This is a genomic window from Streptomyces sp. NPDC054783 (assembly GCF_053611725.1).
This window is the reverse complement of sequence record NZ_JBSHAY010000006.1, coordinates 115,343-172,184: the sequence shown is the minus strand read 5'-3', so window position 1 is coordinate 172,184 and position 56,842 is coordinate 115,343. Positions and strand designations below refer to the sequence as shown.

Annotated in this window: 50 protein-coding genes and 2 pseudogenes (3 of these 52 running past the window's edge); 32 read left to right on the top strand and 20 right to left on the bottom strand. The window is 71.1% G+C overall.

From position 1 onward, the window contains the following. On the bottom strand, positions 1-4 hold the beginning of the coding sequence (locus ACWGJ5_RS13915; protein WP_453309968.1) for a DUF6262 family protein. 428 nt of this gene lie to the left of the window's left edge; only the first 4 of its 432 coding nucleotides appear in the window; it begins with the start codon at positions 2-4; its stop codon lies off the left edge, out of view. Beyond that, positions 1-542, bottom strand: the 5' portion of a protein-coding gene (locus tag ACWGJ5_RS13910) for a tyrosine-type recombinase/integrase (protein WP_453309967.1). 7 nt of this gene lie to the left of the window's left edge; only the first 542 of its 549 coding nucleotides appear in the window; it begins with the start codon at positions 540-542; the stop codon falls past the left edge of the window. Before ACWGJ5_RS13910 ends, ACWGJ5_RS13915 begins: the two co-directional genes overlap by 11 nt. A gap of 13 nt (positions 543-555) precedes the next feature. Continuing rightward, entirely contained in the window at positions 556-774 is a 219-nt protein-coding gene (locus tag ACWGJ5_RS13905; protein WP_453309966.1) for a hypothetical protein, read from the bottom strand. A gap of 341 nt (positions 775-1,115) precedes the next feature. Further along, positions 1,116-1,313 (bottom strand): annotated as a pseudogene (locus tag ACWGJ5_RS13900) (DNA-binding protein); the annotation flags it as partial. Between the two features lie 49 nt (positions 1,314-1,362). After that, entirely contained in the window at positions 1,363-4,212 is a 2,850-nt protein-coding gene (locus tag ACWGJ5_RS13895) for a SpoIIE family protein phosphatase (RefSeq protein ID WP_453309965.1), read from the bottom strand. A 258-nt stretch (positions 4,213-4,470) separates the two neighbouring features. Next, the gene (locus ACWGJ5_RS13890; protein ID WP_453310088.1) at positions 4,471-4,896 is read right to left on the bottom strand and encodes a cupin domain-containing protein; all 426 of its coding nucleotides are present in this window, start codon (positions 4,894-4,896) and stop codon (positions 4,471-4,473) included. Further along, complete coding sequence (locus ACWGJ5_RS13885) at positions 4,897-5,562, bottom strand: nitroreductase (protein WP_453309964.1); 666 nt, start codon at positions 5,560-5,562, stop codon at positions 4,897-4,899. A gap of 293 nt (positions 5,563-5,855) precedes the next feature. Here ACWGJ5_RS13885 and ACWGJ5_RS13880 point away from each other — a divergent pair, with 293 nt between their 5' ends. From ACWGJ5_RS13880 to ACWGJ5_RS13870, 3 genes are all read left to right on the top strand, one after another. Next, complete coding sequence (locus ACWGJ5_RS13880; protein WP_453309963.1) at positions 5,856-6,587, top strand: SDR family oxidoreductase; 732 nt, start codon at positions 5,856-5,858, stop codon at positions 6,585-6,587. 108 nt (positions 6,588-6,695) lie between these two features. Beyond that, the gene (locus ACWGJ5_RS13875; protein ID WP_453309962.1) at positions 6,696-7,592 is read left to right on the top strand and encodes an RNA polymerase sigma-70 factor; all 897 of its coding nucleotides are present in this window, start codon (positions 6,696-6,698) and stop codon (positions 7,590-7,592) included. A gap of 452 nt (positions 7,593-8,044) precedes the next feature. Beyond that, complete coding sequence (locus ACWGJ5_RS13870; RefSeq protein ID WP_453309961.1) at positions 8,045-9,163, top strand: lysylphosphatidylglycerol synthase transmembrane domain-containing protein; 1,119 nt, start codon at positions 8,045-8,047, stop codon at positions 9,161-9,163. On the opposite strand, the gene ACWGJ5_RS13865 is transcribed toward ACWGJ5_RS13870, so the two are convergent. Beyond that, positions 9,062-9,664, bottom strand: coding sequence for a TetR/AcrR family transcriptional regulator (locus ACWGJ5_RS13865; protein WP_453309960.1), 603 nt, complete (start codon positions 9,662-9,664; stop codon positions 9,062-9,064). The genes ACWGJ5_RS13870 and ACWGJ5_RS13865 overlap by 102 nt on opposite strands. A 107-nt stretch (positions 9,665-9,771) precedes the next feature. Here ACWGJ5_RS13865 and ACWGJ5_RS13860 point away from each other — a divergent pair, with 107 nt between their 5' ends. Continuing rightward, positions 9,772-10,995 (top strand): ABC transporter permease, encoded by a 1,224-nt coding sequence (locus ACWGJ5_RS13860; protein ID WP_453309959.1) that lies wholly within the window; start codon positions 9,772-9,774, stop codon positions 10,993-10,995. Between the two features lie 132 nt (positions 10,996-11,127). Here ACWGJ5_RS13860 and ACWGJ5_RS13855 read toward each other — a convergent pair. The 5 genes and pseudogenes from ACWGJ5_RS13855 to ACWGJ5_RS13835 form a co-directional block, all read right to left on the bottom strand. Further along, positions 11,128-11,544, bottom strand: a pseudogene (locus ACWGJ5_RS13855) (MmyB family transcriptional regulator); the annotation flags it as partial. Between the two features lie 382 nt (positions 11,545-11,926). Beyond that, entirely contained in the window at positions 11,927-12,937 is a 1,011-nt protein-coding gene (gene meaB, locus ACWGJ5_RS13850; RefSeq protein ID WP_453309958.1) for a methylmalonyl Co-A mutase-associated GTPase MeaB, read from the bottom strand. Between the two features lie 7 nt (positions 12,938-12,944). Then, positions 12,945-15,143, bottom strand: coding sequence for a methylmalonyl-CoA mutase (gene scpA / locus ACWGJ5_RS13845; protein ID WP_453309957.1), 2,199 nt, complete (start codon positions 15,141-15,143; stop codon positions 12,945-12,947). Next, positions 15,143-16,948 carry a methylmalonyl-CoA mutase family protein gene (locus ACWGJ5_RS13840; RefSeq protein ID WP_453309956.1) on the bottom strand — a complete coding sequence of 602 codons (1,806 nt, stop codon included), beginning with the start codon at positions 16,946-16,948 and terminating at the stop codon, positions 15,143-15,145. The genes scpA and ACWGJ5_RS13840 overlap by 1 nt, the downstream gene beginning before the upstream one ends. A gap of 119 nt (positions 16,949-17,067) precedes the next feature. Next, on the bottom strand, positions 17,068-17,577 hold the full coding sequence (locus ACWGJ5_RS13835) for a MarR family winged helix-turn-helix transcriptional regulator (RefSeq protein WP_453309955.1): 510 nt from the start codon (positions 17,575-17,577) through the stop codon (positions 17,068-17,070). Between the two features lie 137 nt (positions 17,578-17,714). On the opposite strand from ACWGJ5_RS13835, the gene ACWGJ5_RS13830 reads away from it, so the two are divergent. Continuing rightward, entirely contained in the window at positions 17,715-18,230 is a 516-nt protein-coding gene (locus ACWGJ5_RS13830) for a YceI family protein (protein ID WP_453309954.1), read from the top strand. Between the two features lie 45 nt (positions 18,231-18,275). On the opposite strand, the gene ACWGJ5_RS13825 is transcribed toward ACWGJ5_RS13830, so the two are convergent. Then, positions 18,276-20,138, bottom strand: coding sequence for a hypothetical protein (locus ACWGJ5_RS13825; RefSeq protein WP_453309953.1), 1,863 nt, complete (start codon positions 20,136-20,138; stop codon positions 18,276-18,278). Between the two features lie 150 nt (positions 20,139-20,288). Here ACWGJ5_RS13825 and ACWGJ5_RS13820 point away from each other — a divergent pair, with 150 nt between their 5' ends. The 11 genes from ACWGJ5_RS13820 to ACWGJ5_RS13770 all read left to right on the top strand — a co-directional run bounded on the left by ACWGJ5_RS13820 (position 20,289) and on the right by ACWGJ5_RS13770 (position 34,236). Further along, complete coding sequence (locus ACWGJ5_RS13820; protein ID WP_228616551.1) at positions 20,289-20,708, top strand: cell division protein SepF; 420 nt, start codon at positions 20,289-20,291, stop codon at positions 20,706-20,708. Between the two features lie 149 nt (positions 20,709-20,857). Further along, entirely contained in the window at positions 20,858-22,054 is a 1,197-nt protein-coding gene (locus ACWGJ5_RS13815; RefSeq protein ID WP_453309952.1) for an ATP-binding protein, read from the top strand. Beyond that, positions 22,051-22,419 carry a nucleotide pyrophosphohydrolase gene (locus tag ACWGJ5_RS13810; RefSeq protein ID WP_453309951.1) on the top strand — a complete coding sequence of 123 codons (369 nt, stop codon included), beginning with the start codon at positions 22,051-22,053 and terminating at the stop codon, positions 22,417-22,419. Before ACWGJ5_RS13815 ends, ACWGJ5_RS13810 begins: the two co-directional genes overlap by 4 nt. Before the next feature lie 166 nt (positions 22,420-22,585). Then, the gene (locus ACWGJ5_RS13805) at positions 22,586-23,116 is read left to right on the top strand and encodes a DUF6099 family protein (protein ID WP_453309950.1); all 531 of its coding nucleotides are present in this window, start codon (positions 22,586-22,588) and stop codon (positions 23,114-23,116) included. A gap of 184 nt (positions 23,117-23,300) precedes the next feature. Further along, the gene (locus tag ACWGJ5_RS13800; protein WP_453309949.1) at positions 23,301-24,224 is read left to right on the top strand and encodes an LLM class F420-dependent oxidoreductase; all 924 of its coding nucleotides are present in this window, start codon (positions 23,301-23,303) and stop codon (positions 24,222-24,224) included. 540 nt (positions 24,225-24,764) lie between these two features. Next, entirely contained in the window at positions 24,765-25,694 is a 930-nt protein-coding gene (locus ACWGJ5_RS13795; protein WP_453309948.1) for a hypothetical protein, read from the top strand. A 57-nt stretch (positions 25,695-25,751) separates the two neighbouring features. Then, positions 25,752-27,230, top strand: coding sequence for a 3' terminal RNA ribose 2'-O-methyltransferase Hen1 (locus tag ACWGJ5_RS13790; protein WP_453309947.1), 1,479 nt, complete (start codon positions 25,752-25,754; stop codon positions 27,228-27,230). Then, positions 27,227-29,773 carry a polynucleotide kinase-phosphatase gene (locus tag ACWGJ5_RS13785; protein WP_453309946.1) on the top strand — a complete coding sequence of 849 codons (2,547 nt, stop codon included), beginning with the start codon at positions 27,227-27,229 and terminating at the stop codon, positions 29,771-29,773. The genes ACWGJ5_RS13790 and ACWGJ5_RS13785 overlap by 4 nt, the downstream gene beginning before the upstream one ends. Before the next feature lie 590 nt (positions 29,774-30,363). Then, complete coding sequence (locus ACWGJ5_RS13780) at positions 30,364-31,587, top strand: arginine deiminase (RefSeq protein WP_385312232.1); 1,224 nt, start codon at positions 30,364-30,366, stop codon at positions 31,585-31,587. 64 nt (positions 31,588-31,651) lie between these two features. Then, positions 31,652-32,662: an ornithine carbamoyltransferase gene (argF, locus tag ACWGJ5_RS13775; protein ID WP_453309945.1), complete on the top strand. Its 1,011-nt coding sequence runs from the start codon at positions 31,652-31,654 to the stop codon at positions 32,660-32,662. Between the two features lie 122 nt (positions 32,663-32,784). After that, positions 32,785-34,236, top strand: a complete 1,452-nt coding sequence (locus ACWGJ5_RS13770) for an amino acid permease (protein WP_453309944.1) — start codon at positions 32,785-32,787, stop codon at positions 34,234-34,236. Here ACWGJ5_RS13770 and ACWGJ5_RS13765 read toward each other — a convergent pair. Further along, the gene (locus ACWGJ5_RS13765) at positions 34,193-34,648 is read right to left on the bottom strand and encodes an ATP-binding protein (RefSeq protein WP_453309943.1); all 456 of its coding nucleotides are present in this window, start codon (positions 34,646-34,648) and stop codon (positions 34,193-34,195) included. The genes ACWGJ5_RS13770 and ACWGJ5_RS13765 overlap by 44 nt on opposite strands. Positions 34,649-34,944: 296 nt before the next feature. Between ACWGJ5_RS13765 and ACWGJ5_RS13760 the strand changes: the two genes are divergently transcribed. The 4 genes from ACWGJ5_RS13760 to ACWGJ5_RS13745 all read left to right on the top strand — a co-directional run bounded on the left by ACWGJ5_RS13760 (position 34,945) and on the right by ACWGJ5_RS13745 (position 39,179). Then, entirely contained in the window at positions 34,945-35,772 is an 828-nt protein-coding gene (locus tag ACWGJ5_RS13760) for an enoyl-CoA hydratase family protein (RefSeq protein ID WP_453309942.1), read from the top strand. Positions 35,773-35,778: 6 nt separating this feature from the next. Continuing rightward, entirely contained in the window at positions 35,779-38,046 is a 2,268-nt protein-coding gene (locus ACWGJ5_RS13755; protein WP_453309941.1) for a bifunctional salicylyl-CoA 5-hydroxylase/oxidoreductase, read from the top strand. A 54-nt stretch (positions 38,047-38,100) separates the two neighbouring features. Next, on the top strand, positions 38,101-38,610 hold the full coding sequence (locus ACWGJ5_RS13750) for a hypothetical protein (RefSeq protein WP_453309940.1): 510 nt from the start codon (positions 38,101-38,103) through the stop codon (positions 38,608-38,610). A 146-nt stretch (positions 38,611-38,756) separates the two neighbouring features. Further along, positions 38,757-39,179 (top strand): hypothetical protein, encoded by a 423-nt coding sequence (locus ACWGJ5_RS13745; protein ID WP_453309939.1) that lies wholly within the window; start codon positions 38,757-38,759, stop codon positions 39,177-39,179. An 18-nt stretch (positions 39,180-39,197) separates the two neighbouring features. On the opposite strand, the gene ACWGJ5_RS13740 is transcribed toward ACWGJ5_RS13745, so the two are convergent. Then, positions 39,198-40,010: a PaaX family transcriptional regulator gene (locus ACWGJ5_RS13740; protein WP_453309938.1), complete on the bottom strand. Its 813-nt coding sequence runs from the start codon at positions 40,008-40,010 to the stop codon at positions 39,198-39,200. A gap of 15 nt (positions 40,011-40,025) precedes the next feature. After that, positions 40,026-41,618 carry an AMP-binding protein gene (locus tag ACWGJ5_RS13735; protein ID WP_453309937.1) on the bottom strand — a complete coding sequence of 531 codons (1,593 nt, stop codon included), beginning with the start codon at positions 41,616-41,618 and terminating at the stop codon, positions 40,026-40,028. 210 nt (positions 41,619-41,828) lie between these two features. On the opposite strand from ACWGJ5_RS13735, the gene ACWGJ5_RS13730 reads away from it, so the two are divergent. Both ACWGJ5_RS13730 and ACWGJ5_RS13725 read left to right on the top strand, forming a co-directional pair. Beyond that, positions 41,829-42,962 (top strand): acyl-CoA dehydrogenase family protein, encoded by a 1,134-nt coding sequence (locus ACWGJ5_RS13730; RefSeq protein WP_453309936.1) that lies wholly within the window; start codon positions 41,829-41,831, stop codon positions 42,960-42,962. Next, the gene (locus ACWGJ5_RS13725) at positions 42,959-43,357 is read left to right on the top strand and encodes a RidA family protein (RefSeq protein WP_453309935.1); all 399 of its coding nucleotides are present in this window, start codon (positions 42,959-42,961) and stop codon (positions 43,355-43,357) included. The genes ACWGJ5_RS13730 and ACWGJ5_RS13725 overlap by 4 nt, the downstream gene beginning before the upstream one ends. 10 nt (positions 43,358-43,367) lie before the next feature. On the opposite strand, the gene ACWGJ5_RS13720 is transcribed toward ACWGJ5_RS13725, so the two are convergent. Beyond that, positions 43,368-43,562: a DUF5999 family protein gene (locus tag ACWGJ5_RS13720; protein WP_228616512.1), complete on the bottom strand. Its 195-nt coding sequence runs from the start codon at positions 43,560-43,562 to the stop codon at positions 43,368-43,370. A 233-nt stretch (positions 43,563-43,795) separates the two neighbouring features. Here ACWGJ5_RS13720 and ACWGJ5_RS13715 point away from each other — a divergent pair, with 233 nt between their 5' ends. Further along, the gene (locus ACWGJ5_RS13715; protein ID WP_453309934.1) at positions 43,796-44,230 is read left to right on the top strand and encodes a DUF6299 family protein; all 435 of its coding nucleotides are present in this window, start codon (positions 43,796-43,798) and stop codon (positions 44,228-44,230) included. Between the two features lie 58 nt (positions 44,231-44,288). Here ACWGJ5_RS13715 and serS read toward each other — a convergent pair whose 3' ends face one another. Together serS and ACWGJ5_RS13705 are read right to left on the bottom strand one after the other, a co-directional pair. Then, positions 44,289-45,566: a serine--tRNA ligase gene (serS, locus tag ACWGJ5_RS13710; RefSeq protein WP_453309933.1), complete on the bottom strand. Its 1,278-nt coding sequence runs from the start codon at positions 45,564-45,566 to the stop codon at positions 44,289-44,291. A 245-nt stretch (positions 45,567-45,811) separates the two neighbouring features. Then, entirely contained in the window at positions 45,812-46,579 is a 768-nt protein-coding gene (locus ACWGJ5_RS13705; protein ID WP_453309932.1) for a GntR family transcriptional regulator, read from the bottom strand. A gap of 324 nt (positions 46,580-46,903) precedes the next feature. Between ACWGJ5_RS13705 and ACWGJ5_RS13700 the strand changes: the two genes are divergently transcribed. From ACWGJ5_RS13700 to ACWGJ5_RS13660, 9 genes are all read left to right on the top strand, one after another. Then, positions 46,904-48,184: an extracellular solute-binding protein gene (locus tag ACWGJ5_RS13700; protein ID WP_453309931.1), complete on the top strand. Its 1,281-nt coding sequence runs from the start codon at positions 46,904-46,906 to the stop codon at positions 48,182-48,184. 84 nt (positions 48,185-48,268) lie between these two features. Beyond that, on the top strand, positions 48,269-49,267 hold the full coding sequence (locus ACWGJ5_RS13695; protein WP_453309930.1) for a carbohydrate ABC transporter permease: 999 nt from the start codon (positions 48,269-48,271) through the stop codon (positions 49,265-49,267). Next, entirely contained in the window at positions 49,264-50,094 is an 831-nt protein-coding gene (locus ACWGJ5_RS13690) for a carbohydrate ABC transporter permease (RefSeq protein ID WP_453309929.1), read from the top strand. The genes ACWGJ5_RS13695 and ACWGJ5_RS13690 overlap by 4 nt, the downstream gene beginning before the upstream one ends. Positions 50,095-50,102: 8 nt before the next feature. Continuing rightward, on the top strand, positions 50,103-51,590 hold the full coding sequence (locus ACWGJ5_RS13685; RefSeq protein WP_453309928.1) for a glycoside hydrolase family 3 protein: 1,488 nt from the start codon (positions 50,103-50,105) through the stop codon (positions 51,588-51,590). A gap of 107 nt (positions 51,591-51,697) precedes the next feature. After that, complete coding sequence (locus ACWGJ5_RS13680; protein WP_453309927.1) at positions 51,698-52,732, top strand: phytanoyl-CoA dioxygenase family protein; 1,035 nt, start codon at positions 51,698-51,700, stop codon at positions 52,730-52,732. Next, complete coding sequence (locus ACWGJ5_RS13675) at positions 52,729-54,012, top strand: DUF6271 family protein (protein ID WP_453309926.1); 1,284 nt, start codon at positions 52,729-52,731, stop codon at positions 54,010-54,012. Before ACWGJ5_RS13680 ends, ACWGJ5_RS13675 begins: the two co-directional genes overlap by 4 nt. Positions 54,013-54,044: 32 nt before the next feature. After that, positions 54,045-55,277, top strand: a complete 1,233-nt coding sequence (locus ACWGJ5_RS13670; protein WP_453309925.1) for a type III PLP-dependent enzyme — start codon at positions 54,045-54,047, stop codon at positions 55,275-55,277. 1 nt (position 55,278) lies between these two features. Then, positions 55,279-55,782 carry a GNAT family N-acetyltransferase gene (locus ACWGJ5_RS13665; protein WP_453309924.1) on the top strand — a complete coding sequence of 168 codons (504 nt, stop codon included), beginning with the start codon at positions 55,279-55,281 and terminating at the stop codon, positions 55,780-55,782. Next, on the top strand, positions 55,782-56,842 hold the 5' portion of the coding sequence (locus ACWGJ5_RS13660; RefSeq protein ID WP_453309923.1) for an MFS transporter. 133 nt of this gene lie beyond the right edge of the window; the window shows 1,061 of its 1,194 coding nt (coding positions 1-1,061); it begins with the start codon at positions 55,782-55,784; its stop codon lies beyond the right edge, outside the window. The genes ACWGJ5_RS13665 and ACWGJ5_RS13660 overlap by 1 nt, the downstream gene beginning before the upstream one ends.

Here is a 56,842-nt window from a genome sequence, read left to right as displayed (position 1 = left end):
GCATCGGCGGCCGCCTCGCCGGTGTCTGGCTGGGCATCGTCTTCGAGCGACATGATGATCTTCTCCAGGTTGTCGGCAACCTGCCGGTTCATTTCCACGAGTCGTTTCTGTCCACGGGCCTCGGCCGCGGAGATGATCTGCAGGGTCTGTTGGCGCTGTTCACGGTGCTGGGGCAGGAACCCGGCGGTCGTGATGAACATCGGGCAGGTCAGGCACGAGTTGGCGTGCGGGCAGGACTGCACCACCGGAAGTCCGCAGTAGCCATTGGGCAGGGCCTGGGTGGCTCGGGAGAGTCTCTGTTTGGCCCAGGCCGCCTCCGCGAGAGGGCCGGCGGGGTCCAGGGCGACGGTCTCGCCTTGGGTGTTGACCTTGCGGGCCTTCGCCCGGTGTCGGCGGACGGTGGTGTCCGACAGCCGGGCGTAGTGGGCGGTCATTTGGGCCGAGGTGTGATCGAGGATCTGACGGACGACCTTCTGCGGGACGTCCTTGTTGATCAGCCTGGTGCCCAGGGTGTGCCGGAATTGATGGGGCGTGATGTGCACCGGGCGGCCCAACTCAGCGCGACTTCGCGTCGGCGCGGGGGAAGAGGACCGACACCCCTTCCGGCCGCTCTTCCAGGATCCGGCGTTGGTGGTCACGGAGCTGTTGTTCGAGTTGCTCGTCGATGGGCACCAGCGCCTCGCGCTTCATCGGCTCCACCGGGACGTCGTCATCACCGAGCACCGTCCACGAGTCCACCCGTACCGCCGGCAACGCGACACGCTGTACGAGCATGGCGCCTCCCCTTCATCAACGTCATGGATGAAGCGGGAGATAACCACGTCACAACAGCAGATCACAGGGCTTCCGACAACCTTGCTGAACATCAAGGACGCCCTCCGAGCGGCTCAAGATAATCGCGGAGTTCATTCGCGAACTCATCGTCATCGGCACCAAGGAGGGCGTCGCCGCCGCCCGCGCCCGGGCCGGGTCGGCGGACGCCCCAGCGCCGTCACCGAGGAGATCATCCGGGCCGCCCGTGACCTGCTGCCCGACCCGGGCCGCTCGATCACCTCGATCGCCAAGCTGCTCGGCGTCTCGCCGGGCACGCTCTTGAGAGGCCAGGGCGACACGGATCAGACGTTCTCGGCTGTGACGCGCGGGTGGTCTGCGGTGAGCATGGTGACGTCCTCGATGCCGGACGCCAGGATGGTGACGCGGCCCGGGTGGGCGAGGGCGGTGGCGCAGAGCATGGCGTCGATGGCGTACTTGTGGCCGTGCAGGCCGGCCGTGCGCAGCAGCGCGGCGGCGGACTGGGCGAGGGATAAGCGGACACACCCCGCTTGCCGACCCGCTCACGGATCGCTTGCAGGGCGCCGGCGGTCAGGGAGACGGAGATGCCGCTGCTGGGGCCGTCGCCGGGAGGGAAGTCGATGTCGTCGTCAGCCATGTCACGGGTATGGCATTTCGAATGCTATAAGCGAGATCCTCTCTCGGAGGCTCCGGGCGTGCGTCCGAAGTTCGCACGTAGTGCCCATGGCGAGCCCGCCGCGAAGGGCCTCTGACCTGCTGCTTTCTCATAGTCCAGGTTCTGGCGGCCGAGGGGCTTGCCGAGCGCTGTAACGACCACCTTGCCGGCTCGCCCGGCGCCGCGATCACCTCGAGGCAGATGGTTCGGTCATGCACTGGACCGTCCCGGGAGGTGCCGGGGCGGCACTGCCGGTCGTTCTTGTTGGTCGACTCGCATGCCGAATGCCCGCGTTGGGCAGCCGTTGTCCGGTCGTTCCCCGGGGCCGGGCGGCATGTCGAAGGCCCGTGTGTGCGAGGTGGGGCAAAGTCCTGTTCCGACCAGACGGCCTTGCCGCCCGGCACCGGGCGGGAGCCCCATCTGCGCGACAGCTGGGCGACCAGGAAGAGGCCGCGGCCGTTCTCGTCGGTGGTGTGTACGCGACGCAGCCGCGGGGAGCCGTCGGTGGTGTCGAACACTTCGCAGGTCAGGACTTGGTGCTCGATCAGTCGCAGACCGATCGGGCCGGTGCTGTGGCGGACGGCGTTGGTGACCAGTTCACTGACGATCAGCCTCGTGGAGTCCTCGAGACCTTCCAGGCCCCATTCGGCCAGCTGGCAGGCTGCCATGTGGCGGGCGCTGCGGACAGCGGTCTGGTCACACGGCAGCGTCCAGGAGGAGACCTGGGTCGGGCTGAGTGAGTGGGTTCGGACCAGGAGCAGGGTGACGTCGTCGGACGGTGCCTGGCCCGGGACGGTCTCCATCGCGCGGGTGCAGAGGTCCTCCAGGGAGCGACCCGGTTGAGCCAGGGCGGTGCCCAGGTGGTGCATCCCCGTGTCGATGTCGCGGTCGCGGGTCTCGATCAGGCCGTCGGTGTACAGGGCGAGGAGACTTCCCTCGGGCAGTTCCAGCTCCACGGCCTCGAAAGGGACCCCCAGCCCGACGCCGAGTGGGGTTCCGGCGGGAAGGTCGGGGAAGGTGACCCGGCCCTGCGGGTCGACGATCGCGGGCGGGGGATGCCCGGCCCGTGCCATGGTGCACTTACGGGTGACCGGGTCATAGACGGCGTACAGACAGGTGGCGCCCACCACCGCGGGCGTCTGGCCCGGAGAGTCGGGGGCTTCCTCGCTCATTCGCTGGATCGCGTCATCGAGGCGGGCCAGCAGTTCGTCGGGGGGCAGCTCCATTTCGGCGAGCACGTGTACGGCGGTGCGGAGCCGACCCATGGCCGCGGTGGCGTTGATGCCGTGGCCGACCACGTCGCCGATGACGAGGGCAACCCGGGCGCCGGACAGCGGGATCACATCGAACCAGTCGCCCCCGACACCGATGTCCATGTCGGCGGGCAGATAGCGCGAGGCCGCCTCGACCGCCGTGCCGCCCCTCAAACGGTGAGGGAGCAGGTTGCGTTGGAGCGCGAGGGCCGCGGCGTGTTCGCGGGCGTACAGGCGAGCGTTGTCCAGCGACAGCGCGGCGCGACTGACGAGTTCCTCGGCGAGGAGCAGATCGTCCTCCTGGAACGGCACCGGGTCCTCGGTGCGGATGAACAACGCCACCCCCAGCAGGACGCGCCTCGCGCGAATGGGTACGACCATCAGGGAGTGCATACCGTTCTCATGGATCTTCTGCGCCCGTACCGGGTCCTGGTCGATCCATGTGCCCGGAGCGGCGTCCAGGATCGGCTCCAGATGGGACCTCCCGGTGCGCAGAATGTCGGTGAAGGGTGCGCCGGGCGGCACGGGGACCGGCTCACCGCGAACCCACGGGGATTCTGGGACGCCCTTGCGAATCGAGGCGAGACCGGCCCGTCGGAAGACGGGGAGGCGCTCGCCCATCGGGCCGATGTGGACCGGGGCCCCTTCGCCGAACGGGACCGAATGCTCCAGGTCGACGACGGCGTAGTCGGCGAACAGCGGCACGGCGAGGTCGGCCAGTTCCTGGCTGGTCTGCGTCACGTCCAGGGTGCTGCCAAGACGCGTACTGGCCTCGCTGAGGATCGCGAGGCGCTCGTGCGCCCGACGGCTCTCGGTGACGTCGACGCTGATGGCGCACACCCCCAGCGCTCGGCCTTCGGCGTCCTGGAGGCAGAAGAACGAAGCCGCGAGGATGTGTTCTTGGCGCGCACTCGTCGGCAGCCGCCTGCGGAACTCGTGGACCCTGGCGGTGCCGCTGCGGAGTGCCTGCCGCATGACTGCCTCGAGTGCTTCGGCCTTGACACCGGGCAGCGCATCGGTGGACCGCTGTCCGAGCCGTCGGTCACGGGAAATGCCGTCGTGGCTCTCCATCGTGTCGTTCACCCAGGTGCAACGCAGCTGCGGGTCACGAACGACGATGCCGATCGGTGCGCGGGTGAGAAGCGATTCCCGCACCGATCCGTTCGTCGCTTCCCGGAAGAGCTTGCCGATGTCGGTCATGGACACGAGCCACCGGACTGATCCGTTCTGCCCCCACAACATCGAGATCCGCAGGCTGACGGTGAGTATGCGGCCGTCTCGGTGGCGCACTGCCGTAGTGCCCGACCAGCCCTTCTGGGTGCGGCATTGCTCGACGAACGCCGAAATGGTCGCCGCTTCCTCGGAGGACGGCAGTACGAGTGCGGCGGACCGGCCCACCACGTCCCCGGCGGGGTGTCCGACGAGCCGCTCGGCGGCCTGCGTCCATCCGAGCACCGTCCCCTGCTCGTCGAGCATCGCGATCGCCGAGTCGGATATCTCGTGCGTGTTCATCTGCTTACTGAGTGTTGCTCTGTCGGTGCTTGGCATCGAGCTCTTGTCCCTAGGCAAGTGGGGGAGAGGCGGCGAGACGCAGATGCAGACATCGGTCTGACGCGATTCGCGCCTTTTGGGTGATTGACCGGATGGTGCTCGGATGTGTGACAGCGCCGCAGCCGTGGTGAGCTTGTCGGTCAGTCTCGATGCCCACAGGGCGCCGACCGAGGAAGCGGGTCGTTGTCGGCCGTGACGGGGCGGACTGCGCCGCCGTGGTCAGGCAGGGCGCGGAGCCCGCCGGTCCTTGCGCCGGGCCTGCTCCTCGTCGTCGACCAGGGTCAGCATGGGCTGACCCGGCGCGCACATCATCGTCGCGAGGAAACGGCTCCAGGAGTCCGTTCGGTTGTTCCCTTCCTGGTGGTGGATGACGTCGCCGCCCGGCTCCCAGAACGTCTCTCCGGCCTTGATCACGCGCTCCGGCTCGCCTTCGAGCTCGAAGAGCATCTCCCCCTCCAGCATGTAACCGAATGCGGGACCGGAGTGCCGATGCGGAGGGGTGCCCGGGTCGCCCGGGGGGAATGCGAGGAGGACGGTCATTGCCTCGGCCCCTTCCGGGATGGATGGCGGCCGTGCCGTCTGCAGCAAGGTCAGCGTCGGGGAGGAAGTGTGGACCTTTCCCGTGCGAGGTCGACCGCCACCCAGCTAACCCTGGACGAAGGTGACCGTCTCGTCGAGCGGTGCCCGGCCCGTACGGGCGTAACCCACCGTGCCGTCCTCGTACCCGATCGACATGCCGCAGTAGAGGATGAGCCCGTCCGGGGGTGACAGGATCTCCGCGACGGTCCTGCGATACACCGACCACGCCATTTGCGTGCAACTGTGCAGCCCCTCGGCGCGGAGCAGCAGCATGACGGTCTGCAGGTACATGCCGACGTCGGCCCATTGGGGCGGGCCCATGTCGCGGTCGATGTAGCAGAACAGGGCGGCGGGCGCACCGAAGCAGTCCCAGTTCGCGGAAGCGGCCCTCTGGCGCGCCTCCCCGTCCTCGCGCGAAATGCCGAGTGCGCCGTAGCGCTGCTCGGCGAAGGCGGTTCGGCGATCGCGGTAGGGGGACTTGAGGGTGGGCGGGTACATCTCGTACTCCCGCTCGTCCCAGGGGTCGCCCGAGGCCACGCGCTCGCCGGCGCGTTTCTTGAGCTCGGCCAGCGGCCCACCGGTCAGCACATATCCGTGCCACGGCTGGAGGTTCGATCCGGAGGGCGCCCAAGCCGCGGCGGACAGCACGCGCTCCAGCACCTCCCTCGGGACATGCCGGTCGGTGAATCCGCGCACCGCCCGTCGGCTCCTGACCGCCTCATAGACGTCCAAGGTGGCCCACCTTCCAATATGACCGCATTGTAATCAATTGAGAGTCGGGGTCCGGAAAATGTGACAGGGCGCCACCACCTCATGGGTGACAGACACACCGGGGCGCGCCCGCACGGGTGACCACGTGGTGGGTGCTGCGCCCGGAAAGCCCATGCGCCCACCCGGCGCGAGCGTGTGCGGCACCTGTCGTCACCGCAAGGGAATGCCGCCCGGGCACATCGACTCCCGTGCGAGGGTGGGTTTGGCGCATAAAGTTATGTACTGCACATAGTCATCGAAAGGTGGGCGATACTATGAAATTGGCGGTCATCGGCGGAACCGGACTGATCGGGTCACGGGTCGTGGAGAACCTCGACGCGGCCGGCCACCAGGCCGTCCCGCACTCCCCGGCCACAGGCGTGGATCTCGTGACCGGCCGGGGCGTCGAGGAAGCCGTGGCGGGCGTCGATGTCGTCATCAACCTGACGAACTCCCCGGCCTTCGGGGAAACCTCGCCCGCGTTCTTCCGGTCGTCGATGGACAACCTCCTCGCCGCGAGCGTGAAGGGCGGCGTAGGACACTTCGTCATCCTCTCGATCGTCGGCGTGGACCAGGTGCCCGAGCTGGACTACTACCGGGCAAAGGTGCTTCAGGAAGACATCCTCAAGGCCGGCCCGATTCCGTACTCCATCGTCCGCGCCACGCAGTTCATGGAGTTCATCGATGCGATCCTGTCCTGGACCACCGAGGGCGAGACCGTCCGTCTGCCGCGTACGCCGCTCCAGCCGATCGCCGCCGCGGACGTCGCCCGCATCGTCGCCGAAGTGGCCGCCGGCACCCCGCTCAACGGCGTCCTCAACATCGCCGGACCCGACGTCTACCCCCTCGACGAAATCGGCCGGCTGATCCTCACCGCCAAAGGCGACGGGCGTCGCGTCGTCACCGACGACACCGCCGGCATGTACGCCGCCGTCCACGGTGACGTCCTCACCGCCGGGAACGACGCCCGCATCGCCCCCACCCACTACACGGACTGGCTCTCCTGAACCAGCCGCGATCCCCGACGGTCCATCAGAACTCCGAGGTTCGTCCCCGCGCTCACGCGTGTGGTCACGGTTGCCGTCGGACTTGCCGAGCAGCAAGGGTTGCGCACAATGCCGTCGAAGAACAATCCAGCGGATGACGCAGAGGACCTCCGGGAGGCGGAGACAGCGTTCCAGGACGCCCGCGGCTACCTGTTCGGGATCGCCTACCGGATGCTCGGCAGCGTCAGCGAAGCGGAGGACGTCCTCCAAGAGGCCTGGATCCGATGGCAGACCTACGACCGGTCCAAGGTGGAGAACCCGCTGGCGTTTCTCACGACGACTGTGACGAGGCTCGCGATCAATGTGCTGCAGTCGGCGAGGATCCGCCGTCAGACCTATGTCGGCCCGTGGCTTCCGGAGCCGGTCGACACCAGTGCCGACCCGGTGCTGGGCGCCGTGAACGGGGAAGCACTGGAAGTCGCGGTGCTGATGCTGCTGGAGAAGCTCACTCCCACGGAACGGGCGGCGTACGTGCTCCGGGAAGCGTTCGACTACCCGTACGAGCAGATCGCGGAGATCATCGGCCAGACCAACGCCAATACCCGCCAACTGGTGAGCCGGGCGCGGAAGCGCCTGGCCGCGGAGAAACGGGCAAGTGTCGCGGCCGCTGACCACCAGAGGTTCCTGACAGCGTTCGTGACGGCCGCCCAGGAAGGGAACGTGGCCGTGCTGGAGAAGCTGCTCGCGGAAGACGTCGTCTCGTACTCCGACGGCGGAGGGGTCGTGCGGGCGTCCAAGTTCCCCGTCGTGGGCCGTCACCGCGTGGCGAGGTACTACCACGCGTTCGCCGACCGCTTCTGGTCCGGCGTCACGGTGGAGCCGGCCGAGGCCAACGGCAGGCCGGCGGTGAGCCTCTCCCGCGACGGCACCGTGTTCGCCGTCCTCACCGTGAGCGTCACCCCGGACGGCATCGACCGGGTGCTCGTCATGATGAACCCGTCGAAGCTCGCTGCCATGACCGTCTGAGCCAATGAAAAGGGCCCCGCCCTGCGGGTCCGCCACAGCCTTTCGCAGGGGCGGGGCCGCCCGCTCCCGGTGCTCGGTTGGCGGGCCGCGGGCGGCTGTCCCCTGCCGCCCGCCTTCTGAAAGTAAAACGAACGGTTATTTTCTACAACCCCGGGCTGCAAGAAAACGAATGTTCGTCTTGACCTGGTCTCGCCGGAGCCTGCAGGATGGGGAGCGTAAAGGGAACGATCATTCCGGGAAGGAGGTGGTGGCATGAGACGCCATTGCCGGCATCCGGCAGCCCTGAGGCGACCACTCGGCGGGGAGCTGCGGCCGGTCCGGAACTTCCCTCTCGGCCGGTTGCATGTTGTCGGTCCTCTGTCGTCGATCGCAGACGGCAGAGGCCACGTGGCAGCCGTAGGCGCTGAGGTGGAGGGCCTGGGGCATGTGCTGCCCCCGGGGCCGGTACGGCGATGAGCGGCAGCTCGCACCGGACCGAACCGGGCGGCCGCGGACACGACCAGCGCTCTCGACCGCGCGCCGCGCTCACCATGGGCGCCGTTGCGATGTTGCTGTGTGTCGAGCTGGCGTTCGCCGCGCCCTACGGGCGTCGTGCGGCGGACCAGCTGTCCCATGCTCAACCCGCCTGGTTCCTGCTGGCTGTCGCCGCGGAGGCGGTGTCGATGGGGGCCTTCGCCCGGCTGCAGCGCCTGGCGCTGAGCACGGGCGGGCTGCGGGTGAGACTGCGCGCCGCGGTTTCCGCCGTGTTTGCCGGGAACGCTCTCAGCGCGACTCTGCCCGGCGGCAGCCTGGTGTCGATCACCTACCGGACACGGCGTATGCGTACCTGGGGTGCCGGCATGTCGTTGATCGGCTTCACGCATGCTGCCACCGGTGTTCTGAGCGCGGTCGCACTCGTCATGCTCGCTGGAGTCGGCGGGACTCTGGCTGGGGACGATGCCCGGCTTGCAGGGGCGGCCCTTCAGGTTTCAGCGGCTTGCGCGGTCACCGTCGCCGCGCTCGCGCTCGTCCGGCATGCCGATGTGCTGCGCCGGCCGGTGAGCACCCTGCTTCGTGTGTGGCAGAGACTGCGGCGCGGCAAGGACGGGCAGACGTCGGCCGATGGCCTGCTGGGGGAGTTGGCTGCCATGCGGCCTCCAGTTCGCTTCTGGGTCCTGGGCCTCGGTGCTGCCCTGATCAACTGGGCCGGCGATCTCGTGTGTGTGCTCGCTGTGTGCCATGCGGTGGGCTCGGCCCCGGCCTCGGACAAGGTGCTGCTCGCCTATGTCGCCGCGATGACGGCCGTATCGGCTCTGCCGCTGTTGCCCGCGGGACTCGGCCCTCTCGACGCGGCTCTGGTCCTGACCCTGCACCACGGCGGAATGCCGATGGCGGACGCCGCGGCCGCTGATCTTCTCTACCGGACCCTCAACCCAGGACTGATCGGTGTCGCCGGGTGGTCGGTCCTGCTCGTCCGACGGCGGAGCCGGTCAGGGCGTGGCCGGATCCGGCCACAGAGCCCGTACCGCGTCGCCGACCCCATCCACGAGCGTGGGGTCGAGCATGGCCACCTGGAGGATGTAGCCGGGTAGGAAGCAGACCAGCGCGCCGGCGATCGACTCGGCGGGCACCTCCTTGGGCAGAGCGCCACTTTTCTGGTGCTCTCGCACGATCTCTGCGAGGTCGGAGCGCATCTGGGTCAGCAGGGTGCTGAACTGTCCGGCCAACGTGGGGTTTCGCAGGGCCTCGGACCAGGCCAGCACGGCCAGCCTTGCGATGTCGTGTTCCGTGGACCGAGCTGACACGAGGGCGAGGACATCGGCGATGACCACCCCTACGGAACCCCTGGGCCGAGTTGTGGCGACGGTGTGGACCAGCGTCAGAACCTCACGCATGTTCTCTTCGGCGATAGCCAGGATCATCTCGTCCTTGCTCGCGAAGTGCCGGTAGACCGCGCCCGCCGAGAGCCCGGACTCCGCGAACAGATCCTGCATCGACGTGGAGTGAAACCCGTCGCGCAGGAAGCATCGGCGGGCCGCATCCAGAATCTGGGCACGGCGAGCGTCCATGTACTCCTGGGACACCTTCGGCATGGGGCACCCTATCCAACGAAAAACGAATGTTCGTCTTGACTCTCTGGTGGCGAGCCTAGCAGACTGGATTCCTAGAGAATGATCATTCGTTTTTGGGAGGCGGAATCGTGAAGACCCCGTTGGCGGGAAACCGGTCATGGCGTCGCGTGGCCATCATGACAGTGGCGTTGCCGCTGGTGATCTCACTGGCGGTGATGGCCTACGCGTGGCCTGCGGCGCGCATAGGGCCGCGTGACCTGCCAGTGGGGATCGTGGGCACGAGCACGGCAAGCCAGGACGCGGTCGAGGGCCTGGCCCGCAGCAGGCCGGGCGGCTTTGACTTCCATCTTTACCCCGACGAGGCGTCGGCGCGGTCCGCCATCAGGGAGCGGGACGTCTACGGTGCCTTCGTCGTCACCCCCGGCAGTTTCACCGTGCTGGAGTCCACTGCCGCGAGCCCGACCGTCGCACAGTTGCTGGGCAAGGCGGGTCGGCAACTGGCCGCCCATGCATCCAGGGCGGCCGCGGACCGTGCTGCCTCATCCGCCCACGGGACGTCCGCTCGCTCCGCGGGAGGTAGGTCCGGCGCCGAAAAGCCGGCGCAGATCCGCGTGAGGACTGTGGATGTCGTTCAGACCTCGGCAGATGACCCCCGCGGCGTCGTCTTCAGCTCGGCGCTCCTGCCGCTGACGATCTGCAGCATCATGATCGCCTTGGTCATTGCGATGTCACTGGGGCTGCGACCTGTGTCGCGTCTCATGGCCTTGATCGTGATGAGCGCAGCGGCAGCCCTCGGGGTCTACGTGGTTGCCCAGGGCTTTCTCGGCGCCCTGCCGCACGAACATCTGGCCACCTGGGCTTCCTTGGCACTCACCATTCTCGCCATCAGTGCCACCACTGCCGGGGTGGTCGCGCTCGTGGGTCCGGCGGGGCTCGGGCTGAGCGCGGCGCTCATGGTCTTTGTCGGCAATCCGTTTTCCGGCAGCACATCCGCACCAGAGCTGCTGCCCAAGGCGGTTGACGACATCGGCCAGTGGCTGCCGCCGGGCGCCGGCGCGAACCTCGTGCGCGGTACGGCCTACTTCAACGGCAATGACAGCGCGGGCCACATTGCCGTCCTCACCCTGTGGAGCGTGCTGGGACTGGCAGCCGTCCTGTTCGGCCACCGTGCGTCCCCCTTTGCGAAGGGCCCCGTCGCCAACGAGGGCGCGACGCTGGGTACGGAGGCTCCGGCGAACGACGCCGCGCCGCCCCATGCGCCGTCGTCCCCCGAGGAGTCCGCACACTCGTCTTCGCCTGCACCGATCGGGATGCACGCGCACTCGCACGCCCGACACGCTGCGGGCGCGTGATCCAGTCCTTGAGGAGAAGGTGGCGCCACCTGGGCGCGCCACCTTGCGAGGGGTCGGCGCCGACGAATGGGCCGGTGGGGGGAGCAGTGCGCCGAAGATCTGCCCGCGTGCGACCTGGCTGTGGCGGGCCGGTCAGCCGCGTCGCGTGGGTTGGGACGCGGACCGGTTCTGGTCGGCGGCCCAGGAGGCGAGGATGCGCAGCCGTGCGTGGGTGGGGGAGCCGGGCTCGGCGGTCCAGACGGTCAGGTGCTGGTCGGGGTCGGTGTCGGCGGTGAGGGTGTCCCAGTCCAGGACGAGTTCGCCGACGACCGGATGGTTGAGGGTCTTGGTGCCGACGGTGCGGGCCGCGACGCGGCGGTAGCCCCACCACTGGGCGAACTGCTTGTCGTGCGTGGAGACTTCACCGATCAGTTCGATCAGCCGAGGCTCGTCGGGGTACGTGGCCGCCTCCCTCCGCAGTTGGGCCACGGAGATCTGGGCAGAGGTCTCCCAGTCGGCGTACGGGGTGCGCATCGCCGGGTCGGTGAACTGGATCCGCGGGTAGTTGCGGCAGGCGCCGCCCGGCGCCCGGTTCGGGCCGGTCAGACGCGAGTGTTCCGGCGGGGGCCGTCGTACTCACTGTCGGTGACGTGTTCGAGCCGGTCGACGTCGTCGGTCTCCCACGGGGCGAGGTGGGTCATGAAGCGGTCGGGGCGGCGCCGTGCCAGTGCTCCTCGCCCGGCGGAGCCCAGATCACGTCGCCCGGGTGGGCTTCGAGGATCTCCCCGCCGCGGGACTGGATCAGGGCGATGCGGCGGGTTTCCGATGACCCATCACGCGTCCGCGGGGGCCGGAACCCGGCTCGGGCCCTGCCCGCAGGAGCTGCAGCCCGACTCTCGCCCCGGCCGGGGAACCGCAATCCGATTCCTCCTCGGCCGCCCCGTAACCCGATTCAGCTCCCTGCCGGGCGAGTCGTACGCCCCCCGCCCCCGAACGCCTCCAGAATGCGTTCCGCTGCCAGTGTCGCCGTCAAGCTGCCCTGCCTGACCTGTCGTTCGAGGTCCGGTGCGGTTTCGCGGACCGCCGGGTCGGAGTGGAGGCGGTCCAGCAGTTCGTCGCGGACCATGGCCCAGGTCCAGCGGACCTGTTGGTCGCGTCGCTTCGCGGTCAGCCGGCCGGTGGAGTCGAGCAGCGTACGGTGCTGTTCCAGGCGCTCCCAGACCGTGTCCAGCCCCGTGGACTCACGGGCGCTGCAACTCAGCACCGGCGGTGTCCAGAAGGCCTCCTTGCCGTGCATCAGGCGCAGCGCGCCCGCCAGTTCACGGGCGGCGGCCTGCGCGTCCCGCTCGTGCGGACCGTCCGCCTTGTTGACGGCGATCACGTCGGCCAGCTCCAGGACGCCCTTCTTGATGCCCTGCAGCTGGTCGCCGGTGCGGGCCAGGGTGAGGAGGAGGAAGGAGTCGACCATCTCGGCGACCGTCGTCTCCGACTGGCCCACGCCGACGGTCTCCACGAGGATCACGTCGTACCCCGCCGCCTCCATCACCACCATCGACTCCCGGGTGGCCTTCGCGACCCCGCCCAGCGTGCCCGCGCTGGGGGAGGGGCGGACGAAGGCCGCCGGGTCGACCGCCAGGCGTTCCATGCGCGTCTTGTCGCCGAGGATCGAGCCGCCGGTACGGGTCGAGGAGGGGTCGACCGCCAGGACCGCGACCCGGTGGCCCAGCGAGGTCAGCAGCGTGCCGAACGCGTCGATGAACGTCGACTTGCCGACTCCCGGCACCCCGCTCACGCCGATCCGCCGCGCCCGGCCGCTGTGCGGAAGGAGCTGCGTCAGCAACTCCTGTGCCAGCGACCGGTGTTGGGGACGGGTGGACTCGACGAGCGTGATCGCACGGGCCACGATCGCCCGCTTTCCGTCGAGCACGCCCTTCACATAGGCGTCGAGATCGATCGCTGCCATCGGCGCCCTACAGCTCGCGGCCGGCGTCGGCCGACGATTCGTGGCCGAGGTCCGCCGACAGCCGCTTGACGAGGTCGTACGCCGCGTCCGGGATCACCGTCCCGGGCAGGAACACCTCCGCCGCGCCCATCTCCCGCAGCGTCGGCACGTCCTGCGGCGGGATCACTCCGCCGACCACGATCATGATGTCCTCGCGGCCCTCCTCGGCGAGCTTCTCGCGCAGCGCCGGGACGAGGGTGAGGTGTCCGGCGGCCAGCGAGTTCACGCCGACCACGTGCACGTCCGCCTCGACCGCCTGCCGGGCGACCTCCTCCGGCGTCTGGAACAGCGGGCCGACGTCGACGTCGAAGCCGAGGTCGGCGAACGCGGTCGCGACCACCTTCTGGCCGCGGTCGTGGCCGTCCTGGCCCATCTTGGCGACCAGGATGCGCGGCCGGCGCCCCTCGGCCTCCTCGAAGGCGTCGACCAGGGCACGGGTGCGGTCCACGGACGCGGACCGGCCTGCTTCGTTGCGGTACACGCCGGAGATGGTACGGATCTGGCTCGCGTGCCGGCCGTACACCTTCTCCAGGGCGTCGGAGATCTCGCCGACGGTCGCCTTGGCGCGGGCCGCGTGGACGGCCAGCTCCAGCAGGTTCTCCTTGCCGTCGGCCGCCCGCGTGAGCGCGTCCAGGGCGTCCTGGCAGGCCTGCTCGTCCCGCTCCGCGCGCAGCCGCCGCAGCTTCTCGATCTGCTGGGCGCGTACGGAGGAGTTGTCGACCTTGAGGACCTCGATCGCCTCGTCGTTCTCCACGCGGTACTTGTTCACGCCGATCACCGGCTGACGGCCCGAGTCGATGCGGGCCTGGGTGCGGGCCGCGGCCTCCTCCACGCGCAGCTTCGGGATGCCGGCGTCGATGGCCTGCGCCATGCCGCCGGCCTGCTCGACCTCCTGGATGTGCGCCCAGGCCTTGCGTGCGAGGTCGTACGTCAGCTTCTCCACGTACGCGCTGCCGCCCCAGGGGTCGATGACCCGGGTGGTGCCCGACTCCTGCTGGATGAGCAGCTGGGTGTTGCGGGCGATGCGCGCGGAGAAGTCGGTCGGCAGGGCGAGCGCCTCGTCCAGGGCGTTGGTGTGCAGCGACTGGGTGTGGCCCTGGGTCGCCGCCATCGCCTCCACGGCCGTACGCGTGACGTTGTTGAACACGTCCTGCGCGGTCAGCGACCAGCCCGAGGTCTGCGAATGGGTGCGCAGGGAGAGGGACTTGGTGTTCTTCGGCTCGAACTGGCTCACCAGCTTGGCCCACAGGAGCCTGGCCGCCCGCAACTTGGCGATCTCCATGAAGAAGTTCATGCCGATCGCCCAGAAGAAGGACAGGCGCGGTGCGAACGCGTCCACGTCCAGGCCCGCTTCCCGGCCCGCGCGGAGGTACTCCACGCCGTCCGCGAGCGTGTACGCCAGCTCCAGGTCGGCCGTCGCGCCCGCCTCCTGGATGTGGTAGCCGGAGATGGAGATGGAGTTGTAGCGGGGCATCCGCTGCGAGGTGTACGCGAAGATGTCGGAGATGATCCGCATCGACGGCTTCGGCGGATAGATGTAGGTGTTGCGGACCATGAACTCCTTCAGAATGTCGTTCTGAATGGTTCCGGCCAGCTTCTCGGGTGGTACGCCCTGTTCCTCCGCAGCCACGATGTACAGCGCCAGCACCGGCAGCACGGCGCCGTTCATCGTCATCGACACCGTCATCTTGTCCAGCGGGATGCCGTCGAACAGCTGCCGCATGTCGTAGATGGAGTCGATGGCCACGCCCGCCATGCCGACGTCTCCGGTCACGCGCGGGTGGTCGCTGTCGTACCCCCGGTGCGTGGGCAGGTCGAAGGCGACCGACAGGCCCTTCTGGCCGGCCGACAGGTTGCGCCGGTAGAAGGCGTTGGACTCCTCGGCGGTGGAGAAGCCCGCGTACTGGCGGATCGTCCAGGGCTGGTTGACGTACATCGTCGGGTAGGGGCCGCGCAGATACGGCGCGATGCCCGGGTAGGTGCCCAGGAAGTCCAGGCCCTCCAGGTCACGGCCGGTGTACAGCGGCTTGACCCCGATGCCCTCCGGGGTCTCCCACAGCGGCTCTTCGCTCCCGGTCGCCCGCGCGACGGCCGCACGCCACTGATCGGCACCGCCGTCGGCGACCGGTGTCCCCAGCTCGATGCCGGAGAAGTCGGGGATTCCCATCAGGACGCTCCCATGCGGTCGAGGGTCGCGGACAGCACGTCGATGGCGTCGCAGCCCGCGAAGACGTACGAGTCGATGCCGGCGTGCTCGCCCCGGCCCGCCAGGAACACATGCCGGGCACCGGCCGCCCTGAGCGACTCGGCGGCCTGCTCGGCCTGTTCGGCGTAGACCGCGTCGCTGGAGCACAGCACGGCCTCGGTGGCGCCGCTGTCCTCGAAGGCGCCCTCCGTGACCGGCTCGATGCCGCCCGCCTGGAACAGGTTGGCGGCGAAGGTCGCGCGCGCGGTGTACGCGGCGGCCGAGCCGATGGTCGCCAGGAAGATCCGGGGGCGGGCGCCGGTCGCCGCGAGGTGGGCGTCGGAGCGGGCGCGCAGCTCCTCGTACGCCTCGTCGCGGCGCACCCGGGGCAGACCGCCGGACGGCGGTCGTTGCTCGGGCGCGGGCTCGCGCTCCACCGGCCTCTCCGCCAGCAGCGGGAACTCGCTGACGCCGGTGATGGGTTCGCGCCGCTTGGCGAGCTTCTTGGAGCGCTCCGCCCAGGTCGTCGCGAGGTCCGTGCGCAGCCGCCCGGAGCGCAGCACGGCCGCCTGGCCGCCGTCGCGCTCGACGGTCCGGAAGAACTCCCAGGCGGCCTGGGCGAGTTGGTCGGTGAGCTGCTCGACGTACCAGGAGCCGCCCGCCGGGTCGATGACCCGGGCCAGGTGGGACTCCTCGATGAGGATCGTGGAGGTGTTGCGGGCGATCCGGCGGGCGAACGCGTCGGGCAGGCCGAGCGCGTGGTCGAACGGCAGGACGGTCACCGAGTCGGCGCCGCCGACCCCGGCGGCCAGCGTCGCGACCGTCGTGCGGAGCATGTTCACCCACGGGTCGCGGCGGGCCATCATCACCGGCGAGGTCACCACGTGCTGCACCTGCGCGCCCGGGGCCCCGCAGACCTCGGCGACCCGGGCCCACAGCCGGCGCGCGGCGCGGAGCTTGGCGACCGTGAGGAACTGGTCGGCGGTGGCGGCGTAGCGGAACTCCAACTGTCCGGCGGCCTGTTCGACGCCGAGCCCCGCCTCGGTGAGCTCCCGCAGATACGCCACACCGGTGGCGAGCGAGGCGCCCAGCTCCTGCGCGGCCGAGCCGCCCGCCTCGTGGTACGGCAGCGCGTCCACGGTCAGAGCGCGCAGACCGGGGTACTGCTCGGCGCAGCGCGCGGCCAGGGCGGCGTACGGCGCGAAGTCCAGCGGGGTGCCGGTGCGGGCCTCGTACCCGAGCGGGTCGCCGCCCAGATTGCCGCGTACGGCCTCGGCGGCCACGCCCTTCTCCGCGTACAGCCGCAGCAGCGCATCGGCGGCCTGCCCGGTGTCCCGGCCGGCGTCCAGGACGACCGGCGCGAGGTCCAGGTACACACCCTCCAGCGCCCGGCCCAGCCCGTCCACCGGGATGCCGCCCTCGCCCAGCACGAGCCACAGCGAGGTGCCGCCGTTCTCCAGGTCGGCCAGGACGGCGTTCTCCGTGAGGGCGGTGTGCCGCTGCCGTACGTCCCAGCCACCCGCGGTGTTGCCCTCGGGGCGGCCGCCGCGCACGTACGGCGCGAAGCCCGGCAGACCGGGATCGGGCGCGGCGTCGCGAGCGGTGTACAGGGGCCGGGTGCGCAGCCCGTCCTCCAGCGTCGTGGACAGGGCGTCCTCAGCTGCCGCGCCCGAGACTTCCTTGCCCGACTTGCGCAGCACGCCCTCGACCAGGCGTTGCCACTGCTCGTGTGTCGCGTCAGGGAACTCGGCGGCCAGTGTGAGCCCGTCGTCAGGCAGGACCGTCATGGCTCGGATGCTAGGGCAGCACGCTCGAATGAGAGTAAACCGGGGGCTGTGACGTTGCCCTCCTCGCGGTTGTGACCTGTGCCGCTCAGCCGTCGAAGGGCTCTCCGGCCGGGTCCGGCTCAGCCGTTGGACGGCTCCTCGTCCGGGTCCGGCAGGTCCGGGACCAGGGCGCACATGGCCGCGTGCTGCTCGGGGCCCATGGAGTCGGCGAGGGCCTGCCGGACGGTTCCGGCGAGCAGGGCGGAGGTCCCGCTCAGCAGCTCGCGCGCCTTGGCGGTGAGGGCGACCTGCACACCGCGCTTGTCGCCGCACACGGACGTGCGGGCGACCAGACCGGCCCGCTGCAGGCAGGCGATCTGGTAGGTGAGCCGGGTCTTGGGGCGGCCGAGGAGGTCGGCGACCTGGGTCATGCGCAGTCCCGCGCGGGGCTGTTCCGCCAGCAGGCACAGGATCAGGAACTCGTCGTGGGAGACGTCGAGGGTCTCCTTCACGACCGAGCGCAGCCGCTGCTCCACGGCGCCGGTGGCGGCCAGCAGGACCATCCAGGCGCGCAGTTCCGCGGGCAGCAGACCGTCCGCCGAGGCGGGGCATTCGAGCTGGTCGGCGGGGTGCGCGTCGGAGGCGGACATGGGTCGAGTCTACCCGTTGTCCAATTTTGGACCAGGAGATTGTTCAGTTTTGGACTTACAGGTTGTTCAAATTTGGAGGACGCGCTAGCGTGGCGAGAGTCATCCAAATTTGAACCACTCACCTCCGGAGTACGACCATGACCGTCGCCGTGCAGACAGGCACCTGGCAGCTCGACCCGGCCGCGTCCACCGTGGGACTGCGGCACAGGACCATGTGGGGGCTCGTCACCGTGAAGGGCACGTTCGCCGCCGTCACCGGCGGCGGCGAGGTGCGCGCCGACGGCTCGGCCGGCGGCACCGTGACCCTGGAGGCGGCCTCCCTGGACACCAGGCACGCCAAGCGGGACACCCACCTGCGCTCGGCCGACTTCCTCGACGCCGGCAACCACCCGGAGATCACCTTCGCCGTCCGCGGCGCCGACCGCCTCGACGGCGACGGCGTGCGGGTCACCGGTCAGCTGACCGTGCGGGGCATCAGCAGGCCCGTGACCTTCACCGCGCGCCTGACCGACGCGAGCGCCGAGGCGCTCACGCTGGACGCCGAGTTCACCGTGGACCGCGGGCAGTTCGGCATGGACTGGAACCAGCTGGGCATGATGCGCGGGCTCACCACGGTGACGGCGAAGCTGCGATTCACGCGGACCGAGGCGTGAGCCGCCCGATCGGCCCTGGAGGCCGGCCAAGCCCTTGAGGCCTGCTCAGCCCTTGGATGCTCCTGACCCCTTGGGCGCTCCCGACCCCGTGGATGCCCCTGAGTCCTCGAGGCCCAGCTCGGCCCGGCTCACGTCCTTGGTCGAGAGCGTCTGCGGGGTCGCGGTGAAGGCGCGCAGCCGGATGTGCGTGTACTTCTTCGTGGGCACCAGGAAGCCGCCCTGGGGTGCCCGCAGCTCGACGGTCGCCGTGGTGTGGGCGGGGATGGTGGCCGGGCCGTGCGCCAGGGACCAGTACCGGTTCATGCCCTGCCCCGTCGTCAGCATGTAGTGCGGGGTCAGCGCGTTGCCGCCGGTGTTGGTCACCCGCACGGTCATCGTGGACAGGGTGCGCGCCGAGCCGTGCCGGACCGCCGTGATGGCCATCCGCAGCGGCGGCCTGCCCGTCACCGCGAGGGTCGCGCTCACCAGCGGGGGCGTGATCAGCAGGAGGACCGCGGCGGCCAGGGCCGGCCTGCGGCGCGGACCGGTCAGCCAACTGGGCCGCGGCTGCCACGCCGTCCTGAACTCCGACAGGGGCACGGTGATCGCCGCCGCCAGCCACAGCGGCGTGTACATCAGGTAGTAGCCGTCCTGGGACCGGGTCGCCAGGTAGAAGGCGCACCAGGGCAGCACGGTCGCGGCCGGGCCCAGCCGCCGTACGAACAGCACGAACAGCGCCAGCAGGGCCGCGGCGAGCAGCATGCTCGCGTGGCCGTACCAGTCGAGCCGGTCGCTGCCGTGGGTGAAGTACAGGGAGATGCCGACCAGACCCTGCCCGTGCACCACCGCGCCCTGGGTCAGCGGCAGGGCGATGCCCCGGAACCACGGGTCCGGTTCGCTGACGATGAAGTACGCGTTGATCAGCAGCCAGGTGAGGACCGCGATCCCGGCGGTCCGCAGGACCACCCGCGCCGCCTGTCGCCCGCCGAGCTCACCGCGGCGCACGGCGTAGATCCCGGCCAGCAGGAACGGGGTGACGAACCAGGGGAGTTGCTGTGCCGCGCACGCGGCCCCGATGCACGCGGCCCGCGCGATCCCGGCGGCACCCAGCCGTCCCCCGGCGGCGAACCGCGGCCAGCGCACCACCACCGGCATCAGCAGGACCAGGCCGACGATCGCCGGGTAGCCCTGACGGGCGTACATCGGCAGGAAACTGAAGCCCAGGCAGAGCATCGTGGCGGCCGATCGCCACGGCGTCGGCAGCAGCCGCCACAGCACCACCGCGCCCACGATCAGTACGACCGTCACCGCCAGGGTCGCCGGTGCGCCGACGTGGCCGAGCCACAGGAAGGGCACGGTGAGCAGCGGCGTCAGCGGAGGATAGCCGTACGTGTAGTCGTAACCGCCGGTCGTCGTGGCGGTCAGGGCGACGCCCTTGATGTGGAACAGCCACGGCCACGGGTGGTCGTACACCTGGTGTCCGCCGACGATCTCCTTCGCGGCCTGTGTGGTCAGGACCGCCTCGTCGCCTCCCGCGTGGTTCAACGCCCAGGCGCACAGGGTGAGCGCGATCGCGGTCACCAGCACCACGGCGTCCAGGCGGGCCAGCGAACGCGCCCGGCGGACCGTCAGCGCGAGCACGCCGGTCACCAGGATCGAGGCGTAGCAGGCGGAGATGACCCCCGCGAGGACCAGCTTGTGCGTAGCCGCCTGCGTCCACACCGTGCGCGTGCCGATGAACAGGCTGACGTCGGCGAGCAGCGTCAGCACGCGGTGCCACTGGGCGGGTGGCTCATGGAGCTCCGCGGGGGCGACCGATACGGCGGACACCGCCGACTTCGTCCGCCGGCCGGCTGTCACCTGCTGTGTTTCTGCCAAGTGCACGGCACTGGACGCTACTGGCGACCGGTGAACAGGGCGTGGCGGCATGTGAAGAGTCGGATATGAGGGCGGTAAGAAACGGACGTACTCGTACATGTGACGCAGGTCGCTCCCCGCCGGGTGGCACCGGAGCGGTCGCGCAGTGTGTCGTTGTTGGGCCGAACGGGTGACTTGGCGTAAGAATTGGCTGGTGCAGGCATGGAGTACGAGTCAGGTCGGGGGGAGCCGGTGAGCCGTTACGACGTCACCGATGAACAGTGGGAAGGGCTCGCCCAGGTCGTGCCGCTGCGGGGCCGGGACGCGTGGCCGTCCGCGGTGAACCACCGCTCGCTGCCGGACGCCGAGACCGAGACCCGGCGCCGGTTCGTGGTCCTGCGCGTCAACGTCTTCGCCGACGCCCGGGAGGTCGCCGAGACCCTGATGGCCGGGGCGCCGGTCCTGCTCGACCTCTCCGGCGCGGAGACCGAGGTCGCCAAGCGCGTCCTCGACTTCAGCACGGGCGTTGTCTTCGGCCTGGGCAGCGGAATGCACCGCGTCGACCGCAACGTGTTCCTCCTCACCCCGCCCGGCACCGAGGTGAGCGGGTTGATGGAGGGGGCCGGGGTGTCGGGGGGCTGAGGGCGCCGTCGGTGGCCGAGGGGGTATGCGGGGTGGCCTTCACTCGACCGAGTGGCCCCGGTCCCGTTTGGGGCTGCCGGACCGCCCGATCGTAGGAAGGTGCCGGCAGGAAACGGTTCGGCAGGTGGGGTGGGTTCTACGGTCCGGACATGGCCTTGCCCTCCGTGTCCGCTGAGCCCCCCGCCGTCGACGCGTCCGCCCGGACCGTACCCGCGCAGTCCCGGCGGTCCCCCGATGTGCGCGCCCGGATCACCGAGTTGCGGCTGTCGGCCTTTGCCGGGCATCGACGGGCCGGCTTTCCGCTGGGGTCCGTCACCTTGTTCGCCGGGCGCAGCGGAGCGGGCAAGACGACCGCGCTCACGGCGTACGAGGCGCTCGCCCGGCTCGGTGGCGGAGCCTCGCTCTACGAGGTGTTCCCGGACCCGGTCGCCTGCGTGCCGCAGCGGGCACGCCCGGATGCCGGAGGGCGGCGCGGCTTCCGGATCGGCTGTACGGCCGACGGCGCCGCGGGGCCGGTCCGGCTCGACGTCGCCGTTCAGGCCGAACCGGAACTGAGGATCGTGGGGGAGCGGCTCACTGCGGGCGGGCTCGTCCTGCTGGAGACCGCGCTGCGCGACCCCGGGCGCGGCACCGTCCAGGCCGCCTGGCACACCGCGGGCTCCGCCCCGGTGACCCGTGCCCCGCTCCCCGACGACCGCCTCGGCACCGCCCTGTTGCCGCTGCGCGTGGCCGGCAGGACCGACGGGCAGCGTCATGTGCTCGCCGCCGCCGAGCAGATGGTGGTCGCCCTGCGCTCCGCCTTCCCCTGCGACCCCCGCCCCGAGTGCATGCGTGCTCCCGTGCCCGCCGGTTCCGGCCGGCTGCTGTCCGGCTGCGACAACCTCGCCGACGTGCTGTGGCGCACCCGCGCGGAATGCGCCCGCCGGCACGGCCTGCTGGTCGAGTCCCTGCGCGCGGGCTGCGCGGGTCCGGTGACCGATCTCGTCGCGGAGCCGCTGCCGGACGGCACGGTACGGGCGCTGCTCGACCGCGGCGACGGTCTGCGCACCGAACTCGCCCGGCTCGGCGACGGGGAACTGCGCTATCTCGCGCTGACGCTGGTGCTGCTGACCGGGCCCGGCGTCCTGGACGTGGACACCCCGGGCGAGGTGCCCGACGCCCTGCGTACCCTCACCGTCCTCGCCGACGGGTTCGACCGCGGCCTCGACCCCGCCCAGCGCCGGGAACTGCTGCGGACGGCCGTCCGGATGGGCGAGCGCGGGCACATCCGGTGTGCGGGCGCGGTGAGCGACGCCTCGTGGGCCGCCGGGACCGAGGGTGTCACGGTGGTACACCTGGAAGCGTGACGGAACCTCTCGACCTGGCCCGACTCCAGTGCAGACTCGCCGAGTTCGCGGCCGCGCGGAACTGGCAGCCCTACCACACCCCCAAGAACCTCGTCGCCGCGCTCAGCGTGGAGGCCTCCGAACTGGTCGAGATCTTCCAGTGGCTGACGCCGGAGGAGTCCGGGCGCGTGATGGACGACCCGGACACCGCGCACCGGGTCACCGACGAGGTCGCCGATGTCCTCGCCTATCTGCTGCAGTTCTGCGACGTCCTCGGCGTCGACCCGCTGGCCGCCCTGGCCGCCAAGATCGACCGCAACGAACGGCGGTTCCCGGCGCCGGGGGCGCAGTGCGCCCCCGAGCGCCCTCAACCGCCGGAGGGGTGAACTCCGGTATCACTCTCCGGAGTTGAATCGCCTGTCGAATCCGAATTGTTGTCCATAGATTTCCGTCTACCTCTGGTTTTTCGTATTCAGTGCCCTCACGCTGGGTAGTGGACAAGGGAGTCCAAGAGGGCGTGTGAGGAAGCACGCGGAAGGACGGGGGCGACGCATGGACGCGATACGGCTCATCCTCACCAACAGGCGTGCGCTGGCGTGCGCCGCCGACTCGGCCGAGATCATGGCGGAGGTGTGGCAGGCGCAGGCCCTGGCCCAGGCGGTCGGCAGCCGCCTCGCGGTCTCCGGCCCGCCCGAGCTGCGCGGCGAGGCGCTGGGCCTGACCGAACTGGCGGGCCGGGGCTGCGGGGTCCTGGACCCGCCCGAACTCGACCTGGGCGACCTGCGCGCCGCCCAGCTCACCGAGCTGGCCGACGCCCGCGAGACCCTGCTCTGCCTCGGGGGTCTGCTCGGTGAGGTCGGCATGGCCCTGGTCGGCATGGCCAGCGGGGCCGACGACGAGACGACGTACTGGCAGTGCATGGAGGCCATCGACGCGGCCGACGAGTCCCGCGACCGCGTCCTGGAGATGCTGCGCAAGCTGGCGGCGCGGGAGGAGACGTTACGGGAGGACGAGAGCCGGAAGAGTGCGGACGGCGATCAGAAGAGCCTGAACGACAACCGCAGTAGCCCGTCCGGCGTTTGACGACTGGGCCGTTCAGGCCGGAACGGGGTCCGGCACGTCGGCCGAGGACGGCACGTCGGCCGAGGACGGTCTACGGCCCTGTCGGCACCGGCGCGCTCGGCGGGCGAATTTCACCCGACCGGGGACGGCCGCGCCGGGCGGTACCGGCGAGGTCGGTGTGGCGTGCGGCGTGCAGGATGGATGTATGGACCTTCGAATCTTCACCGAGCCCCAGCAGGGGGCCACCTACGACACCTTGCTCACCGTGGCGAAGGCCACCGAGGACCTTGGCTTCGACGCCTTCTTCCGCTCCGACCACTACCTCCGCATGGGCAGCGCCGACGGGCTGCCCGGTCCCACGGACGCCTGGATCACGCTCGCCGGACTGGCCCGCGAGACCAAGCGCATCCGTCTCGGCACGCTGATGACCGCCGGAACGTTCCGGCTGCCCGGCGTGCTCGCCATCCAGGTCGCCCAGGTCGACCAGATGTCCGGCGGCCGGGTGGAGCTCGGGCTCGGCGCGGGCTGGTTCGAGGAGGAGCACAAGGCGTACGGCATCCCGTTCCCGAAGGAGAAGTTCGCGCGGCTGGAGGAGCAACTCGCCATCGTCACCGGGCTGTGGGCGACCGAGGTGGGCAAGACCTTCGACTTCCACGGCACGTACTACGACCTGACCGACTCGCCCGCACTGCCCAAGCCGGCCCAGAAGAAGGTCCCGGTGCTCATCGGCGGCCACGGTGCGAGCCGTACGCCGCGGCTGGCCGCCCGGTTCGCCGACGAGTTCAACATCCCCTTCGCCTCCGTGGAGGACAGCGAGCGGCAGTTCGGCCGGGTGCGTGCCGCGGCGGAGGAGGCCGGCCGGGGTGCGGACGCGCTGACGTACTCCAACGCGCTCGTGGTCTGCGTCGGCCGGGACGACCAGGAGCTCGCCCGCCGCGCGGCCGCGATCGGCCGTGAGGTCGACGAGCTGAGGGCCAACGGCCTGGCCGGCTCGCCGGCCGAGGTCGTCGACAAGATCGGCCGGTACGCCGCGATCGGCTCCCAGCGGATCTATCTGCAGATCCTGGACCTCACCGACCTGGACCACCTGGACCTCATCTCCACCCAGGTCCAGCCACAACTGCCGTAACACCATCCGCGCCGAGCCCCGACCCTTGGCCTCCGGGCCCCCGACCCTTGGCCTCCGGGCCCGGGCTCCGTCCTCCGGGCTACGGGCCCTGGCCTTCGGTCTCCGGGCCCGGGCCACGGTCCAGGTCTCCGAGCCTCGGCCTCCGGCCCCAGACCTTGGCCTCCGGCCCCCGGGGCCACCGCCACCGGCCACGGGTCACGGCCACGGGCCCTGGCCTTCGGTCTCCGGGCCCGGGCCACGGTCCAGGTCTCTGGCGCCGGCCCTTGGCCCCCGGCCTCCGGCCCCCAGACCCCGGGCCCCGGTCTCCGAGCCCGGGCCGGCCGAGAGGATCCCCGTACCGAGGACCGCGCCCGCCGGCGCCGCGACGACGGCTCTTCTGCCGGTACGGACTCCGTGAACGTGGGACATGGTTCCCCCTTCCGCCAGTGGTCGGTTGACGGCTGGATCACCATGCCGTAACTGTGTACGAATTGTGTCGGAACTGTGGGTTCCATCACAGCGCGACCGGTCAAGGCTTGATCGGATGGCGGGGTGCGCAAAGTGCTCCCTCTCGCCCTCAGCGGCCTGTTCGTCCTGTCGGCATGCCAGTTCGCCGGTCACGACGACCCCGTCGACGAGGCACGCCACCTCAACACCATGGCGGCGTTCCCGCTGCACGCCTACATCTCGGATCCCGAGTCGGACGGCGCGAAGACCGTCAGCCGGGCACAGTGGATCCTCGGCAGGCAGTGCATGGTCCGGCTCGGCTTCTCCGGCTTCGCGACGCTCGACCCCAAGGCCGTCGAGGCGACCTACCCGGTCCGGCAGGGGACGTTCACGAGCGAGGACCTGCCCGGCGACGACAGCCCGTACGGCGTCGTCGACCCCGACATGGCCGCCGAGCACGGCTACCACAACCGGAAAACGGACACGTCCGCCCAGCCCCAGCAGTGGCCCGCCGACCAGTACGCCGCGCTCACCGGCACCTTCGAATCCGGGGACAGTCGCGTCACGCACGGCCACCGCATCCCCGAGGGCGGCTGCCTGGGACAGGCGGCGCGGAAGATCTACGGCCCTGCGCCCAAGGCGACGAAGGTCAACGGCGTGAAGCTGTCCGGCTACTACTCGCTCGCCCTCGAACTGTGGTACGAGTCCCACAAGCGGGCGAGCAAGGACCCGGCCTGGAAGAAGGCCGACAGCGCATGGTCGGCCTGCATGAAGAAGAAGGGCTTCCACTACTCCGATCCGGACAAGGCGTCGTTCGACTCCCACTGGTTCGGGCCCGACAAGCCGTCGGACAAGGAGAAGAAGACGGCGGCCGCGGACGCCCGGTGCAAGCTCGACACCGGCTATGTCCCCGCCGTGCACTCCCTCGACGTGCGCACGCAGCAATCCTCCATCGGCAGGAACAAGCAGAAGCTGGAGGCTCTGCGCGCCGCCGACGAACGGGCGGTGCGCAACGCCCGGACGATCGTCACCCACGCCTCCTGACCGGCGCGGAGCGAAAACCGGTGGTCAACGGGGATTCCGGACGCAAGACTCGGTCATGTGTTCCTGACGATCTCCATGCGCGGCGACGCCGCCCACCCGGCCACCGACCTCGGATACCTGCTGCACAAGCACCCCGACAAGGCGCAGAAGTTCTCCACGTCCTACGGCATGGCGCACGTCTTCTACCCCGAGGCGGACGACCGGCGCTGCACGGCCGCGCTGCTGCTGGAGATCGACACCGTCGCGCTGGTCCGGCGGGGCAAGGGCAAGGGCCGCGGCGGAGCCCCCGACGCGGCGCTCGCCCAGTACGTCAACGACCGCCCCTACGCGGCCTCCTCGCTGCTCGCGGTAGCGCTGAGCGGCGTGTTCTCCAGCGCGATGAAGGGCACCTGCCACGCCCGCCCCGAACTCCCGTCCCGGACACGGCCGTTGCGCATCGAGGTGCCCGCGCTGGCCGCCCGCGGCGGCCCGGAGCTCGTACGGCGTCTCTTCGGGCCGCTGGGCTGGACGGTCACCGTCGAACCGGTCGCCCTGGACGCCGAGTTCCCCGAGTGGGGGGACTCGCGCTATGTGCGGCTCGTCCTGGAGTCCGAGGCCCTGACCCTCGCCGAGGCCCTGCGCCACCTCTATGTCCTGCTGCCGGTCCTCGACGACGCCAAGCACTACTGGGTCTCCTCCGACGAGGTCGACAAGCTGCTGCGGGCCGGTGAGGGCTGGCTGCCCGGGCACCCGGAGCAGAAGCTGATCACCAGCCGCTATCTCTCCCGCCGCTGGTCGCTGACCCGGCAGGCGATGGAGCGGCTGGAGCTGGTGCGGCTCGCGGAGGCCGACGACAGCGAGGTCGAGGAGATCGACAACGCCGTCGAGGAGGAGACCGAGACGGAGGAGAAGCCCACCCCGCTCGCCGTGCAGCGCAGGGAGGCGATCCTCGCCGCGCTGCGGGACAGCGGCGCCGGTCGCGTGCTCGATCTCGGCTGCGGTCAGGGTGAGTTGGTGCGTGAGCTGCTGAAGGACCCGCGGTTCACCGAGATCGTCGGCGTCGACGTGTCGGTGCGCGCCCTGACCATCGCCTCCCGGCGGCTGAGGCTGGACCGCATGGGCGAGCGGCAGGCCTCGCGCGTCACGCTCTTCCAGGGCTCGCTCGCCTACACGGACAACCGGCTCAAGGGCTACGACGCCGCCGTGCTCAGCGAGGTGATCGAGCACCTCGACCTGCCCCGGCTGCCCGCCCTGGAGTACGCCGTGTTCGGGCACGCCCGCCCCCGCACGGTCCTCGTGACCACCCCGAACGTCGAGTACAACGTCCGCTGGGAGACCCTGCCCGCCGGACACGCCCGGCACGGCGACCACCGCTTCGAGTGGACCCGGCAGGAGTTCCGCACCTGGGCGCGCACGGTGGCCGAACGGCACGGCTACGACGTGGAGTTCGCGCACGTGGGACCGGACGACCCGGAGGTCGGCCCGCCCACCCAGATGGCCGCGTTCGTGATGAACACGGCCGTGATCAGTACCGAGAAGGAGGCGAAGGCAGCATGACCGAGTCGACACGGAACCAGGGGCGGACCCTCCCCGTCACCGACCTGTCCCTCGTGGTCCTCGTCGGCGCCTCCGGCTCCGGCAAGTCCACCTTCGCCCGCCGGCACTTCAAGCCGACCGAGGTGATCTCCTCGGACTTCTGCCGCGGTCTCGTCTCCGACGACGAGAACGACCAGAGCGCCACCCGGGACGCCTTCGACGTCCTGCACTACATCGCCGGCAAGCGGCTGGCGGCGGGCCGCCGTACGGTCGTGGACGCCACCAGCGTGCAGCAGGACGCCCGGCGCCAGCTGATCGAACTGGCCAGGAAGTACGACGTGCTGCCCATCGCCATCGTGCTGGACGTGCCGGAGGAGGTGTGCGCCGAGCGCAACGCGGTCCGCACCGACCGCGCCGACATGCCCCGCCGGGTCATCCAGCGGCACATCCGCGAACTGCGCCGCTCGCTGCGGCACCTGGAGCGGGAGGGCTTCCGCAAGGTGCACGTGCTGCGCGGCGTCGAGGAGGTGGAGCAGGCCACCGTCGTCACCGAGAAGCGCTTCAACGACCTCACCCACCTCACCGGCCCCTTCGACATCATCGGCGACATCCACGGCTGCTCCGCCGAGCTTGAGTCGCTGCTCGCCAAGCTGGGCTACACGGACGGCGTCCACCCGGACGGCCGTACCGCCGTGTTCGTCGGCGACCTGGTCGACCGCGGCCCGGACACCCCGGGCGTGCTGCGCCGGGTGATGTCCATGGTCGAGACGGGCAACGCGCTGTGCGTGCCCGGCAACCACGAGAACAAGTACGGCCGCCACCTCAAGGGCCGCAAGGTCCAGCACACCCATGGGCTGGCGGAGACCATCGCGCAGATGGAAGGCGAGAGCGAGGAGTTCGAGAAGCGGGTACGCACGTTCCTGGCGGGCCTGGTCAGCCACTACGTCCTCGACGGCGGCAGGCTGGTCGTCTGCCACGCCGGCCTGCCCGAGAAATACCACGGCCGCACCTCCGGCCGGGTCCGCTCGCACGCCCTGTACGGCGACACCACCGGCGAGACCGACGAGTTCGGGCTGCCGGTGCGCTACCCGTGGGCGGAGGACTACCGGGGCCGTGCGGCGGTGGTCTACGGCCACACGCCGGTCCCCGAGGCGACCTGGCTGAACAACACCATCTGCCTGGACACCGGGGCGGTCTTCGGCGGCAAGCTGACCGCGCTGCGCTGGCCGGAGCGCGAGCTGGTCGACGTACCGGCCGAGCGGGTCTGGTACGAGCCGACGCGCCCGCTGCGCTCGGAGGCGCCCGGCGGTCAGGACGGCCGGCCGCTGGACCTGGCGGACGTGTACGGCCGCAGGGCGGTGGAGACCCGGCACGCCGGCATGGTCGCGGTCCGTGAGGAGAACGCGGCGGCGGCGCTGGAGGTCATGAGCCGCTTCGCGACCGACCCGCGCCTGCTGCCGTATCTGCCGCCGACCATGGCGCCGACGGCGACTTCGCAGGTAGAGGGCTACTTGGAGCACCCGGTGGAAGCCTTCGCGCAGTACGCGGCGGACGGGGTCGAGCGGGTCGTGTGCGAGGAGAAGCACATGGGCTCGCGGGCCGTGGCCCTGGTGTGCCGGGACGCGGAGGCGGCACGCAAGCGCTTCGGCGTGGACGGGCCGACCGGGTCCCTCTACACCCGCACCGGGCGGCCGTTCTTCGACGACATGACGGTGACCGAGGAGGTCCTGGGGCGGCTGCGCGCGGCGATCGGGGCCGCCGGGCTCTGGGACGAACTGGCCACCGACTGGCTGCTGCTGGACGCCGAGCTGATGCCGTGGTCGCTGAAGGCCTCGGGGCTGCTGCGCAGCCAGTACGCGGCCGTCGGCGCCGCCTCCGGTGCGGTGTTCCCGGGTGCGCTGGCCGCCCTGGAAGCGGCCGCGGCCCGGGGCGTCGGCCTCGCCGGTCTGCTGGACCGGCAGCGGGACCGTGCCGCCGAGGCGGCCGCGTTCACCGCCGCCTACCGCCGCTACTGCTGGACCACGGACGGCCTGGACGGCGTCCGCCTGGCGCCCTTCCAGCTGCTGGCCGTCCAGGGCCGCAGCCTCGCCGCGCTGCCGCACGACGAGCAACTGGCCCTGATCGACCGGCTGGTGGAGCACGACGGCACCGGACTGCTGCAGACCACCCGGCGGCTGTACGTCGGCACCGGTGACCCGGAGTCGGTGCGCGCGGGTGTCGACTGGTGGCTGGAGATGACCGGCCGCGGCGGCGAGGGCATGGTCGTCAAGCCGGCCGGCGCGCTGGTCCGGAACACCGACGGCCGGCTGGTGCAGCCCGGCATCAAGTGCCGCGGCCGGGAGTACCTGCGGATCATCTACGGCCCCGAGTACACCCGGCCGGACAACCTCGCCAGGCTGCGGCAGCGGTTCCTCAACCACAAGCGGTCGCTCGCCCTGCGCGAGTACGCCCTCGGCCTGGAGGCACTGGACCGGCTCGGGGAGGGGGAGCCGCTGTGGCGGGTGCACGAGGCGGTGTTCGGGGTGCTGGCCCTGGAGTCGGAGCCGGTGGACCCCCGCCTGTAGCCCGTCACGGCGCACTCGGCCTGTTGTGCCGCGACGGGGGCCACCTGGGTTTCCCTGCCGACCTGGGGCCGGCCGGCGGGTGGTCCGGTGAGCCGTGGGCAGGCCGTCGTAGGACACCGGGGTCCTACGACGTCTGCCGCCGCCCGTCGAAATGCCGGACGCGGAGGGGGAGCTCGCGCCCTGGCGGGCCGGATACGCCCACGGCATCCTCCACCACCGGTGCGGCCCCGACTTCGTGACGGTCCTGGACCGCAGGCAGAAGGGCACGGGCGTACGGCTCACCCTCGCCCCCCGGTCCGCTCGCCGCGTTCCTCCGCCTCCAGGAGCCGGCCCCGCCGGACGCGGTCGACCGGGAGGCCGTCGAACTCCTCGTCGCCGAACGGCCGGTGCCGGCCGCCGGAGCCCGGGCGGTGGCCCCGCCCCCGCACGTCCGGCGCCGGCCGGTGCCCCGCACGGCGATCTGACCGCCTGCCCCGAGGCGAGCCGGAGTCCCACGAACCGACCGTTTGTCGTCGGTGAGACGAAAACAGGACGGGGCGGAAACGGTCCACAAGGGCGTGAAGACGGTCGGGTGCGGCCAGGATGGAGGCATGGCATACCACGTGGACTCCGAGGCCGGGCGGCTGCGCCGCGTGATTCTGCACCGGCCCGATCTGGAGCTCAAAAGGCTCACCCCCAGTAACAAGGACGCCCTGCTCTTCGACGACGTGCTGTGGGTGCGCCGGGCGCGCGCCGAGCACGACGGGTTCGCCGACGTCCTGCGGGACCGCGGGGTCGCCGTCCACCTCTTCGGTGACCTGCTGACCGAGACCCTGGAGATCCCCGAGGCCCGCACCCTCGTCCTCGACCGTGTCTTCCACGACAAGGAGTACGGCCCCCTCGCCGCCGACCACCTGCGCGCCGCCTTCGAGGCCCTGCCCGCGCGCGAGCTGGCCGAGGCGCTCGTGGGCGGCATGACCAAGCGGGAGTTCCTGCAGGCGCACGCGGAGCCGACCTCCGTGCGCTTCCATGTGATGGACCTCGACGACTTCCTCCTCGGCCCCCTGCCCAACCACCTCTTCACCCGCGACACCTCCGCCTGGATCTACGACGGGGTCGCCATCAACGCCATGCGACTGCCCGCGCGGCAGCGCGAGACCGTCCACTTCGAGGCGATCTACCGCCACCACCCGCTGTTCCGCGACGAGCTCTTCCACGTCTGGTCCCAGGGGCAGGCCGACCATCCCTCCACCATCGAGGGCGGCGACGTCCTGGTGATCGGCAACGGCGCAGTGCTGGTCGGCATGAGCGAGCGCACCACCCCGCAGGCCGTGGAGATGCTGGCGTACAAGCTGTTCGCGGCCGGCTCCGCGCGCACCATCGTCGCGCTCGACATGCCCAAGCGGCGCGCCTTCATGCACCTCGACACCGTGATGACCATGGTCGACGGCGACACCTTCACCCAGTACGCGGGCCTCGGCATGCTGCGCTCGTACACCATCGAGCCGGGGGTCTCCGAGAAGGAGCTGAAGGTCACCGACCATCCGCCGGAGCACATGCACCGCGCGATCGCCGCCGCCCTGGGCCTCGGCGAGATCCGGGTGCTGACCGCGACCCAGGACGTGCACGCCGCCGAGCGCGAGCAGTGGGACGACGGCTGCAACGTGCTCGCCGTCGAGCCCGGGGTCGTCGTCGCCTACGAGCGCAACTCGACCACCAACACGCATCTGCGCAAGCAGGGCATCGAGGTGATCGAGATCCCGGGCAGCGAGCTGGGGCGGGGCCGGGGCGGCCCGAGGTGCATGAGCTGTCCCGTAGAGCGAGACGCCGTATAAAAATGTGTAACATCGTATAGACTTCCAGAGTCCCTGTAGTCGCAGTACATCTGGAGCGCCCCCCATGGCGACAGTCCCGACCGGCCTCGCCGGCCGCCACTTCCTCAAGGAGCTGGACTTCACCGAGGAGGAGTTCCGCGGTCTGGTCGAGCTGGCGGCCGAGCTGAAGGCGGCCAAGAAGGCGGGGGCGGAGACGCAGTACCTGCGCGGCCGGAACATCGCGCTGATCTTCGAGAAGACCTCTACGCGCACCCGCTGCGCGTTCGAGGTCGCCGCCGCCGACCAGGGCGCCCACACGACGTACCTGGATCCGTCCGGCTCGCAGATCGGCCACAAGGAGTCCGTGAGGGACACCGCGCGGGTGCTGGGCCGGATGTACGACGGCATCGAGTACCGCGGGGACAGCCAGGCCAAGGTCGAGGAGCTGGCGGCGTACGCCGGCGTGCCCGTCTACAACGGGCTCACCGACGACTGGCACCCCACCCAGATGCTCGCCGACGTGCTCACCATGACCGAGCACAGCGACAGGCCGCTGACGGAGATCGCCTTCGCCTACCTCGGCGACGCCCGCTTCAACATGGGCAACTCCTACCTCGTCACCGGTGCCCTGCTCGGCATGGACGTGCGGATCGTCGCCCCGAAGGCCTACTGGCCCGCCGAGGACGTCGTCAGCCACGCCCTCAAGCTCGCCGAGGGAAGCGGCGCCCGGATCATCCTCACCGAGGACGTCCGGGAGGGCGTGTCGGGGGCGGACTTCGTCGCCACCGACGTGTGGGTCTCCATGGGCGAGCCGAAGGAGGTCTGGGCGGAGCGCATCGCCGCGCTCACGCCGTACGCCGTGACCATGGACGTCCTGCGCGCCACCGGCAACCCGGACGTGAAGTTCCTGCACTGTCTGCCGGCCTTCCACGACCTCGGCACCAAGGTCGGCGGCGAGATCCACGAGACCTACGGCCTGGACTCGCTGGAGGTGACGGACGAGGTGTTCGAGTCCGCGCACTCGATCGTCTTCGACGAGGCCGAGAACCGTCTGCACACCATCAAGGCGGTGCTGGTCGCCACACTCGCCCGCTGACCCTGGTCCACCGCCCCGACCAGGCCTTATCCTGACCGGCGGCCCGGCACCACCCCAGCCCGGACCGACGCCGCGACCTCACCCGGTCGCCCGCACCACCCAGAAACGAGCACCAACCCGCAATGCCCGCTCCCCGCATCAAGTCCCCGCACCTGCTCGTCGCCGAATCCGGCGCCGACCGCGAGGGCCACGGCCTCAAGCGCACGATGGGCCTCTTCCAGCTCATCTGCTTCGGCGTCGGCGCCATCGTCGGCACCGGCATCTTCGTCGGCCTCTCCGACTCCGTCGCCCAGGCCGGCCCGGCCGTCGTCGTCTCGTTCATCCTCGCCGCGATCACCTGCGTCTTCACCGCCTTCTCCTTCGCGGAGCTGGGCGGCGCGATCCCGGTCTCCGGCTCTTCGTACTCCTTCGCCTACGCCGGCCTCGGCGAGTCCACCGCCTTCCTGGTCGGCTGGTGCCTGCTGCTGGAGTACGGCATCTCCATCTCGGCCGTCGCCGTCGGCTGGAGCCAGTACGTCAACGAGCTGCTGCACAGCCTCACCGGCGTCCAGCTCCCGGCCGCCCTGTCCGCGGGCCCGGGCGACGGCGGGATCATCAACCTCCCGGCCGTGATCGTCATCGCCATGGCCTCCGTGCTGCTGGTGCGCGGGGTGCGCGAGAGCGCCCGGGCGACGGCCGCCATGGCCGCGGTCAAGCTCGTCATCCTGCTGGCCTTCTGCGCCATCGGCTACAGCGCCTTCAAGCACGGCAACCTCACCCCGTTCTCGCCGGCCGGCCTCGGCGGCATCGGCGCGGGCACCACGGCCGCGTTCTTCTCCTACATCGGCTTCGACGCGATCACCACGGCCGGTGAGGAGGCCAAGAACCCGCGCCGGGACATCCCGGTCGCGATCATGGTCTGCATGGGCATCGTGACCCTGTTGTACTGCGCGGTCGCGCTCGCCGCGATCGGCGCCATCGGCGGCAAGCAGGTCGCCGGCCGCCCCGCCGCCCTCTCCTACGTCGTCAACGAGGTCACCGGCTCGGCCGTCGGCGGCGGGGTGATCGCCTTCGGCGCGGTCGTCGCCATCGCCTCCGTCGTCCTCGCGGTGATGTACGGCCAGACCCGCATCCTGATGTCGATGTCCCGCGACGGCCTGATCCCGCGCGTCTTCGAGAAGGTCAACCCGAAGACCGCCACGCCGGTCGCCGGCACGCTGATCGTCGCCGTCGTCTTCGCGCTCCCGGCGGCCTTCGCCTCCCTCGACGCCGTGATGAACCTGTGCACCATCGGCACCTTGGCGATCATGGCCGTCGTCAACATCGTGGTGATCGCCCTGCGCCGCCGCGAGCCGGGCCTCAGCCGCAGCTTCCGCGTGCCGCTCTACCCGGTGGGCCCGCTGCTCGGCGTCGCCTTCTGCCTGTACCTGATGTACGAGACCGGCTGGCAGACCTGGGTCCAGTTCGCCGTGTTCCTCGTGGTGGGCCTCGCGATCTACGCCGGCTACGGCCGTCGGCACTCCACGCTGGCGCGGACGACCGCCCCCGAGGTCACGCCCAACGCCGCCGCTGAGCGGGAACCGCAGGCAGTCTGAACCACACCGCCTTGCCCGACGGGGTGGGGCGGTGACCGCAGGACGAGCTGAGGGCGCGGATCAGCAGCAGTCCGCGCCCGCCCTCCTGCCAGACATCGGGCTCCTCGATCGTCGGCGCGGTCAGCCGGCCGGGCGGGGCCGGGTCCGGGTCGTGCACCTCGACCTGGCAGCCGCTCGGCAACAGCTCCACCACCAGCTCTATCGGGCCGCGCCCGGCGGTGTGCTCCACCGCGTTGGCCACCAGCTCCGCCGTGAGGAGCTCAGCGGTGTCGCTGTCGGCCGGATGCTCCACCTCGGCGAGGGCCGTGCGCACCAGGGCACGGGCCACGGGCACCGCGGCGGCGGTGTGCGGCAGTGCGATGCGCCAGGAGGCCGGTTCGGTGGGGCGTTCGTGCAAGGCGAGTCCGTTCATGGAGCAGGCTGTCCTGCTTTCGGCTGTAGGAATGGTACGGGCCCGGCCACTTCGGGCCTTCGGCGGGCTTCGGCCGGAACCCTGGGCCCCGGTACCGGCGGCTTACCCAGGCCGGCGGCCCGTCTCGCCCGCCCGAGCCCACTGTTACGGCGCTGTCGACGACCGGTGACGCATGTGACGGGACTCGGCCGGTCCGCACGCCGCTTGTCGCGTACTCGTGACGACAGTCACAAACAGGTGATAAGTTCATGGGACAGCGCAACGTACGGCACCGCCCCCCTAGGAGGCCGCACGTCATGAGTCCCTTCACCGGCTCCGCCGCCCGCACCTCCGACTGGGAGCATCTGCGGGTCCAGCTCGCCGACGGGGTCGCCACCGTCACCCTCACCCGTCCCGAGAAGCTCAACGCGCTCACCTTCGGCGCCTACGCCGACCTGCGCGACCTGCTCGCCGAGCTGTCCCGGGAGCGCGCCGTACGCGCCCTGGTGCTGGCCGGCGAGGGACGCGGCTTCTGCTCCGGCGGTGACGTCGACGAGATCATCGGCGCCACCCTCGGCATGGACACCGCCCGGTTGCTCGACTTCAACCGGATGACCGGCCAGGCCGTACGGGCGATCCGCGAGTGCCCGTTCCCCGTGATCGCGGCCGTCCACGGCGTGGCGGCCGGCGCCGGGGCGGTCCTGGCGCTCGCGGCCGACTTCCGCGTGGCGGACCCCACCGCCCGCTTCGCCTTCCTCTTCACCCGCGTCGGCCTGTCCGGCGGCGACATGGGAGCGGCCTACCTGCTGCCCCGTGTCGTCGGCCTCGGCCACGCCACCCGGCTGCTCATGCTGGGCGAACCGGTCCGGGCCCCCGAGGCCGAGCGCATCGGCCTGATCAGCGAGCTGACGGAGGACGGCCGGGCCGACGACGCGGCCCAAGCGCTGGCCCGCCGCCTGGCCGACGGCCCGGCCCTGGCGTACGCCCAGACGAAGGCCCTGCTCACGGCCGAACTGGACATGCCCCTGGCGGCGTCGATCGAGCTGGACGCCTCGACCCAGGCATTGCTGATGCACGGCGAGGACTACGCGGAGTTCCACGCGGCCTTCACGGAGAAGCGCGCGCCGAAGTGGCGGGGAAGGTGAGCCCTCATGCGGGTGGCGATCATCGGCGGTGGCCCCGGCGGCCTGTACGCGGCAGCGCTCCTCAAGCGGCTCGATCCCACCCGTGAGGTGACCGTCTGGGAGCGCAACGCCCCGGACGTCACCTTCGGCTTCGGTGTGGTCCTCTCCGACGAGACCCTGGGCGGCATCGAACACGCCGACCCCGTCGTGTACGAGGCACTGCAGCGGCGCTTCGTACGGTGGGACGACATCGACATCGTGCACGCAGGCACCTGCCAGACCTCCGGGGGACACGGCTTCGCGGCGGTGCGCAGGCGGACCCTTCTGAAGATCCTGCACGAGCGCTGCCTCTCGCTCGGCGTGACCATCGCATTCGGCACCGAGGCCCCGTCCGCGGACGAGCTCTCCCGGACCCACGACCTCGTCATCGCCGCCGACGGTGTCCACAGCGCCACCCGCGAGACCCACGCCCAGGTGTTCCGCCCGCGCATCACCGAGCACCGCTGCCGGTACATCTGGCTCGCCGCCGACTTCGCGTTCGACGCCTTCCGCTTCGAGATCGCCCCGACCGAACACGGCGTGATGCAGCTGCACGGCTACCCGTACGCGGCCGACGCCTCCACCGTGATCGTCGAGATGCGCGAGGAGGTCTGGCGGGCGGCGGGATTCGACGAACTCGGGCCGGACGAATCCGTCGAGCGCTGCGCCAAGATCTTCTCCGACGCGCTGCGGGGCCGCCCGCTGCACTCCAACAACTCGACGTGGACCACCTTCCGTACGGTGGTCAACGACCGCTGGTCCCACGGCAACGTAGTCCTCCTCGGCGACGCCGCGCACACCGCCCACTTCTCCATCGGCTCGGGCACCAAGCTGGCCGTGGAGGACGCCCTCGCACTCGCGGCGTGCCTGCGCGAACAGCCCACACTCGACAGGGCACTGGCGGCCTACGAGGAGGAGCGCAAACCCGTCGTCGCCTCCACCCAGCGTGCCGCCCGCGCCAGCCTCGAATGGTTCGAGAACCTGCGGCACCACCTCGGCCGGCCGCCCCGGCAGTTCGCCTTCAGCCTGCTCACCCGCAGCCGCCGCGTCACCCACGACAACCTCCGGCTGCGCGACGCCCGCTTCACCGAGGCGGTCGAGCGCGAGTTCGGCTGCCCGCCCGGCACACCCCCGATGTTCACGCCGCTGCGGCTGCGCGGCCTGACCCTGCGCAACCGGGTCGTGGTGTCGCCGATGGACATGTACTCCGCCACCGACGGCGTCCCCGGCGACTTCCACCTCGTCCACCTCGGCGCCCGCGCGCTCGGCGGGGCCGGGCTCGTCATGACCGAGATGGTGTGCGTGAGCGAGGAGGGCCGCATCACGCCGGGGTGCGCCGGTCTCTACACCGGCCGGCAGGCCGAGGCGTGGCGGCGGGTCACCGACTTCGTGCACACCCAGGCACCCGGCACCGCGATCGGCGTGCAGCTCGGCCACTCCGGCCGCAAGGGGTCCACGAAGCTGATGTGGGAGGGCATGGACGAGCCGCTGACCCGCGGCAACTGGCCCCTCGTCGCGGCCTCCCCGCTGCCGTACAAGCCGGGCAGCCAGACCCCCCGGCAGCTCTCCCGTGCCCAACTCACCGACGTCCGCGAGCAGTTCAGCGCCGCCGCCTGGCGGGCCGCGCGGGCCGGGTTCGACCTCCTCGAACTGCACTGCGCGCACGGCTATCTGCTCTCCGGCTTCCTCTCCCCGCTCACCAACCGGCGCACCGACGCCTACGGCGGCTCACCGGAGCGCCGGCTGAGGTTCCCGCTGGAGGTCTTCGACGCCGTTCGCGCGGTGTGGCCCGCGGAGCGGCCCATGACGGTGCGCATCTCCGCGACCGACTGGGCCGAGGGCGGCACGACCGCGGAGGACGCGGTGGAGATCGCCCGCGCCTTCGCCGCGCACGGGGCAGACGCGATCGACGTCTCCACCGGGCAGGTGGTGGCCGAGGAGCGGCCGGAGTTCGGGCGGTCCTACCAGACGCCGTTCGCCGACCGGGTCCGGCACGAGGCGGGCGTTCCGGTGATCGCAGTCGGCGCGATCTCGTCCTGGGACGACGTCAACTCCCTGATTCTCGCCGGGCGTACGGACCTGTGCGCGCTGGGCCGTCCGCACCTGTACGACCCGCACTGGACGCTGCACGCGGCGGCCGAGCAGGGCTACGAGGGGCCCGGTGCGGTCTGGCCCGCGCCCTACCGCGCGGGCAGCCGCCGCCCCCAGACCGGCCGCACGGACGCCCCGAAGCCCCGGCTGACCCTCGGCGGCTGACTGTCAGTACCGTCTGCTCTACTCGGAGGGGAGAGGTGAGGGGACGGAGTGCTGATGGGTGTGCTGTTCGACTACTTCGCGGCGGCCGACCGGCCGACGGCGGTGGACTGGGCGATCGGACCGGGCGGGGACTGGACGGCCGAGGGGCAGTCCCTCGACGAGGCCGGCGCGGACTGGATCGACATGAAGGGCATCGACCCCCATGTCGCCCTGGGGCAACTCGTCGCGTTCACCGAGGGAAGACCGTACGACGTCCACGGCACCGGGCCGGAACTGCTGTGGCCCGACCAGCGGGAGTGGCCCCCCGAGCGGCCGGCGGCGCCCGGCGCCGAGTCGCCGTGGGAGTCGGGGCTGCATCTGACCGAGCTGCCCGACGCCTGGCGCGACCGGCTCGCCTCCATAGAGGACGAGCACGTGCCGATGCTGGCGCTGCAGTGGTACGACATCGAGGAATTCGACTTCGCCGACTTCCCGGGCTGTGAGGACTACATCCGCACCTTCGCGGGCCTCGCCCGCCGGGCCCGGGACGCGGGCGCGCACCTGTACTGCCGGTGCTGCGTCTGAGCCCGGCGCGCGGGGGCCGGCCGGGCTCGGTCACATGCCTTCCACGCGATTCGCACGGTTCCTGACCCGGTCTGTTATCGGCGGCTGTCTAGGTTCTTTCGAGCCATTCGGAACCCCACGCACGACCCCCAGGGATCGAGACTGCGATGACTGACACCAGGCCGCTGCCCGAGCAGCCCGGACACGGATACGGCCCCTACGGCCATGCCCCGGCCCCGGGCCCCCAGTACGCGGAGCCCGCGGTGCCGCCCGTCGCGCCGGTCGCGCCCCCTCGGCAGCGCCGCCGGGACGGCTCGGGCACCCGGCGCGCCGCGCTGGTCATCCACACGATCGCCGACGTCGCGGCGGCGTTCCTGGGACTGTGGATCCTGCTGTACCTGCTCGAGGCCAATCACGCGAACGTGTTCGTGGGGTTCGTGGAGGATGTGGCCGACTCGCTGTCCTGGTGGTCGCAGGACATCTTCACGATGGACGCGGAGAGCCTGCGCGTCCTGCTCAACTACGGTCTGCCCGCGGTGATCTACCTCGCGGTCGGGCACGGCATCGCGCTGCGGCTGCGCCGCTTCTGAGACACCCGGGAAAGCCCCTCACAGCCCGGCGAACTCGGCCCCCGCGTCCCGCAGCCGCCTGTGCAGCCCCTGGAACACCTCCGCCGAGCGCATGCCCGGCCAGCCCGGGGGCAGCAGCCGGCCGGGCAGGCCGGGGTCGGTGTACGGCAGGTGGCGCCAGGAGTCGAGGGCGAGGAGGTAGTCGCGGTAGGCCTCCTCGGGCGGCGTGCTGCTGCGGCGCTCCCAGGCTCGCAGGACCGGGGCGTGCGCGTCCAGGAAACGCTCGTGCTCCTTGGCGATCGCGGCCAGGTCCCACCAGCGGGCGACCGCCTCGGCCGTCGGGGCGAAGCCCAGGTGCTCGCCGCGGAAGAGGTCGACGTACGGGTCCAGGTGCAGCCGGCGCAGGGTGTGCCGCGTCTCCTCGTAGAGGCGGGCCGGGGCGATCCACACCCCGGGGGCCGCCGTGCCGAAGCCCAGGCCGGCCAGCCGGGAGCGCAGCACGTGCCGCTTCTGCCGCTCCGACTCCGGCACGGAGAACACCGCGAGCACCCAGCCCGTGTCCTCCATGGGCGCGGTCGCGTAGATGCGCCGGTCGCCGTCCTCCAGCAACTGCCGTGCCTCCGGCGAGAGTTCGTAGCCGGCCGCGCCCTGCTCGGTGCGGGCCGGCAGCAGCAGGCCGCGCCGTTTGAGCCGGGACACCGAGGAACGGACGGAGGGCGCGTCCACGCCGACCGCGGCCAGGAGCCGGATCAGCTCGGCGACGGGCACCGGGCCGGGCATGTAGCGGCCGTACGCGCCGTAGAGCGTGACGATGAGGGACCTGGGGGCGTGCTGCTCGGACACGTTGATCATTTTAGGCCGTCGGCATCACTGCCGGTCACCTTCGCTGCGCAGCCGGAAGCGCTGGAGCTTGCCGGTGGCGGTGCGCGGGAGCGCGTCGAGGAAGACGAACTCGCGCGGGCATTTGTAGGGTGCCAGCTCGGACTTGAGGAACGCGCTCAGGGCCTCCGGGTCGCGCCGGGCGCCCTCGCGCAGCACGGTGTAGGCGACCACCACCTGTCCGCGGGCCTCGTCCGGGCGGCCGACGACCGCCGTCTCCACCACGTCCGGGTGGCGCAGCAGCGCGTCCTCCACCTCCGGTCCGGCGATGTTGTACCCGGCGGAGATGATCATGTCGTCGGCGCGGGCCACATAGCGGAAGTAGCCGTCGGGCTCGCGGACGTAGGTGTCGCCGGTGATGTTCCAGCCGCCGCGCACGTACACGCGCTGGCGCGGGTCGCCGAGGTAGCGGCAGCCGACCGGCCCGCGCACCGCGAGCAGGCCGGGTTCGCCGTCCGGCACCGGCGTGCCGTGGGCGTCCTGCACCCGCGCCTGCCAGCCCGGTACCGGCACTCCCGTGGTGCCCGGTCTGATCCGCTCGTCGGCCGCGGAGACGAAGATGTGCAGCAGTTCGGTCGCGCCGATGCCGTTGATGAGGCGCAGTCCGGTGCGCTCGTGCCAGGCCCGCCAGGTGGTCGCGGGCAGGTTCTCGCCGGCCGACACACAGCGTCGCAGCGACGAGACGTCGTACCCGTCGAGCTGCTCCAGCATGGCGCGGTAGGCGGTCGGCGCGGTGAACAGGACCGTGACGCGGTGGCCGGCGATCGCGGGGAGCAGCCGGCGCGGGCCCGCCTCCTCCAGGAGCAGGGAGCTGGCCCCGGCCCGCATCGGGAAGACCACCAGGCCGCCCAGGCCGAAGGTGAAGCCGAGCGGGGGCGAGCCGGTGAAGACGTCGTCCGCCTGCGGGCGCAGCACATGCCTGGAGAAGGTGTCCGCGATCGCCAGTACGTCCCGGTGGAAGTGCATGCACCCTTTCGGGCGACCCGTGGTGCCCGAGGTGAACGCGATCAGGGCCACGTCGTCGGCCGCGGTGCGGACCGCCGGGTACGGCGTGTCGGGAGCCGGGCGGTTGAGGAGGTCGTCGGGGCCGTCACCCCCGTACGTCGTGATCCGCAGTCCGGGTATGTCGGCCTTCGCCAGGTCCTCCACCGACCGGATGTCGCACAGCGCGTGCCGCACCAGGGCGATCTCGCACATGGTGGCCAGCTCGTGCGGGCGCTGCTGGGCCAGCACGGTGACGGCTATCGCGCCCGCCTTCAGCACGGCCAGCCAGCAGGCGGCCAGCCAGGGCGTGGTGGGGCCGCGCAGCAGCACCCGGTTGCCGGGGACCACGCCGAGGTCGGCGGTGAGCACATGCGCGATCCGGTCCACGTGTCCGCGCAGCTCGCCGTACGTCCAGGTGGGGCCCGCCGGGGTGTGGAAGACCGGCCGGTCCGCCTCGGCGTGGTCGAGGAGTTCGGCGGCGCAGTTCAGCCGCTCGGGGTAGCGCAGCCCCGGCAGGTCGAGGAGCAGCTCGGGCCATTCGTCCGGCGGCGGCAGATGGTCGCGCGCGAAGGTGTCGACATGGGCCGAGCGATGCATGGTGGTTCGCCCCCTTGCCGTGACAAGCGTCGAAGACGGGCGTCGTGGTGGGCACCGGCGTCCTGATGCCGCATCGAGCGTATCGCCTTGGTGACGGCAGTCAACCTTTCGCGATAACGTCGACGGGAGCCGGGGAGGGCAGGCCAACGGGATGCCCCCGGACGGTGACGGGAAGGGTCAGGGTGGCCCGGACCGGAGGGAGGACCGGCAGTGCCCGCATTCTCGCTCGAACCGCAAGCGACCGCCTGGTGCGCCGAGCTGCGCACGATGGCCGCCGAACGGCTGCGCCCGCTGGCCGACAAGGGCGAGCCGGGCCGCGTCAACCGGCCGCTCCTCGCCGAACTCGGCCGACTGGGCCTCCTGGCACGGCTGTTCACCTCCGGCGCCCTCGACCTGTGCCTGATGCGGGAGTCCCTCGCCCAGACCTGCACCGAGGCCGAGACCGCGCTCGCCCTGCAGGGCCTGGGCGCCCATCCGGTGCACGCCCACGGCAGCCCCGCCCAGCGCGAGCGCTGGCTGCCCCGGGTCGCCGACGGCAGCGCGGTCGCCGCCTTCGCGCTGAGCGAGCCGGGGGCCGGTTCGGACGCGGCCGCGCTGTCCCTCGCGGCCGAGCCCGACGGCACCGGCGGCTGGCGGCTCACCGGCGCCAAGAGCTGGATCTCCAACGCCCCCGAGGCCGACTTCTACACCGTCTTCGCCCGCACCACACCCGGCGCCGGAGCCCGGGGCGTGACCGCCTTCCTCGTCCCCGCCGACCGGCCCGGACTCACCGGCACCGCCCTGGACATGCTCTCGCCGCACCCCATCGGCGCCCTGGACTTCGACGCCGTGCCGGTCACCGCCGACGACGTGCTCGGCGAGGCCGACCGCGGCTTCGCCGTCGCCATGGGCACCCTCAACCTCTTCCGCCCCAGCGTCGGCGCCTTCGCGGTCGGCATGGCCCAGGCCGCGCTCGACGCCACCCTCGGCCACACCCGCCGCCGCGAGGCCTTCGGCGGCCGGCTGATGGACCTGCAGACCGTCTCCCACCAGGTCGCCGAGATGGCCCTGCGCACGGAGGCGGCCCGGCTGATGGTGTACGCGGCGGCGACGGCGTACGACGAAGGCACGGCGGACGTGCCGGGGCGCGCCGCGATGGCCAAGCTGCTCGCCACCGAGACCGCGCAGTACGTCGTCGACGCCGCCGTCCAGCTGCACGGCGCCCGCGCCATGCGCCGGGGCCACCTCCTGGAACACCTCTACCGCGAGGTGCGCGCCCCGCGCATCTACGAGGGCGCGAGCGAGGTCCAACGGGGCATCATCGCCAAGGAGTTGTACGCGAGGACCGAGGAGGTGTCCGGGTGACGACCGAGCGTGTCAACCCGCCCGAGCTGTCCCCGCCGACGGGGTTCTCGCACGCCGTCGTCGCGTCCGGCTCGCGCGTGGTGTTCCTCGCGGGCCAGACCGCCCTCGACGCCGACGGCAAGATCACCGGCGACACCCTCCCCGAGCAGTTCGAGCGGGCCCTCGGCAACCTCCTCGCGGCCCTGGGCGCGGCCGGCGGCACCCCCGCCGACCTCGCCCGGGTCACCGTCTACGCCACGGACGTCGCCGCGTACCGCGTCCACGCCGGCCGACTCGGCCGCATCTGGCGGGAGTCGGCGGGCCGGGACTACCCGGCGATGGCCGTCGTACAGGTCGTACGGCTGTGGGACGAGCGGGCGATGGTGGAGCTGGACGGGTTCGCGGTGCTGCCGTAGAGAGCCCGGATCAGGCGGCCACGGCGAGCCGTTCCGCCGGGACTCGGCACGGCGGGACCACGCTGCCGTCCGGGTGCAGTTCGCCGCTGTCGTCGAACACGATCGAGCCGTCGCACAGCAAGGTCCAGCCCTGCTCGGGGTGGGCGGCCACCGCGTGCCGCAGGGCGGCGTCGGACGCGGGGCACGAGGACCGGTTGGAGCACATGGCGCACCTCCACATCGGGATGTGAGGGGCCGGCGGATGCGGCCGCGGGCCCGTCATACACAGACCATGCTCCCGCCGTGAACGCCCCGGAACCGCGCGCCGTGAAGCGTGACAACACCCGGACAACTCCCGGACGGTTCCATGACGCGCCACCGATGGAGTGACGGTCACGCCCGACGGCCCGGCCGACCGGTACCAGTGGAACCCACCATTCCGTGGATCCGGAGGTACCCGTGCCCGTACGCCCCGCTCTCGCCGCGGCCCTCGGCGCAGCCGCCCTGCTGTGCGCCGCCGTCCCCTCGGCCGCCGCCGGCCCGTCCGAGACCGAGACCGTGACCGTCGATCCGACCGGCCACATCGCCAAGGACGGCACCATCACCCTCACCGGCACCTATCGCTGCTCCGGGGCCAGTGGCGTCGCCTTCGTCAGCTCCTCGATCAGCCAGGGCGACCGCACCACCGTGTACGGCATCGGCGGCACCCCCGCCCGGTGCGACGGCGCCATGCACCACTGGGAGAACTCCGGCAAGATCTCGCCGAAGTCCCTGAAGGCCGGCAAGGCCCATGTGCAGGCGACGGTCACGGAACTGCGCTCCGGCGACCTGCTGCTGTTGCTGCCGGCCTTCCACGCCCTGAAGGAGCAGGACGTCAAGCTCACCAAGAAGTGACGGTCGTCCGTACGGAAGGGCCGGGAGCCGGACCGGCTCCCGGCCCTTCGCCGTCGCGTCACTCGGTCCCGCCGCCCGGCAGGATCCGCCGGAAGCCGGTGTACGGCACCAGCGCCTCGGGCAGCACCACGGACCCGTCGTCCCGGACGCCCTGCTCCAGCAGCGCGGCCACGGTCCGCCCGACGGGCAGCGCCGAGCCGTTCAGGGTGGCCGCGGGGGACTTGCGGCCGTCGCCGCGTTTGACCCGGATGTCGGCGCGGCGGCCCTGGAAGGTGCCGCAGTCGGAGACCGAGGAGATCTCGCGGTAGGAGCCGCCGCCCGGCAGCCAGACCTCGATGTCGTACGTCATCCGCGCTGAGAAACCCATGTCCCCCGCAGGCAACAGCACGGTACGGAAGGCCAGTTCGAGCCGGCGCAGGCATTCCTCGGCGTGCCCGACCATCAGCTCCAGTTGCTCCTGCGTCTGCTCCGGCGCGCAGATCCGCACCAGCTCCACCTTCTCGAACTGGTGCAGCCTGAGCACCCCCCGCGTGTCCCGGCCGTACGCCCCCGCCTCCGCGCGGAAACAGGGCGTGCGGGCGGTGAAGGCGTACGGCAGGCTCCGCGCGTCCAGCAGCTGTCCGGCCACCAGGTTGGTCAGCGGCACCTCGGCGGTCGGGATCAGGAACAGCTCCCGGTCGCCGACCCGGGTACGGAACAAGTCCTCCTCGAACTTGGGCAGTTGGCCCGTGCCGGTCATGGTGTCCCGGCTGACCAGGAACGGCACGGACTGCTCGGTGTAGCCGTGCTCGCGGGTGTGCAGGTCGAGGAAGAAGTCACCGAGGGCCCGCTCCAGCCGGGCACCGGCCCCTCGGGCCACGCTGAACCGGGCGCCGGACAGCCGGGCCGCGGCGGGGGAGTCGAGGATGCCCAGCGCCTCACCGATCTCGGCATGGTGGCGGGCCCCGTCCGCCGGACGCGGCGCGGGCCCGTCCCGCCGTATCTCCACGGCGTCCTTCTCGGAATCACCGTCCGGGACCGAGTCCAGCGGCAGGTTGGGGATGGTGAGCAGCAGCCCGGACAGCTCGCCGACGGCCTTCCGGGCGGCGGCCTCCGCCTGCTGCACCTCGGCCCGCAGCGCACGGGCGGCCTCCTTCTCCGCCTCGGTCGGCGGGCCGGACCGGCGGGCCTTGGCCGTGCGGTTCAGCTCGGTGCGCAGCCGGGTGACCTCGGCCTGGGCGGTGGTCCGCTCGAGCAGGGCGGCGCTCAGCGCGTCCAGGTCGAGGTCGTGGCGGCGCCGGGCCAGACGCCGCACGGCGTCCGGGCCCGCCTCGATCAGCTCTTGGGGATCGTGCATGGCGGTCTCCTGTCAGGGCGGGGAGGATGCCGGGGCGGCCAGGCCAGATGCCGACCGCGACGGGCATGGCCGGACAGGGCGAGCCTGGCAGCGGAATCTGACCCCGCGCTGACAGCGGACTGATCCGCCGAGTGCCGTGCCGGAAGGTGTCAGCGGGGCGTCAGTTCAGCGAGCCGCCGACCGCCCCTTTCGTCAACCACCCGACCCAGCCCTCGTGGACCACCCGGCCGGGGCCCTGCGCGTGGTCACCCCCGTGCCGGGCGGCGCAGGGCGGCCACGAACCTGTACCGGGAACCCCGGTACACCGAGCGCACCCACTCCACCGGCCGGCCCTCCGCGTCCCGCGAGTGCCGGGACAGCAGCAGCATCGGCAGCCCCACGTCGGTGGCGAGCAGGTGTGCCTCGCGCGGCGTGGACAGCGAGGTCTCGATGGTCTCGTCGGCCTCGGCGAGCTGGACGCCGTACACCTCGGCGAGGGCCGTGTACAGCGAGGGGTGCGTCGCAAGCGAGCGGCGCAGGCCGGGGAAGCGCCGCGCGGACAGGTGGGTCGTCTCGATGGCCATGGGGTCGCCGCTGGCAAGGCGCAGCCGCTCGATGCGCAGGACGCGCTCGCCGATGCCGATGCCGAGCAGCTCCGACAGCCGTTGGTCGGCCGGGATCTCCCCGATGTCCAGCACCTGCGAGGCGGGCGTCAGGCCCTGGGCGCGCATGTCCTCGGTGTGCGAGGTCAGCTGGAGCGTGCGGTACAGCTTGGGCTGGGAGACGAAGGTGCCCTTGCCCTGGATCCGGTCCAGGCGGCCCTCGCCCACGAGTTCGGTGAGCGCCTGCCGGATGGTGGTCCGGGAGGTGTCGAACCGCACGGCGAGCAGCCGCTCGGCCGGCATCGCCGAGCCGGGGTGCAACTCCTCGGCCATGGCGAGCAGTTGCTGTTTGATCCGGTAGTACTTCGGCACGCGCGCGGTGCGGCCGGACGCTCCCCTGTGCGGCTGGGCGCTGCTGACGTCGGTGGTCATGCCTGCCTTCCCGGCTGTGTCGACGGTCTCCCGTTATAGCGACCAACTGCCCTATGGTCTAGTCCAACCCGCCCGCTCAGGTCTGGTCCAACCCGGGGGCCGGATGAATCGGGCGGATGTGGACGGACGCGCTCCGGTGACGTTCTCGTAACGGCCGGAATCGGCTTCCCGGACCACCCTTGACACCCCGAAAGGTCTAGGCCAAGCTCCACCGTACTGGTCTACACCATTAGCGGCCAGGTCCCGAGCCCTACGTGCAACAGCGTCGTACGCAGGTCACCGCCGAGGGCGTGGGGGGTTAGTGGCATCCCTGAGGAGGGTGGCGTGAAGCGCAAGCTCGCTGCCGCGATCGTGATCGCGGGCATGATGGTCTCCGTTGCGGCGTGTGGCGGAAACGACGGCAAGGACAGCGGCAAGGACGCGGGACCGGACAGCTGGAAGGGCCAGACGCTCACCGTCTGGACCATGGACGGCTCCGCGCCGCCGCAGTGGAGCAAGGACGTCCAGGCCGCCTTCGAGAAGAAGACCGGCGCGAAGCTGAAGTTCGAGATCCAGAAGTGGGACGGGATCCAGCAGAAGATCACCACCGCCCTCTCCGAGGACAACCCGCCGGACGTCCTGGAGGTCGGCAACACCCAGACCCCCGCCTACGCGGCCACCGGCGGCCTCGCCGACCTGAGCGACGTCAAGCAGGCGATCGGCGCCGACTGGACCCCCTCGGTCTCGCAGTCCTCCGTGTACGAGGGCAAGCAGTACGCCGCCCCCTGGTACTTCGCCAACCGCGTCGTCATCTACAACAAGGCCATCTGGGCGAAGGCCGGCATCAAGTCGACCCCGAAGACCCGCGACGAGTTCTTCAAGGACCTCGACACCATCGGCAAGAAGACCGACGCCGAGCCCATCTACCTGCCCGGCCAGAACTGGTACTTCCTCGACGGCCTGATCATCGGCCAGGGCGGCGACCTGGTGAAGAAGCAGGGCGGCAAGTACGTCTCCAACCTCGCCGACCCGAAGGTCACGGCGGCCATGGAGCTCTACAAGAAGTACGCCTCCTACTCCAAGGCGCCCAAGGACAAGGACGAGGCCACCCCGCAGCAGGCCACGATCTTCGCCAAGGGCAAGACCGGCGCGTTCATCGGCATGGGCTGGGAGGCCGCCACCGCCATCCAGGCCAACAAGTCCATCGAGAAGGACCTCGGCTACTTCACCGTCCCGGGCGCGAGCGCCGACAAGCCCGAGGGTGTCTTCCTCGGCGGCTCCAACCTCGCCGTCGCCCAGAACAGCAAGAAGCAGTCGCTGGCCAAGGAGTTCCTGAAGATCGCCCTGTCCGACCAGTACGAGGGCGAACTGGCCAAGCTCAACGGCGTCATCCCGAACAAGACGGCCCTGCAGAGCAACCTCAAGGGCAACGGCGCCGCCGAGGCCGCCGCGCCCGCCGCCGCGGCCGGCGGCACCACCCCGCTGATCCCGGAGTGGGCGGCGGTGGAGAACACCCCGAACCCGATCAAATCGTACATGACCGCGGTCCTGAACGGCAAGGCTCCCGCGGCGGCCGCCAAGGACGTCGAGGCCGAGATCGACAAGCGCCTGGCCCAGCAGAACTGATGACCACGCCGGGGGTGCCGAGCGGCGGCGCCCCCGGCTCAGTCGTTCCCACGGCCCGTTCGGCCACGGAAGAGATGGCAACTCATGTCAGTGCAGACCCAAGGCACGGACACGGCCGGTGAGCCCGCTGTCCGCAAGGCCCGGACAACGGGGCCGCCGCGGGGTGCGGGCCACGCGACCGGGTCCCCGTCCCGCCGCGGCGCCGCCGCCCCCTACCTCCTCCTGCTGCCCGCGCTGCTGGCCACAGTGGTCCTGCTCGGCTGGCCCCTGGTCAAGAACGGCATGCTGTCGTTCCAGAACCTCAACCCGCGGCAGCTCATCCAGCACCTCACCGAGTGGACCGGCGTCGACAACTACCGGCAGGTGCTGTCCGAGTCGGAGTTCTGGCACGTCGTCGAGCGCTCCGTCTTCTTCACCGCCGCCAACGTCGTCCTCATCATGGTGCTCGGCACCCTGATCGGACTGCTGCTGGCCCGGCTCGGCAAGCGGATGCGGCTGGTGCTCATGGTGGGCCTCGTCCTGGCCTGGGCGATGCCCCCCATCGCCGCCACCACCGTCTACCAGTGGCTGTTCGCCCAGCGCTTCGGCGTCGTCAACTGGACGCTGGACAAGCTCGGCTGGCACTCCATGGCCGACCACAACTGGCTCGGCAGCCAGTTCTCCACCTTCTCCGTGGTCGTTCTGCTGATCGTGTGGCAGTCGATCCCCTTCGTGGCGATCAACCTGTACGCCGCCACCACCACGATCCCCAAGGAACTGTACGAGGCCGCGTCCCTGGACGGCGCCGGTGCCTGGCAGAGCTTCACCTCGGTGACCCTGCCCTTCCTGCGGCCCTTCCTGTACGCCACGACCTTCCTCGAGGTCATCTGGGTCTTCAAGGCGTTCACGCAGATCTTCGCCATCAACCAGGGCGGCCCCGACCGCCTCACGGAGACCCTGCCGATCTACGCCTTCGTCGAGGGCGTCGGCAACCAGCACTTCGGCGTCGGCGCGGCGATCTCCTTCCTGACCATCCTGGTGCTGCTCGTCATCACCTCGTACTACCTGCGCATGGTGCTCAAGCAAGAGGAGGACGAGCTGTGAAGCGCTCGCTGATCGGCCGCATCTGGCCCAACGCGACCGCCGTCGTCCTCTTCGTCGGCTTCGCGTTCCCCGTCTACTGGATGTTCGCGACGGCCTTGAAGCCGACCGGCGACATCATCTCCGAGAACCCGGTGTGGTTCCCGACGAACGTCACCCTCGGCCACTTCAAGAAGGCGATCCACGCCGACCACTTCTGGACCCTGGTCGTCAACTCCGTCACCGTCACGGTCCTGTCGGTCGTCTTCTCGCTCGTCATCGCCCTGTTCGCGGCCTTCGCGCTCGCCCGGATGCGGTTCCGGGGCCGGCGCGGCCTCATCGTGACGTTCATGCTGGCGCAGATGGCCCCCTGGGAGGTCCTGATCATCGCCATCTACATGATCGTCCGCGACAACGACATGCTGGACAGCCTGGTCCCGCTCACCGTCTTCTACACGATGATGGTGCTCCCGCTGACCGTCCTGACGCTGCGCGGCTATGTGGCCGCCGTACCGAAGGACCTGGAGGAGGCGGCCATGGTCGACGGCTGCACCCGCACGCAGGCCTTCGTCCGGGTCATCTTCCCGCTGCTGGCACCCGGCCTGATGGCGACCTCGCTGTTCGGGTTCATCACCGCCTGGAACGAGTTCCCGCTCGTCCTGATCCTCAACAAGGACGTCGAGAAGCAGACCCTGCCGCTGTGGCTGTCGCAGTTCCAGACCGCCTTCGGTGACGACTGGGGCGCCACGATGGCCGCCTCGTCCCTGTTCGCGCTGCCCATCCTGATCCTCTTCATCTTCCTGCAACGCAAGGCTGTCAGCGGCCTGACCGACGGCGCCGTGAAGGGATGACCCCGCCGATGACCACACTCGCCACCGGCCCTGACACCCTCACCCGGGACGCCCTCGCGGTGCTGCAGCCGGGGTTCTACGGCACCACCGCGCCCGACTGGGTGCGCCGCCGCCTCGGTGAGGGCCTCGCCTCCGTCGCCCTGTTCGGCCGCAACGTCGTCACCGAGGGCCAGGTCACCGCCCTCACCGCCCAGTTGCGTGCCGAGCGGGACGATCTGCTCGTCGCGATCGACGAGGAGAGCGGCGACGTCACCCGCCTCGACGTACGCACCGGCTCCTCCTTCCCCGGCAACCACGCCCTCGGCGCCGTCGACGACCCCGTCCTCACCCGGTCCGTCTCCCGCGAGCTGGGCCGGCGCCTGGCCGCCTGCGGCGTCAACTTCGACTGGGCGCCGTCCGCCGACGTCAACGCCAACCCCGACAACCCCGTCATCGGCGTCCGCTCCTTCGGCGCGAGCACCGACCTGGTCGCCCGGCACACCGCCGCCTGGGTCGAGGGACTGCAGTCCACCGGCGTCGCCGCCTGCACCAAGCACTTCCCCGGCCACGGCGACACCAACGTCGACTCCCACCACGCCGTACCCCGCATCGACGTCGACGCCGACACCCTCTACGCCCGCGAGCTGCCCCCGTTCCGCGCGGCCATCGCCGCCGGCACCCGCGCCATCATGAGCGCGCACATCCTCGTGCCCGCGCTCGACCCGGACCGCCCCGGCACCCTCTCCCGCCGCATCCTCACCGAACTGCTGCGCGGCGAACTCGGCTACCAGGGCCTGATCGTCACCGACGGCATGGAGATGCGCGCGATCTCCGGTACCTACGGCCTGGAGCACGGCGTGGTCCTGGCGATCGCGGCCGGCGCCGACGCCATCTGCGTGGGCGGCGGGCTGTGCGACGAGGACACCGTGCTCAGGCTCAGGGACGCGCTCGTGGCCGCCGTACGCTCCGGCGAACTGCCCGAGGAACGGCTCGCCGACGCCGCCGCCCGGGTGCGGGACCTGGCCCGGTGGACGGCCAAGGCCCGCAGCGGCGCGGCGGACACCGAGCCGAACCCGGAGATCGGCCTGGTCGCGGCCCGCCGCGCGCTCACCGTGACCCGCGCGGGCACCGCCGCACCCGTCACCGCACCGGTGTACGTCGCCCAGTTCGAGCCGGCCCGCAACATCGCCGTCGGCGACCAGACCCCGTGGGGCGTGGCCGCCGAGCTGGAGCGGCTGCTGCCCGGCACCGCCTCCGCCTCCTTCACCGGCGACGACGCGGGCAGCGCGGCCCTCGCCGCCGCCGACGGCCGGCGGATCGTCGCCGTGGTCCGTGACGAACACCGGCACGACTGGATGCGCTCCGCGCTCGACACCCTGCTCGCCGCCCGCCCGGACACCGTCGTCGTGGAAATGGGCCTGCCCCAGGCCGCCCCGCGCGGCGCCGTGCACATCGCCACCTACGGCGCCGCCCGGGTCTGCGGTGTGGCGGCGGCCGAGGCCGTCGCAGCGGGCTGAACCCGCTTGCCTCACCGGCCGCCCGCCGACGCGGGCGGCCCGCTCGATCTTGCTCTTTTCCCGGATCCCCACCGCTGTTGCTCACACGTGTTGTCCAGAGGAATCGCATGCAGACGCCCCACCCCTTCCTCCACCGGTCGGCCTCCACCCGCCCCTACTTCAGCGCCGACGGCGAGACCTACCTCGCCCCGACCCCACTGCGCCACATCGAGAAGTCCCAGCCCCTCAGGGTCCTCTCCGCAGAGGACTTCGCCTTCTGGCAGACCTACGGCTACGTCGTCGTCCGCGAGGCCATCACCCCCGGCGAGGCCAAGCAACTCCTCGATCTCGCCTGGGAGTTCACCGGTCTCGACCCCGACGACCCCGAAACCTGGTACAGGGAACCCCCGTTCCGCTCCGAACTCGACCAGCACCTGTTCATCTACGGCTTCGTCGAGGCCTACCACCACCAGCTCATCTGGGACAGCCGCCAGACCAGGCGGGTCTACGACGCGTTCGTGGACGTCTGGGACTGCGAGGAGCTGTGGGTCACCCTGGACCGGCTCAACCTCAACCCGCCCAACATACGCACCCGTTCCCGCTCCCTGATCGAGCCCACCGACGAGGGCTTCGACATCGAACTGCACTGGGACGTCGACACCACCCTCGCCGTCCTCCCGCAACGCGTCCAGGGCATCATCGCCCTGGGCGACACCCGGCCCGAACTCGGCGGCTTCCAGTGCGCCCCCGAGCTCTTCCGCCGCCTCGAGGAGTGGCGCGTGGCCCAGCCGCCCGGCCGCGACCCGGTCCGGCCCGGCACCGACCGCGCCGAGTTCCCGGTGATCCGCCCCGACCTCCAGGCCGGAGACCTGCTCATCTTCAACGGGCTGCTGGCGCACGGCGTGGCACCGAACCTCTCTGACAACGCTGTCCGAGCCGTCCAGTACCTGTCGATGATGCCCGCCCTGGAGGAGCACACCACCCTGCGCGACTCCCGCGTCCACTCCTGGCGCACGCTCGCGACCCCCGACTGGAACGCCACCCTCCTCGGCGACGCCCGCCGGCCGGAGGCCGACCGCTACGGACCCGCCACGCTCAACCCGCTCGGCAGAAGGCTGCTCGGACTGGACTCCTGGGCCGCCGCCGTGGAAGAGGCGCAGTGAACCGGATCTGTCTCTGCCTGCCCACCAACCGGGCCTGCTCCGCCACCCTCACCGCCGTTCACCGGGAAGCCGCCCACGCGGCCGAGCGCTTCGGCGCCGACGTCCAGCTGCTGATCCTCGACTCTTCCGACGCCCGCGCCGAACACGCCCGGGTCGTCGCCGGACTCCGCCCGGTACCCGGCGTCACCGTCCACCACCTCGACGAGGAGACCCAGCGCGCCTTCCTGCGCCGGACGATCGAGCGAGCCGGGGCGGCGGAGCCCGACCGCCTCCTGCACCTCATGCTCCCGCCCGCGGTCTCCTATGGCGCCTGCACCAACCGGGCCTTCCTGCTGGCCGCCGCCCTCGGCTGCGACTCGCTGCACCGCAGGGACTCCGACAGCGCCTACCAACTCCACGCGGGGCAGCCGGTGTTCCCCGTCCACCACGAGCTGCCCTGGCTGGGCAGCCCCGCCGCCGAGGCCACGACCTCCGTCACCCGCACCGACCTCGCCCCGGCGCTGCTGGCCCGCCCCGTGTCACTGGTGGGCGCCTCCTTCATCGGCGAACTCTCCGTCGACATCGGGGAGATACGGCGCCTGGACGAGGGCGTTTACCACGACGTCGTCAGCCTCTGGGCGCCCGGCGACTGGCCCGAGGAACGCAAACGGCACCTGGTCGAGGAGTCCTTCACCGGCGCGGGCACGGCACCCTTCACCGGCGACCGGGCGACCCTCACGGTGGTCGACCCCATGCGCGTCGACATGTGCAACATCGCCTTCGACCGCGCGGTCTACGAACGCATCCCGCTCCCACCCGCCACCGACACCATCGGCAGCGACTACTTCCTGCTCCATGTGGTCCACGGCGCCGCCCTGCCCGGCATCCTGCACAACCGCCACATCGAGAACTTCCACACCCCCGAACGCCGCACCGACACCGGCTTCCCGGCCTACCAGCACCGGTTCGTGAAGTTCCTCCTCTCGATGCTCCACTTCCACCACGTCTACGACCGTATGGCGGACGAGGGCGCCGGTCTGCTGGACGAACGGCATCAGGTACGGGCCGACCGGATCGTGCGGTTCCTGCGGGAGAGCACCGACCTGGACCGCGCGGAGAACGTCTGGCGACTGGACCGGGTGGACACGGCCTATCGCAAGCTCGGCGGTCGTTACGCCACGTTTGCCGACCAACTGGCCGACGGGCGCGGCCGGTTACTGGACGAGGCCGAGTCGGACATCGAGGACTACGCATACCTGGTCGAAGCCTGGCCGGCACTGATAGAGACGGCCCGCACATGAGCGCCCCAAAGGGGCGCGGGGCCCTGTCTGACATGCGGCTGACGCCGCGTGGGCGCGATCAATCACGAGGGACCCGCACAAGACCACTCAGCGAACCCCTCGCCACCAGACTCGCCGCAGCCGAAACCGACCGCATCATCTACGACCTCGTCGGCATAGAGCACCAATTCGACGCCCTGCTGCAAGAGTTGCCCGGAATCGACATCCGTTTCGCACTCAAGGCCTGCCCCGTCGACGAGGTCCTGCACAGCCTCGCGGACCGCGGCGCAGGTTTCGACGCAGCGAGCCCCGCCGAAATCACCCAAGCCCTCCACGCCGGCGCACCGCCGAGCCGTATCCACTACGGCAACACCATCAAGTCCGACCAGGACATCGCCGAAGCCCACCGCCTCGGTGTCCGCACATTCGCCACAGACAGCATCGAGGACGTCACGGCCATCGCCCAACACGCTCCGGACACACGGGTGTTCTGCCGCCTGACCACCGGAGGCGCCGGCGCCCTGTGGGGCCTGAACCGCAAGTTCGGCTGCGCCCCCGACGACGCCGTCCGCGTGCTGGAGACGGCCCGCGAGGCCGGACTCACCCCGGCCGGCCTGTCCGTGCACGTCGGCTCCCAGCAGATGACCGGCGAGGCCTGGCAGCAGGCCCTCGACACCCTCGCCGGGACCCTGACGGCGCTGGCCGGGCGGGGGATCGTACCCGACCACGTCAACCTCGGCGGCGGTCTGCCCGCGCTCGGCTACCAGGACCGTCACGGCAACCCCCTCGACCCGCCCCTGGACAAGATCTTCACCGTGCTCCGCGAGGGCATGGACCGGCTGCGCGACCTCACCTCCGCCCCGCTCGACTTCGTCATGGAACCGGGCCGCCACCTGGTCGCCGACCACGGCGCCGTCCGCGCCCACGTCTCCCGGCTGACCCGCCGCAGGCAGCCGGACGGCACCGACGCCCACTGGCTCTACCTGAGCTGCGGAAAGTTCAACGGCCTCTATGAAATGGACCAGTTGACGCACCGGATGGTGTTCCCGGGCCACCACGGGAGACCGGAGCACGTCTCCGCGATCGTCGCCGGCCCCACCTGCGACAGCGACGACGCCTACGGCGAAGGCCGGCACCCGGTGCGCGTGCCGGCGTCGGTCACCTCCGGCGACCCGGTCTGGATCCTCTCCGCCGGCGCCTACGCCACCAGCTACATGACCCAGGGCTTCAACGGCATCCGCCCGCTGCCCTGCGTGTGCATCCGGGGCCAGGAAGGACAGCACTGACATGACACACCCGATACGCGGCATCACCGAGGCCGACTGGCCCGAGGTCGTGGCCCTGGAAGCGGAGGCGTACGCGGACACCGCGCTCACGGAGGGGGAGGCCGCGCTGCGCTCCCGGGCCTCGGCGGGCACCTGCCTCGTCCTGGACCTCGACGGCCGGATCGCGGGCTATGCACTGGCCCTGCCGTACCCGAGGTTCCGCTGCCCCGACCTGACCCGCGCCGAGCAGACGGCCCACTGCTCCACCAACCTGCACCTGCACGATCTCGTCATCACCGCGCCCCTGCGCCGCAGGGGGCTCGGCAGCCGTATGGCCCGCCATCTGACGGACGTCGCCCGCACCCGCGGTTTCCGGACCATGTCCCTGATCGCGGTCGCCGGCAAGGAATCCTTCTGGCGGGCCAACGGCTACCGCGCCCACCGCGAGGCCCACGTCCCGGCCGGGTACGGCAGCGGCGCGGTGTACATGTCGGCGCAGGTCGCCGCCGTGCGGAAGGCGAGCTGATGCCCACACCCTCCTTCCAGCGCGCCAAGTGGTCCATCGCGGCGCTGTTCTGCTTCCTCGGCTTCCAGTACGGCACCTGGGTCTCCCGGCTGCCCGCGCTCAAGACCCGGCTGGACCTGGGCGCAGGGGAGGTGGGCCTGCTGCTGATGGTCTGCGGGGCCGGTGCGGCGGCCTCCTTCCCACTGGTCGCCCTCCTGATGCGCCGCCTCGGCTCCCGGCGGCTGTCCCTGGCGTCCGCCCTGTGCCTGGTGGCCGTACTGGCCGCCCTGTCCGCCGTACCGAACTACCCGCTCGCCCTCCTGGCCGTCTGCGCCGACGGAGTCGCGGTCGGCTGCCTCAACGTCGCCATGAACGCGCAGGGCGCCGCGCTGGAGAAGGCCTACGACCGCACCGCCATGTCCCAGCTGCACGCCACGTTCAGCGCCGGTCTGCTCACCGCTGCCCTGCTGACCTCGGGCGTGACCACGCTGACCGGGTCGGTGCCGGCCCATTTCACCGTGGCCGGAGCCCTGTTGCTGCTCCTGCTCGCCGGTGCACGCTCCGGGCTCCTCACCCATACGGAACCGGCAAAGCCGGGCGGGCCGAAGCGGAGCCGCCGCCCGGCCCTCCCCTCCTGGACGACCCTGCTGTTGGGCTGCGCCATGGCCTTCGGCACCATCACCGAGGGCGCGATGAACGACTGGTCGACGCTCTACCTGAAGGATGTCGTCAAGGCCTCTGCGTCCGTGGCGCCGCTGGGCATCGCGGTCGTCTCCGTGATGATGCTGCTGGCCCGCCTGCGCGCGGACCGCTGGCGCGGTCGCTGGGGCGACGGCCGGGTGGTGCGGGCCGGCAGCGCCGTGGCCGCCGCCGGTCTGGCCCTCGCCCTGCTCACCGGCGGGCTGGTCCCGACCCTCCTCGGCTTCGCCTGCGTCGGCCTCGGCGCGGCCGCCGTCACCCCGTGCGTCTACGTCGCGGCCGCCGGCCACGGCTCCGACGCCCTGGCCCTGGTCGCAGCGATGGGCACCACCGGGCTGCTGGCCGGCCCGGCACTGATCGGCTTCGTCGCAAGCAGCACGAG

Coding starts and splice junctions, on each gene's coding strand:
- ACWGJ5_RS13905 (WP_453309966.1), bottom strand. CDS start 774: ATGCTCGTACAGCGTGTCGCGTTGCCGGCGGTACGGGTGGACTCGTGG.
- ACWGJ5_RS13895 (WP_453309965.1), bottom strand. CDS start 4,212: ATGAACACGCACGAGATATCCGACTCGGCGATCGCGATGCTCGACGAG.
- ACWGJ5_RS13880 (WP_453309963.1), top strand. CDS start 5,856: ATGAAATTGGCGGTCATCGGCGGAACCGGACTGATCGGGTCACGGGTC.
- ACWGJ5_RS13875 (WP_453309962.1), top strand. CDS start 6,696: ATGCCGTCGAAGAACAATCCAGCGGATGACGCAGAGGACCTCCGGGAG.
- ACWGJ5_RS13870 (WP_453309961.1), top strand. CDS start 8,045: ATGAGCGGCAGCTCGCACCGGACCGAACCGGGCGGCCGCGGACACGAC.
- ACWGJ5_RS13865 (WP_453309960.1), bottom strand. CDS start 9,664: ATGCCGAAGGTGTCCCAGGAGTACATGGACGCTCGCCGTGCCCAGATT.
- meaB (WP_453309958.1), bottom strand. CDS start 12,937: ATGGCAGCGATCGATCTCGACGCCTATGTGAAGGGCGTGCTCGACGGA.
- scpA (WP_453309957.1), bottom strand. CDS start 15,143: ATGGGAATCCCCGACTTCTCCGGCATCGAGCTGGGGACACCGGTCGCC.
- ACWGJ5_RS13840 (WP_453309956.1), bottom strand. CDS start 16,948: ATGACGGTCCTGCCTGACGACGGGCTCACACTGGCCGCCGAGTTCCCT.
- ACWGJ5_RS13835 (WP_453309955.1), bottom strand. CDS start 17,577: ATGTCCGCCTCCGACGCGCACCCCGCCGACCAGCTCGAATGCCCCGCC.
- ACWGJ5_RS13830 (WP_453309954.1), top strand. CDS start 17,715: ATGACCGTCGCCGTGCAGACAGGCACCTGGCAGCTCGACCCGGCCGCG.
- ACWGJ5_RS13825 (WP_453309953.1), bottom strand. CDS start 20,138: ATGCCGCCACGCCCTGTTCACCGGTCGCCAGTAGCGTCCAGTGCCGTG.
- ACWGJ5_RS13820 (WP_228616551.1), top strand. CDS start 20,289: ATGGAGTACGAGTCAGGTCGGGGGGAGCCGGTGAGCCGTTACGACGTC.
- ACWGJ5_RS13815 (WP_453309952.1), top strand. CDS start 20,858: ATGGCCTTGCCCTCCGTGTCCGCTGAGCCCCCCGCCGTCGACGCGTCC.
- ACWGJ5_RS13805 (WP_453309950.1), top strand. CDS start 22,586: ATGGACGCGATACGGCTCATCCTCACCAACAGGCGTGCGCTGGCGTGC.
- ACWGJ5_RS13800 (WP_453309949.1), top strand. CDS start 23,301: ATGGACCTTCGAATCTTCACCGAGCCCCAGCAGGGGGCCACCTACGAC.
- ACWGJ5_RS13785 (WP_453309946.1), top strand. CDS start 27,227: ATGACCGAGTCGACACGGAACCAGGGGCGGACCCTCCCCGTCACCGAC.
- ACWGJ5_RS13780 (WP_385312232.1), top strand. CDS start 30,364: ATGGCATACCACGTGGACTCCGAGGCCGGGCGGCTGCGCCGCGTGATT.
- argF (WP_453309945.1), top strand. CDS start 31,652: ATGGCGACAGTCCCGACCGGCCTCGCCGGCCGCCACTTCCTCAAGGAG.
- ACWGJ5_RS13770 (WP_453309944.1), top strand. CDS start 32,785: ATGCCCGCTCCCCGCATCAAGTCCCCGCACCTGCTCGTCGCCGAATCC.
- ACWGJ5_RS13765 (WP_453309943.1), bottom strand. CDS start 34,648: ATGAACGGACTCGCCTTGCACGAACGCCCCACCGAACCGGCCTCCTGG.
- ACWGJ5_RS13760 (WP_453309942.1), top strand. CDS start 34,945: ATGAGTCCCTTCACCGGCTCCGCCGCCCGCACCTCCGACTGGGAGCAT.
- ACWGJ5_RS13755 (WP_453309941.1), top strand. CDS start 35,779: ATGCGGGTGGCGATCATCGGCGGTGGCCCCGGCGGCCTGTACGCGGCA.
- ACWGJ5_RS13750 (WP_453309940.1), top strand. CDS start 38,101: ATGGGTGTGCTGTTCGACTACTTCGCGGCGGCCGACCGGCCGACGGCG.
- ACWGJ5_RS13745 (WP_453309939.1), top strand. CDS start 38,757: ATGACTGACACCAGGCCGCTGCCCGAGCAGCCCGGACACGGATACGGC.
- ACWGJ5_RS13740 (WP_453309938.1), bottom strand. CDS start 40,010: ATGATCAACGTGTCCGAGCAGCACGCCCCCAGGTCCCTCATCGTCACG.
- ACWGJ5_RS13735 (WP_453309937.1), bottom strand. CDS start 41,618: ATGCATCGCTCGGCCCATGTCGACACCTTCGCGCGCGACCATCTGCCG.
- ACWGJ5_RS13720 (WP_228616512.1), bottom strand. CDS start 43,562: ATGTGCTCCAACCGGTCCTCGTGCCCCGCGTCCGACGCCGCCCTGCGG.
- serS (WP_453309933.1), bottom strand. CDS start 45,566: ATGCACGATCCCCAAGAGCTGATCGAGGCGGGCCCGGACGCCGTGCGG.
- ACWGJ5_RS13705 (WP_453309932.1), bottom strand. CDS start 46,579: ATGACCACCGACGTCAGCAGCGCCCAGCCGCACAGGGGAGCGTCCGGC.
- ACWGJ5_RS13695 (WP_453309930.1), top strand. CDS start 48,269: ATGTCAGTGCAGACCCAAGGCACGGACACGGCCGGTGAGCCCGCTGTC.
- ACWGJ5_RS13685 (WP_453309928.1), top strand. CDS start 50,103: ATGACCACACTCGCCACCGGCCCTGACACCCTCACCCGGGACGCCCTC.
- ACWGJ5_RS13680 (WP_453309927.1), top strand. CDS start 51,698: ATGCAGACGCCCCACCCCTTCCTCCACCGGTCGGCCTCCACCCGCCCC.
- ACWGJ5_RS13670 (WP_453309925.1), top strand. CDS start 54,045: ATGCGGCTGACGCCGCGTGGGCGCGATCAATCACGAGGGACCCGCACA.
- ACWGJ5_RS13665 (WP_453309924.1), top strand. CDS start 55,279: ATGACACACCCGATACGCGGCATCACCGAGGCCGACTGGCCCGAGGTC.